The organism is Desulfobacter vibrioformis DSM 8776, assembly GCF_000745975.1.
In the GTDB taxonomy this organism is placed as follows: Bacteria; Desulfobacterota; Desulfobacteria; order Desulfobacterales; family Desulfobacteraceae; genus Desulfobacter; species Desulfobacter vibrioformis.
This window is the reverse complement of sequence record NZ_JQKJ01000011.1, coordinates 57,672-115,342: the sequence shown is the minus strand read 5'-3', so window position 1 is coordinate 115,342 and position 57,671 is coordinate 57,672. Positions and strand designations below refer to the sequence as shown.

The window sequence follows — 57,671 nt, the reverse complement described above, 5'->3', positions numbered from 1 at the left end:
TTTGTTTAATGTTGCGGACGGTTTGTACGATCTCAAAGGATTCGTTGTGCGCGGGAATTAATATACCGATGTTTAAACAGGTTAATTGATCAGGCGCCATATTGGCGTCAAACTGCCGGGGAGGACCTGATTTTTTTTTAAATATAAATGCCGCAATGGTTAAAATAAAAAGATAGCATGTTGTTATGCCGATATATAGAGATATAAAAACGCAACTCACATTGAATAGTGCGGCAATCATATTTTGATTTCTCCCAAGGCTGATTCAGGGCCATAAAACCATATAATTTAACAGACAGCCTTAATCAGCGTGCCGTCTTGAATCTGCCGACTGACCAGGGCAGATATCGTTGAAGTAAAGATGAAACCGGCAGCAGCATGATGATGCTGACCACCGTATAAATAAAAGAGAATACAATTGAATCGTGCTTTACCGATGCCGGGATTTTGAAAATATAGACCTGGACAGCTGTCAGCAGCGGAAACACAAGCAAATGAAAAACAAAAATCGTAAGGGTATTCTCTCCTGTTTTTAACATCAGCGTTTCAATGAAGCGGCATGGGCGGGCCAGTTTTTTTGCAAAGGCTTTCCCCAAGCGCACTCGGAACGTTTGGCCGGTGTTGATGTCCAATTTCATATTAAACAGGGTGCTGAGGTATTCAGCAACCGCTTTCCAGAATAAAATTCCTGAAAATGCGGCACTGTAAAAATAAAAGAAATTGCCGTAAACGCCTGCCACCAATGCAACTTTGCTGTTGATGAGCGAAAAAAAGAGATAACAGATACCAAAACCCAAATTAACAATAAAATTCAACCTGTTTTTGAGCAGGTACGGCGATAAAAGATACCCCGCACCGTAAAACACGACTGCTGTCAGGGCAATATCAATGTTCCACGGCAATCTGAATCGGTCCGGCAAGGGCGGATTTAACCAGACATCTATGTATCCGATTGCAGACAGCAGGATCAGGGCTGCTAAAATACGTGTTTTTGATTCAAGTCTGATGATAAAAAAGAAAAATATTTCCGTGGCAAACAGGCATAAAAAGAACCACAACACCGTGTTGTGGGCCAAAAGATGATGAATGCCGTTGCCGTAAATAATGCCGATCAAGGGCGTTATCGGGGACAGATTCAGTTTGGCCTGGGACCCGAAATGGCGAAACAGGACAAACCATGACACATAGCTGATGATTGAAAAAAAAAGGTACGGTACCAAAAGCTTATACGCTTTATTTTTTATGAACGCCCGGAAAGATATCTGCTTGATTTTATCCTTGCACATAAGTCCTGATAACCAGAAAAACAGGGGCATATGAAAGGAAAATATTATTTTTTCAAACGGTTCGGGCAGACCCGGTGTATGGCCAAGAACCACGAAAAATATGCCGATTGCCCTTAAATTGTCAAGCCATTGAATACGCATGTAAACCCTATAAAAAGTTTTTGAAAAAACCGGCCATCATCCGGCAGTTGGCGGAGAGGTTGTAATACTCAATAACCTTGGTACGGCCTTGTTTGCCAAGCTCTATCCTCAATTCTTTGTCCGCGATAAGGATTTCAAGTGCATGGGCAAGCCCTTTAACATCCGAGGGTTGTAACAACATCCCGGTTTTTGAATTTTCAATGAGTTCAGGTATGCCTGTAATATTTGTTGAGACACAGGGAACCTGCTTGGCCATGGACTCCATAAGCACCACAGGCACCCCTTCTGCAAAACTGACCAGGGCGAAGATATCAGCCCTGTTATAATATTGAACCACCTGGTCTTGCCCTATGGCGCCTGTGAACGTAACCTGATTGTTAATACCCAGCTGTTGAGCCAGATGTTCCAGCGATGGGCGATCTTCTCCATCGCCCACAAAAACAAGGGAAAATTGAATGCCGCGTTTTTTTAACAGACCGCAGGCCGATAAAAGAATGTGCTGGCCTTTGGCCGGCACAAGGCGCCCGACACATAAAATTTCAGGAATTTCGTTGTCAGGTTCGGGCCTGGGTGAAAATGTGTCCGGATCAATGCCGCACCTTACAATATCAAGCTTTTCCCACATGCTGTAGGGTATGATTCGCATCAACTGGCTTCTGCAGTAAAGACTTATGCATCTGATCCGTTTAGCGCGTTTTACCTTTTGGACAAGCAGTGCCGTATCGACATTGTAGAATATATCCGGTCCATGCACACTCACACTAAAGGATATCGTGCCGAAACAGGAGGCAACCATTGCCACCGTTGCCGCCGGATTGGCAAAATGGACATGTACATGATTTAAACCGGTTTTATGCATCCAGGACAACAAAATTCCCGCTTCAATAAAATATCCGATCCCTTTGAGAACGGAGTGGGGCGCTTTAACGGTAAATGAAGCCGACTTGGCCAGCATGGCCAGATAGCTTTTGAAACTCTTTTTTATCAAAGACCTGTGGCTGGCTATTATGTGTGGAATGGACGAACTTTTTATGTAAATCGTGTTTTGGGAATCTTTTTTCTCTTCGGATGTCATTTTATCTATGTGGGCAGGTTTCCGGATAGACGCGGTAAACACAGAAATTCCCTGTTCTCTCAGCGTCTTTATCTCCCTGAATATGAATGTGTGGGAAATACCGGGGTATTCGCTGGAAAGATAGCCAAGTTTTAATCCGTTTGCCTGTGATGTATGCGCTAACGTTTTTGAATCTGCCATGATGGTTTTCCCTGTGGATGTAATATCGCCGTAATCATATTTTTTTAGATACGCCCGTTCCCAACCTGGCCCGTTTATTTTTTAACGGTTTGTTAAATATAAGGCCTGCAAAAAAACGCAGCATTCCGAAATATTCAGGAATGACAACAAGAGAGCAATGGGTTGCATAAATTTCAGCCTTGGCGCGATCTAATTTTTTATCTGCCATGAACCATGAGATTCTGAAAAAAAGCGGATAAAACAAAAGTAAGAGCGCCAAGGTCTCCATGAGGATCATTAACCCGGCCATACCTTTTGACTGAACAGCCCATGGCAGAAGCAGGATAGAGAGCAGGGTAAAAAAAACAAATCCTCCCCCGCGAATTTTAATGCGTATGCACTCATAGAGCCAGAAATTGTTAAAGGATATTTCAGCCGTGCCATCCGTGTCGTTTAATCCGGTCTGCATCAGCGGCCTGCCTGAAATTTTTTGTGCCCGCTGTATTAACTTTTTTCCAATGCCTTTTGCCGCAAACCGTTTCAGCCTCATCACAAGCAGTCTTAATACGACTGCTGCATACCCATAACCTGTTCGATATGCGCGTTTCCAATATTGTCTTACCTTCATCATGGCAAGGTCGTGGCTGCACATGGGCTCATCAAGGTGGAGGATATCCCAGCCCAGGAATTTAACTCTCTGGCTCAACTCGGGATCTTCTCCTGCAACAAGCACTTCGTCATACCCACCGGTCTTTTCTAAAATAGCGCGGCGGAGCATGACGATGCCGCCAAAGCTGTCACATTTGCCCGGCGGTGCATTCCATTCCAATTCGCCGATCCAGTTGAAAATGGAGGCTTGGGGGTATCGCTCGTTAAGATTGCCTCTTACCGCACCGATGTTGCCTTTCATTGCGTTGGCAGCTTTTTCTATCCAGCCGGGATCAACGACAATGTCGGAGTCAAAAAAATGGACAAGGGGGGATACGCCTTTTTTCCAGCCTGCATTTCTTCCTAACCCCGGGGTTGGATATTCAGGATTTAACTGAATCACAATCACTTGACCAAAGGCGGATGCAACGGCAACGCTGTTGTCCGTGGAGCCGCCGTCCACATAGTAAATATGCAGCCGGCCCTGGGTATATTCACTGTTAATGATGCTTTGAATACAATCGCCGAGGGTTTTTTCGGAATTTACACCAATGATGACGCAATCAATGTCCATTGTGTTCCCCTTACTATTAAGAAATTTTAGACTGGCAGCCTGGACATGTATGGATGGCGAAAGGCTCCTGATGATTGTCGCTGAGTTGGTTCATGGCATAACCCTCGGTAAAAATTTTGCTTTGATCTTCCCCAATGGCGAGATGATTTTTTGCCACTCATCATCGGTGAAGATCCATAATTTTAAAAAGACAGCCGTCATCAAAAGGTAAAAAAGCCCTGCAATCATCACTTCAAGGAGGGTGAACCACCTGGAAAGGGGCGGCATCAACCCAAGCAGTGCGGCAATCAATACGGCCGCTGAAACAGGCGCCAGGCAGGGACGTATGTTTTTTTTGACATACAAGGAAAAGGAGACTTGAAAAAAAACGTTTCCCCGCCAAACGAAAAAAACAGAAGGGATGATCAGGCTTAAAGCAGTACCCCATACGGCTCCCATGAGCCCGCCGTAAGCGGCAAATCCCGGAATCCACACCAGGGCCAGAGCCAGTTGGATCAAGGTGTATTCCAGCTCCCTGCCGGTACGGTCAACCCCTTTTAAGATGGCTGTGCCAATGCCGGTCGTTAAATGAATCACGGTTGCCGCTGCAATAATAATGGTAATGGTGTAAGCTTTTGTCCCCTCCGGACCCACCCAGGCAAAAAGCAGTTGGGGGGCTGCTGCAATCAAGTAGCCGTAAATAATCCCGTTGATGAGGTTGATCTGACCAGACCCGGAAAGATAGAGATCACGAATGGTATCTGAACACAGCGTCTCCCCATGCCGGACAAAGCGGTAAGCCCACTTGACAAGGGAAATCCCCGGATAGACGGAAAACAGCACAGCACCGGCCAGCAACCATCCCCAGGGGGTTGAAAAAAACTTTCCTTGTTGAAACGCGTCCTGTAAAACGCTGCCCCCCCAGGGCACCATCCCCCATGCCGCGATGATCAGGCCGATGGTAAACAGGGCACTGTATTTTCGCATCTTTTCCATCGTGGTGGGCCACTTTCCCTTTTCAAAATAATGGTCCTGGGAAGAGGCTGCCGGCAGATATGGGGCAAAGGCCGCACCGCTGATGCGCCGGGCCGTGAAGGGCAGTTTTCGGCCGATCTCAATCAATGCTGTCGCTTCCAGCCCGATCATAGCGGTAATCACCAGGCGGTCAAAGGTGCCGAGGAACAGTCCTAAAATGCCAAGGCCCTGGACCTTCCCACCGTACACAAAGAGGGCATTAAAGGCTTGTCTGTTCAGCATCGGTCTAAGAGACAAAGAAGGAATATGGCGAAACGCAAAGATGAGATGAAGGCCCATCTCAAAGATGGTTTTGATGATATAGGCGAAGACCACGCCATGTATCCCGTATCCCATCATGAAAAAAATAAAAATAAGAACGATCTCTGATAACGTGGCAAAAAGCCAGTTCAGGCGGGTTAAGGTGATCTTCTGCAGGCCTTCCAAAGAGGCCTTAAAGGCGCCCAGCCAAATTTCCAATAGAAAGGCGGCGGCAGTGCCCCGGATCATGAAACCTGCCAGGGCATGCATCTGTTTTTCCACATGAAAGAGTCCCAAGATAAGCGGAACGCCTAAGCTGATGGTAAAATAAATCAACAAAGAGGCAATCCCCATGACGGTAAGGCCGGTGGAAATGAGGATGTTAATGGCGTTTCGGTCCCCAAGGGACCAATATTTTGCCACATATTTGATATACGCATTTTGAATCCCAAAAGCACTCATACCGGCATAGGAAAGAATGACAAAACAGATGGTCCAAAGGCCGTAATGGGCCATGGGGACAAAATGAAGGATCAAAGGCACAAGCAGCAGCCTGCTGACCAGGTGTACGAATGTAGTCAGCATCCCCACCGCCATCCCCGTTGTGATGCTGTCGCCTGACGGGGATACGGGACGTTGATCAGACACCTTTATCCTTTGATTTTCCATGGTTCAGGCTCGTTTTTTAGGCATCAGGCATTTCAACAGAATTCCGACATCGCCCCACATCGTGCGACTTCCGGCATAATAGGCTTCGGAAACCAGTTGTTCGTCCCAGGACGGGTTTGGCTGGCCTTCAGCTTCCCATAAATGAAACAACCCTACCGGCGCTTTTGCCCGCAGGGTTTGCCACTCCTCGTCCAAAAGGTCTAATTGCTCACTGCTCAACGGCGCATTTCCCACCATGCTCATCTCCCCTTTGATCACATTGAACAAGCCGGGCAGTTTACGGATCCACCAGTGACGGCTTTGAAACGTATAATGAACAAACGGCCTGGGTTGCACCGCGCCTTGAAGATTGCTGACTTCATATTTGCCGTAGCGAATTTCAGTCTGAAAAAACGCTTTGCCCGGAAAGACCAGATGGTAGAGAAAGCATACGCCCCATAACGGGAATGCACAAAGCGTGAAAAATAACCCCGTGGCCAGGTTAAAGGCCCGATCCAATTGATTGGCCAGAAACGGTTTGTCCATGTCGCCCAGGATGATGTCATCTTCCACATACACTTCGACACCCCGTTTTACGTTGAACATTGATTTTTTCCAGATGACCGAGTTTTGGACCTCGGTATGAGAGCCGACATAGGTATTGGGAAAAATTACACTGTTCTCTACCACAGCGCCCCGGTCGACCACCACCTTTTCACCGATGACCGCGTCCGGGCCGATGACCGCATCCCGGCTGAGGCCGCAACTGTTCCCAAGGCTTGCCGGGCCAACGAGTTTGCACTGCGGATGAATCCGTGCCCCTATCCCGGCCCGTATCCCGGTTCTCACCTCTTCGCCGGGTAAAATCAATCCGTTAAACGCTCCCCTGAGGGCTAATTGGTTTGCCGCCAGGTAATCGCCTGGGGATTCAATTGTTTTCATGGTGAAGTCGGTATGATAGACTACGCTGCTTCGTCCATGTTCACGGAATTGACGGGCAAGACCGGTCATATCCATGATAGATGGTTCGGCCATGGCCAGCATTGCCCCATCAACAGAAAGCACCGCCGTTCCCAAGAGTGCACCGCTGCCGGGCATTTCATCGGTAAGGGCAACCACCTTATCTTTTTGTGCTTTGGATCGAACCATGGACAAGGTTAAATCGGTCTGGCTTTGCGCATGGATCTGAGCCAGCGCTGAAAGCGAAAGATCGGTTATGGTATTGGCGGGCAGAATCATTACATCATCTTGAATCTGCGACCATGCGCGCTTTAATACCTTGGACAGATTCCCCGCCTGCTTTAGCAGGCAATACGAAATATCCAGGCCCCACCGTTCTCCCCGGCCAAAATAGGATTCGGTTTCATAGGGCATATGATGCACCGCCATGACAGCCTGACGCACATCACTGCGCGCCAACAGTTCCAGTAGGTGCGCCACCATTGGTTTGTTGGCAATGGGCAGCAGGGCTTCGGGCATCCACTGGGTCATGGGGGCCAGGCGATCAGGCGATCCGGCCGGAAAAATCAATGCTTTCATAGGGACTGCTCCAATCGTTTTTCAGCAGACGGCAGATCGGGTGTGAGCGCAAACAGCTTTGTCAGCCGGGTGATGCGAAGCATCTGTTTGACAGGGTCCTTGGGGTTGCAAAGGATCAATTGCTTTTCCGCCTGGGCCAGGGGCTTTTGAAGCTTGATGAACAAAGCCAGCCCGGAACTGTCCACAAAGTCCAGTTCTTCCAGATCAAGGATAGCATGGCTTTGGCTTATGTCGTTCAGCATTGCCTCCAGATCCAGGGCGGACATCTGGGCCGCATCCAATCGGCCGTATAATTTTAATATGTTAAAGCCGGGTTCGATCTGAACGGCATAGGAAAAGGGTAAACGTGTGCCGGCATCTTTCATGGATGCGGTGATCTCTTCAAAATCAGAAAAAATATGATCTTTAAAAAGGTCCCACATTCGGTTCAATTTGAAAAATCTTTCAAGGACAGGGCCGATGTTGAGAAAAAAAATTGTCCGGGTGTTTTGGGATGTCTGGCGCCACAGTCGCACAAGAAGTCCCAGCCCAGAAGAATCAATGAACGTCGTATCATTGAAATCAAGCACCAGTTGTGCATTGGCGGATTGTGCCTCCAGCGTTCCTCCACCATTGCCGTGCAAAAAAGAGACATCAAAACGCCTGGGCATCCGGATGATCCTGAAGCAACAACAACTGGTTTCCTGAACAGGTTCGGCCTGAACAGGTTCGGTATGACCGGAAAGGGAATCCGGATCGCCGGCTTCACCGGACCCCGCCACCATACGCCGGTAGCGGTGATACATAATGGCAGGCAGCACCATGAGCCCAAATTTAAAAAATCCGACAAAATACCTTTTCCAAAGCCGTTTTGGATCCTGGGTGATACGGAACAGCCATTCAAAACCGGTTTTTTGGATCCATGGCGGAGCCCGCCGCACCGTCCCCACGATAAATTCGAACGTACCGCCGACACCGATGGATACCGGTACTTGCAACCGATTGCGATTGCGGTGGAACCAGACTTCCTGCTTGGGATTGCCGAAGGCAATCAACAGGATGTCCGGCTTTGCCTGATTAATGCGGGCAATGACAGGCAGGTCGTCTTCGGCAGCCCATTCCAGGGATTCGTTTTCCACATGGACAAATGGCGAATCAATGCCGGCGATTTGCAATTGGGGATATCGCTTTGTAAGTGCCTCCGCCGCTGATTGGCCTACCCCTTCTCTGCCTCCGAGAAAGTAGATTGATTTGCCCTGGCTGGCGGCGTGTTCGGCCAGGCGTGGCACCAAATCCGCCCCGGTGACTCGTTCGCCCAGGGGATTTCCCAATAGCCTGCTGATCCAGACAATGGGCATGCCGTCGGCCGTTACCAGATCGGCACGCCGCAAAATGTCGATCAATTCCGGGTGCCGGATCCGGTCCAGGCGCCAGGTCAGGGTGTTGACCACAAAATCGACGTTAACCGTTGCCACCTGGCGGGCCACGCTGTCTGATTTAAAAGATTCGATCATGGAGAAAATACGATCCACTGTGGCGTCCATGTCCAGGTTGTCTATCGGAATGCCAAGGATAATGATGGTTTCGCGGTTCATCAATAAGCTCCTTTTCCGAACAGCACCGCCGGAATCGTTTTAAACAGCAATTTTATATCGCCCCAGAAGGATTGGTTCTCAATGTACCGGACATCCAGCTTCACCTGTCCTTCGAAATTGATATCGCTTCGCCCGCTCACCTGCCAAATGCAGGTAATACCGGGAATGGCATCAAGCCTTCTGCGGTCCGAGTATTCGTACTCGGCCACTTCCCGGGGAACCGGCGGCCGGGGACCCACCAGGGACATATCCCCTTTGAAGACGTTCCATAGCTGCGGCAGTTCATCAATGGATAGCTTGCGGATAATGCGGCCCACCCGGGTGACCCTGGGATCGTGTTTCATTTTAAAAATAACGCCGCCGGATTCGTCCTGATCCAGCAGCTCGTCTTTCATCTTATCCGCTCCGACGACCATGGACCTGAATTTGGCCATGGTGAAGGTTCTGCCCCATTTGCCGACCCGAACCTGGTTGTAAAAAATCGGCCCGGGATTCTCGACGAAGATGGCCAGTGCTGTAACCAAAAACAGGGGCGCCAGGGCAATCATCAGGATGGCCGATACCAGGATATCGAAAAGCCGCTTGATAAAATAGGTCGATTCAACCACCACGATCCAGCTGTACTTCTTGAAGAAAAAATAGGACCGGGCGCGCAGACCGGCCATTCGGATACCGCCCCGGGCATATTTACGATAGAGTTCTTGTGAGAAATCGGTGTGGGGCGCCCTATTCTCTTGATTGGGTTCCATCTTTTTGTCTCCTTGATTCAACCCGGTGAGACGTCATCAAACACCCGTCAGAAACTTTCCACGGCTTCCGCTGCATTGCCGAAGATTTCAAAAACCCGGTGCAGCCGGGTCAGTTCGATAATAACGCGCACCGGTTCCTGGAGGGATGCAAGTTTAATATCCCCGTTAAGTTTGTTCACGGATCGCAGTGCGGCCACCAGGCTGCCCAACCCGGAACTGTCCAGAAAGTCGACCGCTTCCAGGTCCACGACCATGTTAATCCGGCCGGCACCGATCAAATCCTGAACTTGGGATTTTAATTGCTTTGCCAACGAGGCATCCAGCCGGCCTTCCAATGCCAGCACATCCACGTCCTGAATCGTTTCTTTGCGTATTTCCATGGTAAATTCTCCTTTTCCACTGAACAAGCTGTTGGTCTATGGGCTTTCAATCCTTTTTTCCATGATCATGCAGTTTTTTCCCTGATCAGATGTGTATGCCACACGATCCATGACTTCGTTGATGATGGCAAGCCCCCGGCCTCCTTCGGGGATGCCCTCGATGTCGTCGGGATTCACTTCCAGGGACGACATCTTTTTTTGTTCCAGTATCTGAGGATCAAGGGGGATCCCCCTGTCGCAGATTTTGATGGTAATTCCGCCAGCATCCAAAGAAAAAACAATCTGTACATCATGCCCCGGCTCATTTGCGTATGCATGCTGGATACTGTTAGTGACGGCCTCTACCGCCGAGACTTCCACCATATAGGCGTCCATTTCGGAAAGCTTGGCAGCCGAGCACAACGTTTTGATCACCATACCCGCCAGGGAAATATTTTCGATCCGGCTTTCAATGGTAATTGCAATGGTTTGATATTCCATGGGTTAAATCCGTTCAGGCGAAAAATCAGCCGCCCCCCTCCCCTATACTGTTTGACAACATTCAATGGCCACCAGGGTAATGTCGTCTTGTGCCTTACGTTCGCCTCCGAAATGATTCAACGATTCCACCATCTGCCGGCAAGTTTGCTCAAGCGCCTCCCCATTGTATTTCATCAGATTGCTGTAAAAACGATCTTCTCCATATGCTTCGCCGGCCTCGTTAAAAAATTCTACAATCCCGTCGGTATACAGGTAAAGCCGGTCGCCTTTGTGCATCGTGATTTCGCCTTCTTCAAAGGGAATAATCCCCCCAAGGCCGACAATGGATCCTCCCATGTCGAGCAGTTCGATTTCCCCCGAGGCACGCACCAGCACGGGCATCGGATGGGCGGCACTGGTATACCGGATGGCCCCGGTCTGCGTATTTAGAATCAGGTAGGCCATGGTGAAATGCTTATCAAAACGCTCCATGGGATATTCATGGTCCAGTTGATCAAGCACTTTTGATGGCGGTACGATGGTGTAATAGGGCGGGGTGTCGGTGATCTGTTTGGTGAGCCCGCCGATTCCCGGCTGCAGCCGCTGGTGGACTGATACGGTAACCATGGCCGACGGTACCCCGTGGCCGCTGACATCAAGGATATAAACCGACAAATGGTTTTCATCCAGATGGTGGAAGTTGAAAATATCGCCGCCGATATGCTCGCAGGGAACAAAACACCAGGCAAAATTAAAATTCCGGGTTTTGGGGGCATCCGATGGAATCAGGCTTTTCTGGATATGGCCCGCCGCTTTAAGGTCTTCTTCGATTTTTTTCTGGTTCTCAGTCAGTTGCCGGTTCGCCGCCACAAGAGACCGGGTCAGTTTGTAAATCTGGAGCTGGGTCTTGACCCGGGCGATCACTTCGCCTTTGTCAAACGGCTTGGTGATATAGTCCACAGCCCCCAGTTCCAGTCCCCGGATCTTGTCTGCCGCTTCGTTCCTGGCAGACAAAAAGATAACCGGAATATCCCGGGTTGTCTCATTATCTTTAAGTTCGTCACAGACCTCATATCCGTTTTTCTTGGGCATCACGATATCCAGAAGAACCAGGTCCGGCAGTGTTTGCATGCAGGTGGCGATGGCTGCTTCCCCGTCTGCCGATTCCACAATCTCGTACCCTTGCTTTTTCAGGATAACCCGCAACAGATTGCGGTTATCCACCATATCATCCACAACGAGTATCGTTTCCGACATCTTGTTTCCATTCATGCTGATCCAATCTTTTTTGACCCTGTTGCTGCGCCTTTTGGGTTATTTGCTACTGCGATAATGAGTGAGAACAGAACCGATTTATTTGACTTTTTTATGTATCACAAAGCAGCTTTTCCTTCAAGACAACGCCAAATCCAATGCATGTTTTTACCAATTTCGGACCAAAGACGCCCGGCAGTGTCCGGCTATTTGTAGACAACTTGAACATTTTTTAAATACGTTTCAAGTCTGATGAATTCTTGTTGAATGCCCTGTGTATCCGCTTTCTCAGCCGCTTTTTCCATGGCTGCTCCGATGTCTGAAATCTCATCAAACCCATATCCGGCCCCATATCCTTTCATGCTGTGGCCAATGATACGAATGGTCTCATACTCTTTTCTAATAAGTGCCTCACTGATGGTCTGGATCTCTTTTTGCCTGTTCTCGAGAAAGCCGGGGATCAGGTCGCTGATATCGGGATCTGCGTATACAATATTTTTTTTTGATTCCAATTTACCTTCCTTGTTTTTCAAATGAAGAATCCGGCAACGCGCCGGTTTTTTCAGTTTTTTTAGAAACTACTTCAGCCGGTCTTGTATTTGATTTTGAATAGTTTCCAAGAGTATTTGTTTTTTGACGGGTTTGCTCAAATAGGCGCTGCACCCCGCGTCAAGGCTTTTCTTTTTATGCTCTGCCATGGCATGGGCTGTCAAAGCTATAATCGGGGTCCTTTTTTTCCCATGTTCCTTTTCCCAGGCCCTTATGTTTGCAGTGGCAGTATACCCATCCATCACAGGCATTTCCATATCCATCAACAAGAGGTCATAATTTTGGGATATATATTTTTCTACGGCAATCCAGCCGTTTTCGGCAATGTCTATATCGTAAGGCATCTGTTTAAGAAACGCCTGGATCAGCATGCGGTTCTCCGGTGAATCTTCGACCAGCAAAATCCTGACGGCCGGCATATCCTTAATATCCAGCACATCATTTGCCGCTTCATCGGCTTTTTTGGGGGGCTGGTCTGCTGTGACCAAAGGTATTGTAAAGTAAAAGGTCGTCTTTTCACCAAGTGTGCTTTCAACCCATATGCGGCCACCCATTAAGGTGACAAGCATTTTTGAGATGGTCAATCCAAGGCCGGTCCCCCCGTATTTACGTGTGACCGTTGCATCTGTCTGAACAAATCGGTCAAAAATCATCTCCAGTTTATCAGGAGGGATTCCGATCCCCGTGTCAGCCACTGAAAAAAGAAGGCTTGATTTCTCTGTATCTTCGCTGCCCGGCGTTAGTACAGTTACATCTAAGCGGATGCTACCCGTGTTCGTGAATTTGACCGCATTACCGACCAAGTTGAACAAAATCTGCTCAATGCGGGAAGGATCGCCCATAAGTCTTTTTGGAATTTCAAAATTTTTATGAATCTCAAATCCCAGGGATTTTTCTTTAATCCTGTGGGCAAAAACATCCTGAATATGCGTAAGGATCACGTCAAGATCAAAGTCGATATGTTCAATCTCCAGATAACCGGCTTCAACCTTGGACATATCCAGAATATCGTTGATAAGCCTTAAAAGCGTTTCTCCGGCCGATTTAAAGACCTTCACATACTTGGTTTGTTTAGCATCCAGAACCGTTTCACCTAAAAGGTCAGCCATCCCGATAATCGCATTCATGGGTGTTCGGATCTCGTGGCTTATGCTGGCTACAAATTGGCTTTTAGCCTTATTGGCAGACTCGGCGTTGGCCTTGGATATAAGTAACGACCGCTGGGCCATTCGCCGCGCGACTACAATGTCTGCCACCATCCAACTAACACAAAGCAGAATAAAAGACAGTATCAAAAACAGGAACAGGATGTTTTTTTTTAGCCGATCCATTGATTTTTGAAACACCGGTATGGAAATAACGTCCACCAACTTCCACGAGGGGACGTTTTTATGGCTTACCTGAGTAGGTAACTGGAAATAAAACGTATCAAAAGCAAATAAGCCTTGGGCGGTTTGAAAGAAGCCCTTTTCATTATTCCGAATTTGCTGCCACGCTTCGGCATAACGTTGATTAAAGCTATTGGTTTTATTTTGAGGAAGCATAAATCCCCACAATCCACCTGGATCGGGCCCCATTAGGCTATCACCTTGCTTGTTAAGCATATATAAACTTCCTAAATTGCCTTGGGATGCTTGTTTTAAATGAGTAAAGAGCTCATTGGCCAGATAGTTAAGTATTAAAACCCCTTTTTTTGTTTTATGGGCGTCAAGCAACGGCGTTCCTATGCGCAACACGGGTTTAAAAGGGAACTCAATCTCTTCGTGTTCAATATTCAAATCCAAGGGAGATACATAAATCTGGCCGGGTGCCAGACACAATGAATCGGTTATATAATACCGGTTGGATTTTTGCTGTAACTGGGATCGTGTGACTTCCTGGGGCCGACCGTTATTGTAGTCCACCCTGATCAACTCCTGCCCCTCAGTCGATAGGATGCGAATCTGATCATAGCGGCCTTTGACATCTGCCATATCTAAAAAATACCGGATCAAAGCCGAACGCTGGGGGCCTAAAGGATTAAGAAGAAAATCAGGTATCCGGCTATCTCTATAAAGCAAAATCAGATCTGTAGCTACATCTTTCAAGGTGCTGTCGGCAATCTTCCGATGAAGATTAACAGTCGTCTTAAGATCCTGTGACATTATCCCGAACTGTATATGAGATTCATAACGATAAAATCCGTACAGGGAAGTACCCAATCCCCCTATAAAGACCAGGGAAATGAGGATAAAAACAATTGCCACCTCTTGACATCTATTTTTTAATTTATCTGCTCGTTTTGCCATCTCGATCCAATCGGGCAAGTGAGAATTCCACCCGAAGAGCGGGGGGCCCCAGGTCCCATCTGAAAGAGGCGTTTACGTCAGGCACGCCTCGTCGGGGCTAATCAAATTATTCTAACGGCCTTTGTTCGTTTTTTTTGATGCCAGATATAAGCTCGCACAGCCGATTTATCTCATCGTACGTGGAATGCTCTTGATTCGGAAAATTTGATTCTCTATGATTTTCATGGCCTGTTTGTCAGACTTACGCCTTTTTTACTCGACTATCAAGTTTTTTTTTGTAACAACTTGATGTTATATTTTATGCGAACCATAGTTTATATAATGAATAAAAATCTGAAAAAAAATTTAATGGTCCGGATAAGAAAAGCCATTGCCGGACTGGTGGTTGCCGTGGTGGCAGCCACCTTTCTCCAGGTCCTCGCTTTCAGGTTTTTCAATCCGCCTTTCACGGTCAATATGGTATATGAAAAGGCCATTGCTGCCCGCAAAAAGATGCCGTTCAAACCCAGGTCCTATGAATGGAAAGACCTTGGGCAGATCTCGCCGTATCTCCGGCAGGCAGTGCTGGCCTCCGAAGACCAGCGTTTCATGTGCCACCATGGATTTGATTTCAGGGAAATAAAAAATGCCCTTGGGGACATCATAACCTGCAAAGGATTTCGGGGGGCTTCCACCATCACCATGCAGACGGCCCGCTCCCTGTTTCTTCCCTCGAGCCGAACATTGGTCAGAAAACTTGCCGAAGCCTGGTACACGGTCATGATTGAACTGCTCTGGAATAAAAAAAGAATTCTGGAGATGTATCTTAACACCGTGGACTGGGGAAGGGCCAATGTGGGGGCCCAGGCTGCGGCCAGGGCCTATTTTTCCTGCGATACCAAAGAGTTAACGGCTGAACAGGCCGCTCTCCTGGCCGCCATTTTGCCAAGCCCCCATAAATGGTCTGCGGTCACCCCCGGCCCCCATGTCCGGCAGCGCCAACGCCGCATCTTAAAACAAATGAAAAACATGCCGGTGCTGAAAGAATAACTGGGTGCCCCGATTATTTACTGTTGGACGCCTACCAGTTCTACGTCAAATATCAGGGTGGACTTAGGGGGGATCACACCAGGATACCCCTTCTCCCCATATGCCAGGGAATAAGGAATCAGAAGTTGCCGGGCTTCGCCTTTTTTCATGCCTTCAATCCCGATATCCCAGCCTTTGATCACTTGCCCCTTGCCAAGGACGAATTCAATGGGTTTGCCCCGGTCCCTGGAGGAATCAAATTTTTTGCCGTTGGTGAACCGCCCTGTATAATGCACCTGCACCGTGGCACCGGAGGTAACGGCAGGGCCGGTTCCTTCTTTTACCGTTACATACATCAGACCGGATTCGGTTTCCACGGCATCGGGATATTTTTCATGCATCTGTTCTTTAAACGCTTCCATATCTTTTGCATGCCTGTTTGTAATCATGGCATCAAATCCAGCCTGGTCTGTTCTGAAAGCCTTGGCCTCATCCCCTATTGCCAGGATCTCAACAGTCTTAATTTTATCCCCTTTTTGAATGGCATTGACCACCGCCATGCCCCTGACGACCTTACCGAACACGGTGTGTTTGCCGTCCAGCCAGGGGGTGGCTTTGTGGGTAATGAAAAACTGGCTGCCATTGGTGCCTGGGCCGGCATTGGCCATGGACAAAATACCGGGGCTATCATGTTTTAATTCAGGGCTGAATTCGTCCTGGAACTGGTATCCCGGCCCGCCCCGGCCCGTGCCTTCGGGATCCCCGCCCTGGATCATGAAATCCGGGATCACCCGGTGAAATGTCAGTCCATTGTAAAATTTTTCGCCCTTTTTAACATCCGTATCCATTTTGCCTAAAGCAAGCCCGGCAAAATTGGTAACAGTCAACGGGGCCTGTTTGTAATAAAGCCGGAGAAGAATAGTCCCTTTATCCGTATTCATTTTTGCATACAGACCGTCTGCAAGATCAGCCTCGCCTTGGGCCATGGCACCGGGAGGGATCATGGTCAAAGAAAAAAGAATCCCCCAGACCAGGACAAATCTGAATATTTTAGCACAGATTTGAGTGCACAGGCAGAAAAAGGAGCCATGGTTTAGCCGGGCCGTGTCAGTATTATATTTCATTTGGTGTATCCTGAATTTTACTTTTTATGTTGCCGGTTAACTGGACCCGTTGAGATTTACGGTCCGGATTCCCGGTACCCTTTGAATTCAATTTGGGATCGGATATTAACATGTTTCTTCCAAAACACAAATGCCTTTAAAATGGACGCGGTCTGACCAGCCAAAATTCACGCCGAAATGTTGCAAAATTCAATCCGGCATTCAAATATGAAACACAGGGCAATCTATCTGAATTTATAGCAAATTATAATTTAACCATGGGGTTTGTTGCAGAATGCAACTTTTCATAAAAACAATACCAAACGACTGGAAACGAAATTATTTCATTTAAATTAAAGCACTTATGTTGATCTATATTTTCGGTACAATAGTTGCTTTAGTTTTTATTAATCTTTATTAGTCTTTATTTAACAAGGAGGCAGGCATGAGTGTCATCACATTTTTTGGAAGAGCGTACACAGGCAAAGCGCAACTGGCGCAAAAGGCGGCAGACATACTGGGATGTAAAGTATTATACGACCAGGACATCATTGATACGGCAGCCCAAATGTACAATTTGAAAAAAAGCAGCATTGAAAACAGTATTTTTAAAGATCCGCCTTTTGCAGACCGGTATACCCCGGCTAAAGCCAGGTGTATTGCAGCGGTAAAATCTGTTCTGGCTGATAAAATCAAACAGGGTCCTGTTGTTGTCAGTGGATTTCTGGGCAAATTGATACCTTCTGAACTGGGGCTTCACATTCTGGTCACAGCGCCAAAAAGTTTCAGAAACCGGAAGATACAGCGCGAAACTGACAATGACGCAGGTATTAACACAAAAACGAAGCTGGATAGCAGCGACGAAGCGTTTTTACGCTGGTCCCTTTACCTGCGTTCGGCTGAAAGCCGCAGACCAATGGATTGCGACGGCGTTGTTAATGTGACCACCACCGGACAAAGCGATCTGATTGAACTGATCTCCAATGCAGCATTAAATAAAAAAGAGGAGATGACGCCCCAGGAGTTTGCCCTGGCCGCTGATGTCTCACGCCTTATGGCGGAAAAGGGCCACCCCGTTTCCGTGGCCGCACGGCATGACCAGGTGAATCTTGTTGTCCACAAACCCGTACTGATGTTTTCCAGGTACGGGAAAAAACTGGCAAGCCTTGTCCAGTCCGTTAACGGGGTAAACAAGGTCAATACCCGGACCGGCAGGCTGTTTTACAAAACAGATATTCTTCCGGGGAGCAATTATTTCAAAACCCCGACCCTGGCACCTATTATAAAGCAGTATGAACAGCTTTACGCAAGGGTGACGGAACGCCGCCCGGCCTTTATGAATCGTGCAGCGGCAGATGCCCGCCTTGTTTCCGCCAGCCATGCCTGATAAACCTGATAAAAAAAGGCGGCATGTGAAACGCCGCCTTTTTTCCTATACCACCGCCGCATTTAGCCTACCTTGCCGGCCGTGGTTTTTTCTTTCACCCGGATCAGATTTAAAAAAATGCTGTTCACAGGTGTGGCAATTGCGTCCTCTTTGCCCATAACCTCAACAGCACCCGCAAAAATTTCCACTTCTGTTTTTCTTTTGGCCTCCATATCCTGGAGCATGGATGTTTTTCCGTCCGGGGATAAGGTATTGAGTATGTCCACCCACTGGTCAATGTCGGACGACTGAAGATTGACGCCCCTGTGCCGGGCCAGGGTCACCACCTCCTGCATCAGTGCAACCATCAGTGCCCGGGCTTCAGGCACTTTCTGGAAAATGCCGTAGGGCGCACCAAGCACGGCAGAAGCCTGGTTTACGCCAACGTTGACCATAAATTTCCACCACATGTTTCTGAGAATATCCGGTGAAATTTCGTTAGGAATGCCACCCAGATCCAAGGCGGTTTTTACCAGTTTCAACCGATCTGTGTGATCTGCATGGGGAAGAACCGGATCATTTCCGAATATAATTTTCCCTGGATTGGCAAAGGTAAAACGGTTATTTCCATGATGCACCGCATCAATGCCGACGGCAATGGCAGGAACGATTTTTTCCTGGCCGCAGGCATGACCGAGCAGTTTTTCACTTTCAAGCCCGTTCATCACGGAAAGGATCAGGGTGTCCGGCCCTGTGAGTGCATTGATATCGTTGAGCACCGGTTCTGTCAGATGGTGGTGTTTCAAGGCGACCAACACCAGATCAAAGGGGCAATTCACCCGGCCGGGATGTACCACGGGAATCGTGTAGTCCCTGCCGTTAACGTTGATGGTGGCACCTTCAAGGCGGGCAAAACGATCCCCCCGGGCTGCAAAGCAAACACGGATATCTGAGTTGTCTGTAAATAAACCGGCATATGCTGCGCCCATGGCTCCAGCCCCGAAAATGGCGATTCTTTCTATGAATTTCAACATGTTTCATGACCTTTTTTAGGTTTATCAACTTAACAGCCAGCATTTATACCAGTTTACACCGGTTATCAAAAGCTGATTTTGCAGGGGCGCCAGGACATGAAAGGGTTCATTGGTACCATAAAAAACCGCAAGAATGATGAAGACAGCCCATTCAATATAAAGTATAAACCAGACGTTTTTTATTGTTTATCCCTTACAGGTCAATACCATGACGCCCATAGAAATAATCATTGCCGCGATCAACCATATCGAAGCCCATCTCGGAACGCCTTTGGCGCTTGAAAAGGTGGCCAGACGCCTGGGCTATTCCCGTTATTACCTTCATCATCTGTTTACCCAAACAGTGGGATTGCCGATGCATGTCTACATCCAGCGGCGGCGGCTGACAGAAGCGGCAAGACAGCTTGTGTATTCGGAACTGCCCATCCTGGAAATCGCCTTGCAATCCGGTTATGGGAGCCAGCAGGCATTTGCCATGATCTTTAAAGCCATGTACAAATTTCCTCCTGGCAGGTTCCGGAAAAACAGGACATTCTATCCGCTGCAGATGCGATTTGAAATCAAGGTGCCGGTCCATGACATGCATTCGCCCCCCAAACGCTCTGGGCATAGCCTTATTCGACCAGCCAGAAAGGAGGATACAACCGCCTGGATGCACCTGGTGCGGCTGGTGGTGGATGGCTTTCCCTGTTTAAACGAAGCCGAACACGCGGCCACACTGCAAAATTATATAGCCAGGCAGCACGCCTTTATCATGAAAGAAAAAGATCGCGCCATAGGGATCATGATGCTCTCTCCCGCGTCGGGAAACATTGATTTTCTGGGTATACATCCGTTTTATCGCCAGGGAGCAATCATGCAGGCACACCTTGCCAAAGCCATGAGTGTAATGACCACACATCCGGCAATCAGCACCACAACCTACCGCTGTGGAGACCGGGCAGATACGGGCCACCGCAGGACATTGACGGCTTTTGGTTTCACCGGAGGGGAGTACCTTGTGGAGTTCGGCTACCCGACTCAAAAAATGTTTTTGCCCACCAGTCATGTCTTCTGAAGCCATAGACACACAAACAGCGGGGAATGTTCTGGCAGAAGATTTCAATGCATACACGCTGCTGGGTTTTGCCGCTCCAACGATCTTTATGATGCTCTTTTTCGGCCTGTACACAATTGTGGACATCATTTTTGTTGCAAGGGGGGTGAACACGGATGCCCTGTCCGCCATCAATATTGTAACACCTGTAATAAACCTCATCGTTGGACTTTCCACCATGCTTGCCACAGGCGCAAGTGCGCTTATCGCACGCAAGATGGGAAACAACAAGCTCGCTGAAGCCCGCGGCAATTTCTCTCTGATTGTTGCCACCGCTGCAATGACAGGGATCGTTATAGCGATCAGCGGACTGCTTTTCCTCGATCCATTACTGGAAAAACTAGGCGCAAGCACCCAAATTCTGCCTTTTTGCCGGGATTATCTCGGCACACTCCTGTTTTTCACTCCGATGAACATGCTGCAGGTGATTTTTGCCTGCCTTTTTGTTACAGCAGGAAGACCTGGATTTGGCATGATGATTGGTGTGGCAGGGGGATTGGCAAACGCGCTTTTTGATTACCTGCTCATTATCGTTTTTCCCATGGGCATCACCGGTGCAGCACTGGCTACCGGTATTGGATACGCGATTCCAGCCATTGCCGGGCTTGTCTTTTTCTGCTGCAACCGCCGGGGCACCTTATTTTTCAGCAAACCCGGGCTTAATTTCAGCGTATTGGCAGAAAGTATCTGCAACGGCTCTTCCGAGATGGTCGGTCAGCTTGCAACTGCAGTGACCACTTTTTTATTCAATATTGCCATGATGCGGTTACTGGGAGAGGATGGTGTGGCAGCCATCACCATTATGATATATACGCAATTTCTGCTTTCCACATTTTTCATTGGCTTTTCCATGGGTGTCGCACCGGTAATCAGCTATAATTATGGCCGCAGAGACAAAGATAAACTCAAACAAATCATTGCGATCTGCCTGGGTGTGACAGGCGCTGCGTCGCTCGCCACAACCACCGTCACTCTGGTGTCCGGCGGCATGCTGGCAGGCATTTTTTCACCGCCAGGATCCACGGTATATACCATCGCCAGAGCCGGATTTCTGATTTTTCCGCTCGCCTTTCTGTTTATCGGCTTTAACATCTTTGGTTCAGCCATGTTTACCGCACTTTCAAATGGCAGAATTTCGGCAGCACTTTCTTTTTTCAGAAGCCTGCTGATTGCACTGTGTATTATCGCGCTGCCGCACTATCTGGGGGTAAATGGCATCTGGATGGCCGTGCCGCTTGCCGAGCTTGTCAGTTTTATTATGGCGCTGGGGTTGTTTACAAAAGCCGCTGGCTCATATCCCTAATATATAAGGCGATCCTGCGCAACGGAGATTTAAGGCGAAACTTACGGAGACCTGTCTTCCCATAGGAATTTATGCCCTAACTCGCTGATCCCTATCTTGACTGAAGCAGCAGAGCAGGATAAAATTTCACAATGACCGGCAAAGATATAAAAGATACCATAGGGGTAGTCAATCCCCATGATAAACTGATCCGGGAAATTTACAGTGACCGGGACAATGCCCACAGCTTTTTAGCCAACCATCTGCCGGGTAAGGTTCTGGATCTGGTGGAGATGTCCTCCCTGGAGATCAGTAAGGACAGTTTTATTGATCAAGATCTGGCTGACTGTTATTCCGACATACTTTACCGGGTCAAGCTCAGGGATGGAAGTGCCGGATTCATATACCTGCTGTTTGAACATAAAAGCTACAATGACAAGTATGTCCACCTTCAGCTGTTGGAATATGAGGATGAACTGTCTTTGGAGGAAATAAAAGAGATGGCTGAGCAGGCTATCTCCAAAGCAACGGGGGAATATATCATGACTCTGGCAGAAAAACTTCGGAAAGAAGGCGAAGAGAGGGGTAAATTGGAAGGCAAGTTGGAAGGCCTCAAAGAAACCATTGAGCTGGGAATAACCCTCAAGTTTCCGGAGGACATTGATACTGTGATGATCTCAGTGAACAAAATTGATGATTTGGAAATACTTGTCAAAATCAAAGAAACCATAAAAACAGCAAAAGACAATTCGGAGATTCTGGCCCTGCTGAAATAAAGTTCAAGGATACCCGGCAGGCTCATGCGGTTTTTAATTTCCGGCCCAGGTAGGAGATAAACGCCTCATAGGGCATGGGTCTTGCGACAAGGTAGCCCTGGATCATATCGCACTCTTCTGCAACAAGATAATCCATCTGGCTTCGGGTTTCCACCCCTTCAGCTATGGTTTTCAAAGACATGGCCCGGGCCATGGCAAGGGCGGCGCGGACAATGGCTTTGCTGGACTCATCCGTCTCAATGCCGCGGATAAGGGAGGCATCTATCTTCAGTGCGGTCAGGGGCAGATTTTTAATGGAGTTCAGCGAGGAATACCCGGTACCGAAATCATCCAGCTCAACCTGCAGTCCCATGGTGCGAAGTTCTTTCATAATGTTTCTGGCACGTTCCATATCCTGGACAAGACTGGTCTCGGTAAGTTCGAATTTCAATCGTAACGGTGTGGCACCGGTTTCATCAAACACCCGTTTAACGATTTTAATGAAGTTATCTTCGGCAAACTGCAAGGCACTGATATTCACGGCCAGGGCAAAATTTTCGGGAAGCTGGTATTTTTCCATATCCATGACCATGGTGCAGGCCTGTTTAAGAACCCATTCCCCCAAAGGCAGAATCAGGCCGGTACTTTCGGCCAGAGGGATGAACGCTTCCGGGCTGACAGGCGATTTATTCCAGGGCAGCCATCTGAGCAGGGCCTCTGCCCCGCACAGCATCCCGTTTTTCGAGACCTGGGGCTGAAGATACAGGCTGAATTCACCGTTATCCAGGCCGGTTTTCATATCCAGGGCCATGGCGCTTCTGGTGTCCACAATGGCCTGACGGGCCTTGGAATAAAAACAGATGCGGTTACGGCCCAGGTCCTTGGCCTCGTACATGGCCACATCAGCGTGTTTGAGCACCTCGCTTTCATCCCGGTTCCTGCCGTGGAAAAGGGCCACCCCCACAGAGGCACTGGTGTGGTGGACATGCTGGTCATCTCCCAGAATATAGGGCCGGTTCAGTTCCGCCCTGATTTTTTCTGCCACAGCCATGGCTCTTTCATGGCCTATTATTTCATCACGGCCCAGACACTCCAGAAGCACAACAAATTCATCCCCGCCAAGGCGGGCCACGGTATCTGTTTCCCGGACACAGGCACCAAGGCGTCTGCCCACCTCCACAAGCAGGGCATCCCCGGTATCGTGTCCCTTGGTATCATTCAGGCTTTTAAAATTATCCAGATCCAGCATGAGCACGGCACCATAATCTTTTTTCCTGACGGACAAGGCAACGGAATGGGCCAGCCTGTCCATGAGCATGCGACGGTTGGCAAGACCGGTCAGTGCGTCATAAAGGGCCAGTCGTCTAATCCGGTTTTCAGCCAGCCTTCGTTCGGTGATATCCCAGATATAGCCATACCATAAGGTACCACCGTCCATCATTTGCTCCGGCGTGGCATGGCCCTCCAGCCAGACTTCTCCTTTTTCCGGATGCCTGATCCTGAACTGGGACTTCCAGGTTCTTAAAGATATGGCCGAGGCATCAATGCTGTCCCTGACCTTTTGCAGATCTTCTTCATATACAAGATCTGAAAGTGCCCGGGCATCGTCCTGGAGCACGTCGGCACTGACCCCACAGGTCTGCTGCACCCCGCGGCTGACATAGGGCATGCACCCGGCTTTGTTCTTGTCACGCTTATACTGGAAAATAAATCCGGGGATATGCCGGGACAGCTTGTCCAGTCTGTTTGACAACTCCTTGCGCTCGGTGATGTCATGGATGGTCCCTGAAATTTTTACCACAACCCCATCCTTGCCCTTTGCAGAGGCAGCCTGCTGGTATACCAGGCGTTCAGATCCGTCCGGCCGGATTATCCGAAACTCCATATTCAATGCATCCGGATTCTGGGCAAGGGCATTAACCTGATTTTTGACGATGTTTTTATCATCGGGGTGGATAAATTTAAGTACATTTTTGGGATTCATTTCAACGGTGCCCATGGGCCTTCCCACAATTTCATAGACCTGGTCCGAGCAACTCAGCGCCCCGGTGGCCGCATCCATCTCCCAGTCCCCGACCAAGGCAAGTTTCTGGGCTTCCACCAGACGCTGTTGGGTGTCTGTCAGCTGGATCACAGAGGCCTGCAGGGAGTTAAGGGCCTGGCGCACCTGTTTTTCCAAAGGCCTGAAAATAAAAAAAGCCTCCAGAAGCAAAGCCGCCAGGGCGGTCAGCCAGACAATCCCTTCAAACCGTTCTATCTTGACAATGGCGGCTCTGCCTATGCGTTCATATTCGTCAACCGCTGCATCCAAAAGAGGGTCAAGCACATGGGGGCCGTAATTGACCAGGTATATATAGTCAATGGATCCAATGGACAAACTGTCCATATCTGTTTCATACACCTTTTGAGCCCGTTCCAGGAACCGTTGCAGGGCAGAGTCCAGCCCCATCCTAGGGTCTTTGTAAATGGTTTCCAGGGCTTCATTGGTCACTTTGGGAATCCGGGTTTCACTATCGCCTTCCTTTAAGGCCTTGTGGGCAGTCTGCATTTTATGAATGGTCAGACCCACCTGGCTCCGGGCCTGGTTGAACTCGGTTTCATCATCAGTGGCAACCATCAGGCTTGCAAAATACGCAATGCGGTTGGTCAGGCCGGCCTGGTGCCCGGCAAGATTGATCAGCTGGGAAAAATCACGCTGTTTTGAAATGAGATGCTGCATGGTAAAAAACGAGGTTGTCACAAGAAGGGCAATGGCACTTAAACCAAACACATAACGCAGCCGAAGATTTCCAACAATACTCAAAAGTAAGCCCTCCCACCATTTATTTTAACGATATTGAAGCATTCTAATGTATAAACACCCACATGGTTTCAATATCCGAAATAATAATTGGCATGGCATCAGGTTGTTATAAATTCTCATAAGCCAACAATTTTTATCATCCATTTGTTAGTATAGAATTAAAAAGCGGGACAAAATAAAACAAGGCGGCAGAATCCGGCCTTTGTAAACCGGTTTGCAGTTCACCCAAACTGCTTTGGGCCTGTCTTTTTTCGTTGAATCTTGAACTGTTTCAAATTAGATTAGGACCGCAGATGAAATAACTTTGTATTAGGGGCAGGCATCCTTCCCCCCCTGTGGAGCAACAAAAAATATGAATAGAAAAGAACCCGACCATCTCAACCTGCTGTTCGACATGGGGGAACTTGCCTCCATCATCACCAGCGGATCAGACATTGAAGCATTCCTGACCGGTGCCAGTGAACTTGTGGCAAAGCACCTCCAAGCCCATGTCTGCTCCATCTACCTTTTTGACTCCCGTTCCAAAGAACTGGTCCTGAAAGCCACCCGGGGTCTGAAGCCCGAAGCCGTTGACAGAATCCGGATGCTGCCCGGAGAAGGCCTGGTGGGCCAGTGCTTCTCCCGGGACAAAATCCTGCGGGTGGGAAACGCAAGAACAAGCCCGGGCTTCAAATATTTTGACAATGCCGGAGAAGAACCATTTAATTCTTTTCTTTGTGTTCCCATCCGGCGGGGAGTGGTAAAAATCGGCGTTCTGGTGGTCCAGCAACGACAAATGGACCATTTTACCCTGCTTGATGAGCGTGCACTGAAAACGGCTGCCACCCAGCTGGCCGGTGCCATTGAAAATGCAAGATTGCTTATGGCCCTGGCGTCTGAACCGGCGGATATAAGCGATGATGCAGACACCATTTCAAAAACATTACCTGCTTTTATTAAAGGCAAATCCGACGGATACGGCTTAGCATTTGGCATGATCCGGCCTTCGAGAAGAAAACGCAAAGCCATCCTCTTTGAGGCGGACACATCCAATATCACCTATTCCCTGGCTGATTTTCAAATTGCCGTGGAAAAAACCATTGATGAATTAAAGGATCTGCAGGATAAATTTACCGCAAGCCTTCCGGAAAGCGAATCTTTGATCTTCACTGCCCATTTCATGATGCTCAAGGACAAAAATTTCACAGGAAAAATGAAAGCACTGGTAGAACAGGGTCTCTCTCCTGTGGCAGCCATCCAGCAGGTCACCCTGAAATACATAAAAGTTTTCTCAGATAATCCCCATGCCTATATGCAGGAAAAAGCCGTGGATGTTGAGGACCTGGGCATACGTCTTCTGTCCCATCTCAAGGCCGTGCATACGCCCAAAGCCGCTGACAGGGGGACTATTTTCGTTACCCAGGACATTTATCCCTCGGACATAATGAAACTGACCGCCGACGGCATCCGGGGCATTGTGTTGGTGGGCGGCGGCGTCACCTCCCATGTCACCATCCTTGCCCGGTCCCTGTCCATACCGCTGATCATTGCCGATGATCCTGTCTTTATAGATCTGCCCGACACCACCCGGCTGTTGCTGGATGCAGGCCAGGGCAATATTTATATCAATCCGGACGACAACACCCTTTCCATATTCAAGGCCAAACAGGAGGCTGAAAACCGGGCAAAAACCCGGGAGATGCAGCCTGCCACCTACACCCTTGACAACAGACGCATCCGGTTGCTTGCCAATATCAACCTGCTCAGTGAAATTCTCCTGGCCCGGGAACTGAAAGCCGAAGGCATTGGCCTTTACCGTACGGAATTCCCGTTTCTGATCCGGTCCGGTTTTCCTTCGGAAGATGAACAATACCTCATTTATAAAGGGCTGTTTGACAAGACTGAACCCGGAACCGTCACAACGGTGCGCACCCTGGATGCCGGCGGAGACAAAGTCATCAAACACACTGATTTTATCCAGGAGGCCAACCCGGCCTTAGGTTTGCGCTCCATTCGCTTTTCCCTGAAGCACCGCCAGATTTTCCGGGCCCAGATCAAAGCCATTTTAAGGGCTGCCCATGGCAGGGAAAAGGTCCGCCTGATGTTTCCATTAATATCCTCCATTGACGAATTTATGGCGGCAAAACAGGTCATGGCGCAATGTATCCGCCAGATGGTGCAGGAGGGTGTGCCCCACAAAAACGACCCGGACGTGGGCATGATGATTGAACTGCCTTCGGTGCTTGCCACCATAGATGAATTTGCAGAACTGGTCGATTTCTTCGCCATCGGCACCAATGATTTTATCCAGTATATGCTGGGTGCGGACCGGGGCAACAAACTGGTGGCCGACTACTATATCCCTTACCATCCCGCCGTGAACCGTGGCATTGCAAAAATTGTAAAGGCGGCTGTCAGCCACGGCATTGACGTGTCCGTGTGCGGAGAGATGGCCCATGATCCGGACCACATCCCCTTTCTGATCGGCGTGGGTATCACCACCCTCAGTGTGGACCCCAAATTCCTGCCCAGGGTCCAGGCCACTGTCATGGAGACAAGTTTTTCCCGGGCAAGCGCGTATGCCCGCCGTCTACTGGACCAGACCCGGGTCAAGGACGCCGCTGAGGTGTTGAAAACCAGGCCCGGCAAATGAGGTTTTATTTCTTTCAAGTCCCTTACTGACCGTTAACCGCTTGAATCTCCAAACCCGGATCCTGCTTGAGGTGGACGGAAATGGTCGTCCCCTGCCCTTCTATACTCTTGACCTTGATTTGCCCGCCGTGGGCCTGGATAATGTCCCAGACAACATGAAGGCCCAGGCCCGTTCCCTTGCCGACTTCTTTGGTGGTGAAAAAAGGGTCGAAAATCCGGCTGATGTTCTCCTCGGATATTCCCTGCCCCGTATCTGAGATGCGGATTTCCACATCTTTTTCGTCGGCCCTGGTGGTGATGCGGATCACCCCTTTATCTTCAATGGCCTGGGCTGCATTCATCAAAATATTGACAAAAACCTGGCACATCTGCTGGGCATTGCAGGTCACCATGGGGAGTTTGCCGTAGTCCTCAATGATCTCAGCCTTGTACTTTAATTCATTCCAGATCATCTTCAGGCAGGACTTGAGGCATTGGTTGATATCCGCAGGCATGGCTTTCCGGCTTCCAGGGTGGGAAAAATCCTTCAGGGCCGACACGATGCCCTGGATTTGTTCGACGCCATCTAAGCTCTCCTGGATCAGATCCGGGATATCCGCCATGAGGTAGTCAAGATCCGCATCCGCCGCCATCCGGGTAATGCGGTCAGCCGCCCCGGACAATCCGGCCAGGGCCGGGGATTTGCCCATAGCCTCCCGGAGTGATGCCAGGATATCGCCGTAGGCCCCAAGCAGGTCTACCAGATCCTTGTGATAATCCAAAAGGGTGGATAAATTGCTTTTGACGAACCCGGTGGGATTGTTGATCTCATGGGCAACCCCTGCGGCAAGCTGTCCCACGGAAGCCATTTTTTCGGCTTGAATCATCTTTGCCTGGGCCAGTTGGAGTTCTGACAGGGCGATTTCAAGCTTTGTCTTGTTTTGCAGAAGATCCCTTTCTGTCCGGATTCTTTCCCGGATTTCACCCTGCAGGGATTCATTGGCCCGGTTCAACCCTGCAGTTCTTTGGGCCACCAGCTCCTCAAGCCTGTGGCGGTGGCTCTCAAGTTCGGCCTCCATGGCCCTGCGGTATTTAATATGCCATTGGATTGCATCGGCCATGCTGTTGAACACGTGAACCAGATTGACGACCTCATTTCCCGGCACCTCGGATAATTCCTGTCCGGCATACTCCCTGGCCATATCCCGGGCCCGTTGCTTTAATTTCTGGAGGGGACGGATCAGCCCCAGGGCAAAGGCCAGGCCCAGACTGGAAAAAATGGCAATAATGAGGATTGACAGCCATAAGGCGGCTTTGCGGGTCTGACGAACCAGGATGTCTGATTGGCTGGTATCCTGGACCACGATCAGACAAAACGCCTCATCCACGATGAGCAGCCGGGCATAGAACTCTGTTTTGGAAAGCGCGTCATGGGTCTTTTGTTCCACCCGCGTCTGCCGCAGCACCCTTAAAATCATTTCCCGATCCGGTGCAATCCGGCTATTCTCGGGCAGGGAAGTTGCAACGATACCGTCCGGTTTGCCCAACGAAACCTCGCAGTCAAAGCGATGGGATAATTTTTTGGCAAAGGCGTTGTTGATCTTTTTGATAATAACCATGAGCCCGATGGGAGTCTCATCCCTGAAGATCGGAGAGATGGCCCGGATTTCCCATCCTGTTTCTGAACGGGTCGTTAAAAGAAGTTCCTGGTTGCGGGTGGCTTCGTCAACTCCCCATCCGGTCAGCACCTTGCCCACCTGCCCGTATCTGGTACGGGTCATCACCCGGCCTTCCAGGTCCGTGACCAGGATATCGTCCATATGGTCCCAGATCCCCAGGCGGGCAAGGATCCGTTGCAGCGGCAGGGGGTCGGCGTGGCTTTCAAATCCGCCGCTGTCAAGAAAGCGCCCGGTTTCCCTGATGACCTGGCCATACTCCCTGTAAACCCGGGCCAGCCGCACCATGGTGCGGGTTTCGTTCCGGATATAATCGGAGATAACGTCATGGTGGTCCTGGGCACGATGCCGGTTCGTGGATCTGAAATTTTCCATCATGACCCGGTTTCCCCAGAAATACAAGGTCATGGCAGTACACAATACGGAAAGCACCACAAATCCGATGATGGGGTACGCAAGACTTGAGGCAGGCCGGCGCATCTATTCTTTTCTTTCAACCGGAAACAGGCCCAGGGTTTTAATGATGCTCCGGCCTTCATCCGAGAACACAAAATCCAGAAACTTGCGGGGCAAGCCCTTTAATTCCCCTTTTTTACAGACAAATCCCAGGGAGATCTTCATGGGATACCTGCCGGACTCCAGGCTGTCTGCCGTGGGCATGATGCCGCCGAGATCCAGGACCCGGATTCTGGTTTCCGGGCTTGTCAGGCTTCCAGTGGTCAGGAATCCGATGCTGCTGGAATATTTGTTGAGCAAGTCAACCATTTCATAATCGTGATAGGCAATTTTTGCATCCGCAGTCAGCGCCAGCTCCCGGAAGGCGGGCAGGGTTTTCCTGATCATTTCCATGGAGGTTTCATCGGCCTGGCGGCCCAAAACCCGGATGGGAAGATCAGGACCGCCCACCTCCTGCCAGTTTTTGATTTTACCCCTGAAGATATCTGCCAGGCGGTCAGGGCTGAGGGAATCTATCCCAACAGCCTCTCCCACGGCAAAGACCACGGCATCATAGGCAAAGGGCAGGATCGTCAAATCCTTTTCCTGTTCAGATGCTTTCAGGGGCCGGGCCACCCTGCCCATGGGATGGAATCCTTCGGCCACGGACCGGATTCCCCCGCTGCTTCCCGTGCTTTTGGGAATTGTAACCGTGTAGCCGGGATAGGCCTGATTAAATGCCTGGGCCAGCCGGGTCAGCACGGTTTCACAGGCACCGGAACCCGGAATTACAAGGGCGTTTGGTTCCGGGTCAGCCGGGGTTTCCCCACATGCCGGTATCATACAGCCTACTGCCAGAATAAGGAAAAACACATGTTTAAGACTCATCCTCTCACCTCGTTTAAGGATTTAGACAGGGCCCCCCTTTCCAAAGGTATGACTGGAAGGGATTGCGCCTCCCCAAGAATGTTGTCCGCATTTTCCAATGGATTGGAAGAATGGAATATGCGGCCCAGGTATATGAACTGTTACGAAATACGCCACATGGAGTTTATAGGTAAGAATATTAAGATAGACAGGCACGTTTTGTCAAGAAAAGCATGAAACCCGAAATCAAGGAACCCCAAAAAAACCGGAACAGGCGTACTCTATGCCAGGGAATACGGATTCAATCACGAATTCGACGCCTATGTGGCCAGGGGAATGGCCGGATTTATTGAACATTTGTCAGAAAAGGACCGTCTCTGGATTGCCGAAACCCAGGGGGAGTTTGCCGGATCCGTGGCTGTGGTCAGACAAGATGATACCACAGCCCAGCTCAGATGGCTCATCGTCGAGCCCAAAGCACGGGGCAGGGGCATCGGCAGGCAACTCATCGCAGAGGCGGTCCGGTTCGCCCGGGACAAGGTAATGGCCAGCCACCCATCACGGCCCCAGGCAGCCGTTCCGGTCATCCATCTCAGGCAACGGATGCGGAGAAGCCAAACCGGCCGTCAAGCTCCAGCGCCAGCCTGTCACCTGATTTCAACCCGGCCACACCGGCCGGGGTTCCGGTAAGCACGACATCTCCCGGTAACAGGGTAAAAAAACCGGACATGTAGGCGATCAAGTCAAAGATCCCGTTAATCATCAGTTTTGTACTCTCATCCTGCCGCACCTGGCCGTTCACTTTCAATGTCAACCGCGTATCCTGGGGGTTGGGAAGGTCGTCAGGTCCAATAAAGGGAGATATCGGGCAGGAACCGTCGAACGCTTTTGCCTTTTCCCAGGGCAGCCCTTTCTCCTTGAGCTGTTTCTGGATATCCCGCAGGGTCAGATCCAATGCAATCCCATAACCGGCAACGGCAGCTTCAATCTCTTCCCGCCCTGCCCTGCTGATCTCCTTGCCGATCAACACGGCCAGTTCCGTTTCATTGTGGCAGTCCTTGGTGAAATCAGGGATCACAATGGGCTGGCTGATCGGCTGCAGCGATGTTGCCGGTTTGATAAACAAAATAGGTTCCGTGGGCATGGGATTGTCCAGTTCCTTGATATGATCCACATAGTTGCGACCGACACAAACCACCTTTCCCACTGGCAGGCCGCACACTGACCCGTCGTTAAATACATGCTGATATTTCATAATTTCCTTCCTTACATTAAAAGTACCGGAGAGTGGTCCACCAAATATTCCGACAGCTCACTCACCTCTGAATACACACGGGAATCCAATCGTTTCAACCAGCGTTTCGGTATTCCCTCGACCCCATAGACAGCACCGGCAAGCATCCCGGCCAATGCGCCGGTGGTATCCGCATCCCCCCCCTGGTTTACCGTACCAATGAGGCACGCTTCAAAAGTGGCTGTTGAAAACAGAAAATGGAAAACGGTCTGCACCGTGTCCACAACGTAGGCGGAACTTTTACCCGGATACGGTTGATACGCAAAATCCGGATGTTTAGCCACAAACTCGTCGGTATGGATCCGAAGTTGCCCCAATGAGGCGCCCATCATGGCTTCATGAAGCAGACGGCCAAAAAAGATACATGCCGTATCAGACAGCGGATTATTGTGCGTCAGGTGGGCCTGTTCCACCACATATCGGGCAAGGGAGGCGTCATTTCCCAAAGTGTAAAGTGCAACGGGAAGCATGCGCATCAAGGCCCCGTTTCCGGCACTCCAACGACTGGGTGCCGCCTCAAGGGTCTGGTGGAGGATGTAGTTTCTGATGCCCCTGGCACATGTGGAGCCGACATCAACCGGTCTGCCCCTCATCCAATCGGCAAATTCCTCTGCAACGGCGCAAAGGTTCCATCCTTGGGACTTTTGAATGGCCCGTCCGATACAAACCGACATTTCAGTGTCATCGGTCACCTGACCGGCTTTAAGATACAGCCATCCTTTCCCAATGATCTGTTTATGTACACCATATTGTAATTTGATCTCCCCGGGCGTCATGAACTCGGTAGTCGCCCCCAGGGCATCTCCAACAGCAAGACCGACAAAGGCTCCCTTTGCCTTTTCCACAATTTGATTTCTGTCAGGAACCCGAACCGATTGCATCAATGATGATTTCCTTATTATATGATTCGTCTGGAAATATCGTACACACCGCCAATGACCAGCACTTCCTCCTCTCCCTTGAGTATTCCGGCATGGAGAAAATCGCCATCAAAAAAAATTTTAGAAACAGGCACCCTGGCTTCAATAATAAATGTGCCAAATTCCCAGGCCCGCTCAAAATCATGGGTAAAGGAATTCAGATTATTGAGCCGGACGACCCCTTTGCCTTTATTGCCATCCCATTCAAGTATGTCATGATCGTAAAACCCATGAACACCTCTGAAAAGGGTGATGTGAGTGGTGTCGGGATCGCGGCGTGTCATCTCGTACTGAACAAATTCATAGAGAAGATCCAGCTGGGAAAAAATACCGTTGGTCCGGGCTGAACCTTTCATGCGATCCTTCAGGTAGGATAAATAGGCATCGCTCTCTTTTCCTTTGATATGGCCGCCGTGATAGGTTGGGGGCAACCCCATCCTGTTTTGCACCCATCCCTTCAAGACAGCCCCTTCAATGGAATCGGCATTAAAAAGCCAGCCCCGAAGAAAGCCCAGGTAGCTGTGCTTCAGACAGAGCTGCCCGCCGGCATCACCATTTTTCCGCCATTGATGAAGATGAAACGCAACGTCCATATAATCTTGAAATGTTCTTGCCCTTTCTTCCCAGCTGGAGAGATTGTCCAGCTTTTTGAAAAAATGGGCATGGGTCGCTCGTACACCATGGACACTTAACGGCGTAGGATTGGCGTTGAATTCGCGGGAACCGATGACCCACGCCGGCACACTGCACAAGCTGTATTGATAATGATAATCGGACATAAATTATTCTATAATACCCTCCAAACTTTTTTGGCCGTACTCAAGACAATATCCATGGATGAAATATCATTTTGATTTGTGTGTCGGCCTCTTTTTGTTTGATGTTTACCAGCCCCGCACCCCCAAGGCAAGTGCATACTGCAAATGTATTGAGAATCACTTTAAATATTTATGTCACTTTGTTATAGTGATTAACATTATGAAATCCAATCCAAAATACATCTTGTTAATCAATATCCACGGATTAATTCGAGGCAAAGGGCTTGAACTGGGGCGGGATGCGGACACCGGCGGCCAGACCAAATATGTTCTGGAATTTGCCAAGGCAATTTCCAAACGTCCTGATGTGGAACAAGTTGACCTGATGACCCGCCGTATTGCTGATCCGCAAGTCAGTGATGATTACAATAAAGTGATTGAACCATTGAATTCAACAGCCCGGATTGTCAGGATTGACTGCGGACCTGAAGGATATATCCCCAAAGAGCATCTTTGGGACTACCTGGATAATTTTGTAGACAATGCATTGATTTTCTTAAAGAAACAAAAGAATCTGCCAGGTATCATCCATGCCCATTATGCCGATGCGGGATACGTGGGAACACGTTTATCCCATCAATTGGAATTGCCTTTGGTTTTCACGGCCCACTCTCTGGGACGAAGCAAACGCAAAAGGCTGATCGCCAGCGGACTGAAAAGTTCAGTTATAGAAGAACGCTATAATATGACCCGCAGAATAAACGCCGAAGAAGACACCCTGGGTTCTGCGGAACTGGTGATCACCAGTACCAGCCATGAAATCAACGAACAGTATGCTTCCTACGATTTTTATCAACCCGACAGTATGCAGATGATTCCACCGGGAACCGACTTGGAAAAATTCCATCCGCCTGCCGGAGATGAGTTTGACAGTCCGATTTTTAAAGAGATCAGCAAATTCCTGATAAATCCGGACAAACCCATGATCCTGGCCATTTCACGTCCTGATCAAAGAAAAAATCTTCATACCTTGATCCAAGCATACGGGACGTCATTGGAATTACAAAAATTGGCCAATCTGGTGATTGTTGCCGGAACCCGGAAAGATATCCGGGATTTGGACACCGGTGCCCAGGAAGTCCTGACCGATATATTGCTGACCATCGATCAATATGACCTCTATGGGAAAGTGGCTTATCCGAAAACCCATAAACCGGATGAAGTTCCTGTTTTGTATCGTCTGGCGTCTGTTTCAGGGGGAATTTTCATCAATCCCGCACTGACGGAACCGTTTGGATTAACCTTAATCGAAGCCGCGGCCAGCTTTGTTCCCATTGTAGCCACCGAAGACGGAGGCCCCATTGATATTGTTCGAAACTGTCTGAACGGTTACCTGATCAACCCGCTGGATAAAAATGACATTGTTGATAAAATTTTACACATTTTAACTGACAAGAAACATAGACATAATTTATCGGAAAATGGTCTCAAAGGTGTGAACAAAAACTACACCTGGGAATCTCACATTGACAAATACTTAAATGCTGTCCAGCCAATTATAGAAAAACGAAAACCGTTAAAACGCTTACCTGCCACCCGCCGGCAAATGATTTATCACAATGGCGCAATTGTATCGGATATTGATCAGAACCTGTTGGGGGATATGAATTCCCTGACCCGGTTAAATCAGGTTTTATCTGATCACCGTAAAGACATCAGTTTCTGTATTGCCACAGGACGCCGGCTGGATTCTGCGCTGACGATTTTAAAAAAATATCAGATTGTCCAGCCCGATGTACTTATTACCAGTATGGGAACGGAAATTTACTATGGCGGAAACCTGGAACGGGACCTGGTCTGGACCAACCATATTGATCATTTATGGAACCCAAAGGCGGTTCATCGTATTCTGTCTGATTTAACCGGATTAAAATTGCAGCCCAAGGCAGAACAGAGTCAACATAAAATCAGTTATTATTACGATCCGAAACTGGCACCGTCACTGGATGACATCAAAACGTTGTTATATCAAAATGAGCAGACCTTCAATCTCATATATTCATTTGGGCAATTTCTGGACATCACACCGATCAGGGCTTCCAAAGGGTATGCGATCCGATGGTTTTCCGAACAATGGGACATTCCCCTGGATCACATGTTAACGGCCGGCGGATCCGGAGCCGATGAAGATATGATGCGGGGTAATACCCTTTCTGTTGTCGTTAAAAATCGGCATAATGAAGAACTTTCCGATTTAACGGATATTGAACCGATTTATTTTTCCGAAGAAAAATTTGCGGCTGGAATCCTGGACGGCATTGACTATTATGATTTTTTCAGCCGCTGTGAAAAATAATCCCATGCCGAATAAGCTGTTAAATTGATGGATTAAAACATATGACCGACAGACAGATTATCGTATTTGGTGAAGTTTTATTTGACTGTTTCCCGGACGGACACAGGGCTTTAGGCGGTGCGCCCTTTAATGTGGCCTGGCATTTACAGGCCTTTGGTGCGGCGCCATTGTTTATTTCTTCAGTGGGAAAAGACCTGCTGGGGGAACAGATCAAAAATGCCATGGCGGGTTGGGGAATGGACCTTAACGGACTGCAGACCCATGCGGATCAGCCAACCGGCCAGGTTACTGTGAATATTACTGACAATGAACCCGCTTACGACATCGTCAGCCCCTGCGCCTATGATTATATTCAATCCGGGCTGCTCCCTGATTTGCCCGATCACCCGCTTTTATACCATGGGACCCTGGCCATACGGAACCCGGTTTCTGCGGGCACGCTTCAGGCAATCAAACATCAGGCAAGGCCATATGTGTTCATGGATGTCAATCTGCGTGCGCCGTGGTGGCGCATCAATGATATTATTCCTCTTTTGGCCGGCACATCCTGGTTGAAGCTGAATCATCATGAGCTGGCAGAACTGATCCCTGACTCCGGGCAAGAAGTTCTTCGGATCAACACATTGTTTTCATCCACACCGTTGAAACACATCACCCTGACACGAGGTGAAAAAGGCGCTGTCATCTACAGCGCAAAGGGCTCCCCTCCCCTTTCCATTTCACCCGGAAAGACAATATCGGTCATCGATACCGTGGGCGCGGGAGATGCGTTCAGCAGTGTTCTGCTGCTCGGAAAAATAAAAAATTGGAATTTGGAAACAACACTGAAACGTGCCCAGGAATTTGCCGGGGCTGTTGTCGAAATACGCGGCGCGACCACCACCGATCAAACGTTTTACAGGCCATTTTTAAAAACCTGGAATTAGATTATGTACGAACAATTTTCACACTCTTTATTAAACGAAATTCTGGATAAGCTCAAACCGGAAATCAGAAAACAGGATCTCCACCACTTCTACACCCGCCTGGGTGCCAATTTTTACAGTCTTTTCCTTATTTTTAAACGATTGTATGGCGAACGGGATGATTTTAATGCGCAACTGCTTCATCTGGTGGAAACCATGGCCCGGCAATATATAAAACGGCCCAGGAATCTGCGGAAAAGTGATCTGGAACGGGAAAAAGATTTTAACTGGTTTCTCCATCAAAAATGGGTGGGAATGACGCTCTATGCAGACGGTTTTGCCGACAACCTGAAAGGGGTTCAGGCAAAACTTCCCTACTTGCAGGAACTGGGTATCAACCTGGTTCATATCATGCCGATTCTGGAATGCCCCAAAGGGGCCAGCGACGGCGGATATGCCGTGAGTGATTTTCGAAAAATCAACCACAAGGTCGGGACGCTGGAGGATGTGAACAATCTGGCTAAAGCCATGAAAAAAAAGGGGATGCTGCTGACTTTGGATGTGGTGGTAAACCATGTGTCAGATGAGCATGAGTGGGCCCAAAAAGCCCGGTCAGAAGATACACGATACCAAGACTACTTTTATTGTTTTGAGAACCGGGAAATTCCCGATATGTTTGAACAGACCCTGCCGGAAATATTCCCGGACCAGTCCCCGGGCAATTTTACCTGGGACGAAACCATGCACAAGTGGGTCATGACGGTCTTTAACACCTATCAATGGGATCTGAATTACAGCAATCCGGCGGTTTTTATCGAAATGCTGGATGTGTTGCTGTTCTGGGCAAACCAGGGCGTGGATATTCTGCGATTGGATGCGGTTGCTTTCCTGTGGAAAAAAATCGGCAGTACCAGTCAAAATGAATATGAAGCCCATAAATTGCTGCAATTGTTTAAAGACTGCTGCCAAATCACTGCCCCCGGGGTTGTTTTTATTGCCGAGGCCATCGTGGCCCCGGTGGAGATCGTCAAGTACTTTGGTGAAGATGCCATTAATGCTAAAGAGTGTGAAATCGCATATAACGCCACCCTGATGGCGTTATTGTGGGATGCCGTTGCCACTAAAAACGCCAGATTGCTGACCCAGGGGCTCAAGAACCTGCCGGATAAATTGGAACGGGCCACCTGGCTCAATTACATACGGTGCCACGATGATATCGGACTCGGGTTTACAGATAAAGATATTGCCCAGGCTGGATATGAGCCCAGATCCCACCGGGACTTTATTGTCAATTACTTTGCCGGCGAATTTGAAAACTCCTCTGCCCGCGGACTGTTGTTTGCCCACAATAAAAAAAACAATGACGCCCGTATTTCCGGAACGTTAACCTCATTAATCGGGCTGGAGAAAGCGTTGGAGGAGAATGATCAGGAGAAGATCGATATTATTATTCAGCACATTCTCCTGTTGCATAGTATTATTTTCTCTTTTGGCGGAATCCCCCTTGTTTATTACGGAGACGAGCTTGGAACAATTAACGACTATTCCTATATTGAAGACATCAGTAAAGCCAATGACAGCCGGTGGGCCCACCGGCCTAGAATCGACTGGAAACAGGCCCTGCTTCGCAAACAGCCTGGAACGGTTGAATATAAGATATTTAACGCATTAAAACAGATGATCGCCGTTCGTAAGCAGATCCCTGAATTTTCAGATTTTAACAACCGGAAACTTCTGGAAATCAGTAATCCCCAACTTCTGGCCTATATTCGTTTCAACCTCACGACCCGCAAGCGTGTTCTGGTTGTGGGAAATTTTGATGCACATCCTCAGTATCTGAACCTGTTTGAGCTTGAAAACCAGGGGTTTCAGATGGGTGAACACATAAGAGACCTATACTCCGGAAATTCCCCGGCCCTGTTCAAGGAGCAGCTGGTACTGCCCCCATACCGGTTTTACTGGCTGAGCGGCAATTGATGTAATTTCGTGTTGTGTCGTTATTCAATTAAACCGATCCGGTATAAAATAGAAGCATTAAACCAATCAGCAATGGCTCCGGAACTTGGTCTTGGCATCTTAGCGCCTGGCCTGTGCCTCTCCTTGGGCGAAACCGTAAACAGGATAGAAATTCTGGCGATCATGCGAAGGCAGGTTGTTTTGCTGATAGACGGAAAACAAGCATTGTTATCAATGGGAAATCCAGATACAATAGACGATCAGTCCATGGCATCACGGAACCCGGCCCTGCAACTTTTCCAGGAAGATCGCGCTGACAAAAAAAGATGTGAACGGCATGATAGGGGTACTTAAGCACCGCATCAAATAAAAACCCGGCAAAGGGATCAAAATGCCAGTTGCCGGTCGTAAAATCATACCCACCCTCAATGATGTAGGACGGTTTGTATGAAATGTATGAATCTTGTTTATAAAAATGCTGACGATTTAATGAAAATTCGGGACGATTTGAAAGGTTATTTTCCTGGAAATATCCTTATCCAGGTTTTTTGCGGTATTTCAGACATGGATACGATGAATCACCTTCGATCGCTGCTTTGTACACTGTTTCCCGGGAGTGCTGTGATCGGCGCAAGCTCGGCAGGGGAAATTTTGAATGCAAATGTTATAGAAAAATCCATTGTGATCAGCTTTACCGCTTTTGAAAAAACCAGGGTTGTATCTGCTTTAGTAACCCATAATGATAATTTAAAGGCCGGGGGGAAAGATATGGGGACTGCGCTCAATGACAATAAACCTAAAGCGGTAATTGTCTTTGGCTGCGGCCTTAAAGATGGTAATTATGTCAACGCCCTTCCTTTTCTCAAGGCCTTGAACGGCAAACTTGACAATGTCGTCATTGCCGGCGGCCAGGCCGGTGGATATCATGAGCAAACAAGCCGGGTCGTTGTGTTTACGGAACAGGACCTGACTGAACACGGGTTTGCTGCTGCGGCACTTTCAGGGCCCAATTTATGCGTTAACACCGCCCATAATTTAAGCTGGATGCCCATTGGAAAAAAAATGGCCGTCACCCATGTCAAGGGCCGCAGGCTCTACAGTATTGATCACAAATCCGTCAAGGATATATACCTGCAGTATCTGGGCATTGAAGCCCAACCCTCATCTTTATATCTCATGAATCATTTCCCTCTCATGATAGAAAGACGCCGCATGCATGTAACCAATCCGGTTTTGTCTGTAAATCCTGACGGCTCCTTTAATGTTTTGGAAAGATTTTATGCCGGGGAACAGGTACGCTTCAGTTATTGTGATGCAGGTCTCCAGGAGGAAGGAGCCAAGCGAATGGGAAGAAAACTGGCCGGGTACGAACCTGAGGCCTTTTTCGTGTATTCCTGCGAATCAAGAAAGACGCTTTTTGAAGACGATATTGTGGTTGATATGACAGCGTTAGAGAACGGCCCGAGTTCAGCCGGTTTTTTTACCTTTGGTGAATACTATACCGACAAAAATAAGGCCCCTCGTTTTCTACAGCAGACCATGACTGTACTGGCCCTGTCTGAATCTGAAACCTGCAAGATCTTTGACGAGGAAGAAGATTTTACTGAAAAGATTGAACTCCCAGAAACAAATTTAAGACGGTTCAGGCTTTTAAAAGCCATGAGTCATCTTGTAAGCAGCACCACCCGGGAACTGGAACTGAAAAACCTGCAGCTTGAAAAACTTGCCAATAAAGATGGACTCACAGGGCTTTTCAACCGCCGTTTTTTTGATGATACCCTGGCGCACCGGATGAAAGAGCACAGCCGTTCAGGCGCGCCTTTGTCCTTAATCCTCATAGACGTTGATTTTTTCAAACAGTTCAATGACCATTACGGCCATGTGGCCGGAGACGACTGTCTGCGCAGGATCTCCAATCTGCTTCAAGAACAGATGAAACGGTCTTCCGATATGGCCTTTCGTTACGGTGGAGAGGAATTTAGTTGTATTCTGCCTGCCACGGCACATTCTGGTGCGCTGCAAAAGGCCGAAACCATCAGAGCCGGTGTTGAAGACTTGGCCATTCCCCACAAAACATCACAGGTCGCCGGGTTTGTCACTGTCAGTCTGGGCGTCATCACCCTGACCGACAATCGGAACATCTCCCTCCAAGAGTTGGCAGATGCCTGTGACCAGCTGCTTTATGAGGCCAAACACGGGGGGAGAAACCGTTTGATAGGAAAAAACCTGAGCAGTCATGAAGCGTGCTGAAAAACCTTTCCCGGGAATAATCAAAGCCTCAGGTTGTTATGGTTATAAATCATCACCTTCATCGGCAGTTGCCGTGTAGCTTTTGATGCAGTGATCCTCATCGGGCAATGCGGTGAGCGTTTCGCCTTTCCCAGTGAGTTGTTTTACATAGTTGACAAAGGAGAGCGCATAATCAAGATAGGTATTGGTTCCTTCCCCGCGTTTCTCCTGGACTGTTGCAAAGGTCGCATACCCATCTTTACCGCCGGCTGTATAATTGTTAGTGGCCACCACATACATCCGGGTTTCGTCCAGATCGCTCCATTCACCGGTCTGTCGGTTTTTGAACTCTATATCGATAATCCTGCTGCCGTACGCCCGGGTGGCATCCACGTCATATTTGAGTGCATAGCAGTATGGAAAAGACCCTGTTCCGCCGCCCCGGGCAATGTTTTCAACAGCGTCTTCCAAAACGGATTTGATCTCTGAACCGTACATGCTGATTTCAAACAAGGTATTTGAAAAAGGCAGCAGGGTATAAGCAGTCTCGTAGATAATATTCCCTTGGTAAACACTGGTCCTTACACCGCCGCCGTTCTGGATACAAACATCTGCATTTGAATCCATTTCATAAAACGCTTTGGCCACAACCGGCGCAATCGCACTGCCAAGATCAAGGGCGACGCCGTTATACGCATGCCCCGGTACCCGGTTGTGCAAAAGATCCTCTCCCGCTGTACCGATAACTGTTTCCCCAAGGCCATCCACCTCTTCGGCATAGCCGGCAATAATGGCGGCCACCTCGTTATCGTCGGACACGATATCCAACCGGGCATCGGCATTAACCAGGGTCTGCACCGCAGTCAGTTCATCCTCTTTAAGGGTATATTTTTCGCCATGATCACCTTTCCGGGTGAATGTATCCCCCAGGATCAGATGCGGTGTCCCTGTACAGCTTTCCAGGACATCACCGTCAAAGGTGACATCCAGCTCTCCAAGAACCTTGCTGTATGCCCAGGCCTGAACCACGGCTACCTTTTCCCCGTCCGCATTCGTGGTCATTGTGGGGTAACCTCCGGAAGCATCCAGATCGTAGGCAGAAAAATCGCCCAGCAGGGTATGGGAATCGCCGTCAACAATCACGTCAATATCAGATACCTGGCCGGCCAGGGCCAAAACATTTTTATAGCCGTAATGGCTCAACAGGATGATTTTTTTTACACCCTGGGCTGTGAGTTCATCAACCGCGTCCCGGGTGGCTTCAACCTCGTCTTCAAAAACGATTTCATCACTTGGGTGGGAAGAATTCCGGGTTTTCCCGGCAATGGTCAGCCCAATAATGCCAACCTGATTTCCATCGACTTTTTTGACAATATATGGTTCGTACAGGCCATACAGGACATTGGCGGAAGGGACTTCAATATTTGCGCTTAACACCGGACAAGTCAGGCTCCGGATAAATCCGGCCAGCCACGCATCTCCATCGTCAAATTCATGGTTGCCAATGGCCATGGCATCAACCCCAATGGCGTTCATCACGTCAGCATCCGCTTTGCCTCGGAACAGCGTATAAAAAAGTGTTCCCTGAACCGCATCCCCGGCATGAAGAATCAGACAATTATCCGTTTCTTTTTTAAGTTCGCTGATTTTTGATGCGATCTTTGCCATGCCGCCTAGCTGGCAGGCGGTTTCAACGCCCTCAAAACTTAAATCAACATCAGACGCTTCTAAATTTGAGTGGACATCGTTGATATGAAGTATTTTCATTGTCAATTGATCGCCACTGGCAGCCCCATTACATCCTGCCACGAATAAAAGCATTAACGAAAAAAACACAATAAGGGTTTTAAATAATTTCCGTTCAGCGGGATTGAACTGCATGCTTCCTCCTTGCCCCTTTAAAAAATTATTCCGTCATATTTGACGTCATAACATATAAATTGAATTAACTTACAGTTTATCTTATCATTTCCACCGTAAGCTCAGGCTTGAAAACCACGCCCAAAAAGCTTAGTTTACCCCTCATGATGAGTGCCTGAACGCAAACAAGAATTAAAGGAAACAATGCCATGCTGACCCAGACCATCACATTCCCTGCAGCTTTTGCGGCAGGCCTTCTGTCGTTTCTGTCCCCTTGTGTGCTGCCGTTGATCCCGGCCTATTTCAGCTTTATCACAGGGCTCTCCTTAGATGAACTCACAGCTGACAACAAAGAAGTGCGCAAAAAAGTAATCCTGTCCACCCTGGCCTATGTGGCTGGATTTTCATTTATTTTTATCCTGTTCGGGGCATCCGCCTCTTTTCTCGGCGGGCTTGCCTCCCGGTATTCCTGGGCAGTTCGTTATATGGGCGGCGGCATTATCCTGGTCTTCGGCCTGCATCTGCTCGGTATCATCAACATCAAAAGTTTTCAGTTTGAACGTAAGTTTCATGTCAAGGAGACACCCTTTCATCTGTTTGGCACATTTTTGATCGGTATGGCCTTTGGGGCGGGATGGAGCCCGTGCATCGGCCCCATGCTCGGCAGCATTCTCATTGTGGCAGGCAGCCAGGACACCATCCTTAAAGGCGTGCTTCTGCTGGCCACCTATTCCGCGGGCATGGCCCTGCCTTTTATTGTGATATCCATATTCATCAACTCCATGCTCAGTTTCATGAAAAAGGCCACCCGGGTCATGGGCATTATCAATAAATGTGCAGGCGGGCTGCTCATTGTTATTGGTCTGCTTTTGATCTTTGACAAATTCCGGCTGCTGGCAATCTTTTAAATTTCCGCCACCACAGGGGAAATAAAAGCCTTGACAAACTTTTTTTGCCATCACATATTGACATGGTTCTGATCGTTTTTATTCTAAGTTAATAAACTCACTTCAACCCATTGGAAAGGATAATGATATGGAAAAGCATTTAAGTGTCGAAGGAATGTCCTGCACGCACTGCGTCAACCGGGTTAAAAAATATCTGGAAACTGTCGGAACGGATGTGTCCGTGGACCTTGAAGGAAAAAAGGCCGACTTTAATGCCGGCAGCGATGTGGATATGGACACAGTGATCAAGACGATCTGCGAATTTGGGTTCACGGTTAAAGAGATCTGAGGTGCCATGACCACCGCCCATGAAATAAAAGTATACGGCATGATGTGCATGCACTGTGAAAATGCCGTAAAAAAAGCCCTGGAAAAATTTGACGGGGTCAGTGATGTGTCGGCGTCATTTGAACAGGAAAAAGTCACCCTGGCACTGGAACACGGTACAGCCTCCTTAGATGAACTCAAGGCTGCCATTGTGGCGGAGGGTTACGCCCTGACCCCGGAAAATGCTGCCGGAGACAACGAGGAACCGGCAACGCAGCCCGAGACAAAGCCCCAAGGACCGGATGAGGCAAAACCCCTTTGCAACATCAGCTTTTCCATCCAGGGCATGCATTGTGCCAACTGTGCCCTGGCCATTGAAAAGGCCTTTGCAAGGACAGACGGCATCGCAGACACGGCCATCAACCTGCCCCTTGAAAAGGGCTTTGTCTCCTATGATCCGGATCTGATGGATGATCAAAAGGTCCTGGATGTGGTCAAAAATGCAGGCTACAGCGCTTCCCTTGAAACCAGTCAGGGCCCGCAGGCCGGCACCCGGGAAAAATTCAGATTCCTGTTTGCCTTGGTCGTCACCGTGCCCATGATGGTCATCATGCATGTGATGCCGTTTCGGCCTGTGGTCACCAATGTCATCCTTTGCATCATGGCCACGGCTGTCATGGCGGTTTCCGGCCGGACCTTCTTTGAAGGGGCCTATTATTCCCTGAAAAACCGGCTGGCCAACATGGATGTGCTGATCAGCCTGGGGGTGTCAGCCGCTTATTTCTACAGTCTTTTTTCACTGATCTTTATAGATGCTTCCCAGATGCTGTTTTTTGACAGTTCTGCCATGCTCATCACCTTTATCATGATCGGCAAGATGCTTGAGGCAAGGGCCACGGGCAAAACCAGCCAGGCACTTAAAACCCTTCTGGCTTTGAATGCAGACACGGCCAGGGTGATAAAGAACGGCAAGGAAAGTATTGTGGATGTTTCCATGGTAGTCCCCGGCGATACGGTCCGGGTACTGGCCGGTGAAAAAATTCCCGTGGACGGAAAAATTCTTGGGGGCGAAACCGCGGTGGATGAATCCATGCTCACCGGGGAGTCCTTTCCGGTTGAAAAATCGGCGGGAGATGCCGTCACAGGTGCCACCATCAACCTGTCCGCACCCATCACAATGACCACCACCCGCACGGGCAGCGACACGGTGCTGTCCGGCATTATTAAAATGGTGGAGGATGCCCAGGCAGACAAGGCACCGATCCAGCGGGTGGCCGACACCGCCTCCAACATATTTGTACCTGTGGTGACGGTTGTGTCCCTGATCACTTTTGCCATCTGGTACCTTGCAGTCCCTGGATTTATCCCGTCCGGTTCCACCCCGTTTTTATTTGCCTTTGAACGTATGATTGCCGTTCTTGTCATTGCCTGCCCCTGCGCCCTGGGACTTGCCACACCCACGGCCGTCATGGTGGGTTCGGGCCTGGGGCTTAACCGGGGCATCCTGTTTAAAAAAGGATCTGCCCTGGAAAATATCTCACACCTGGATATGGTTCTGTTTGATAAAACCGGCACCCTGACCACGGGAAAACCATCTGTCACAGGTGTCTTTCCACGCAACGGTGTTACAGAAAAACAGTTGCTGTCCTGGGCGACCAGTGCGGAAACCCATTCCACCCACCCCCTGGCCCCGGCGGTTACAGGTTTTGCCCGGGAAAAGGGCATCGGGCCTGACCCCACATCGGCGTCAAAAGAGATCCCGGGCCAGGGCATCGAATGCCGCCTTGGTGATCAATTGCTCAAGGCCGGGAACCTGGCGTTGGTGGCAGATGACAACATGTCAGATGATATCCGCGCCAAGGGACAGGCGTTGTCAAACCAGGGCAAGAGCCTTGTCTTTATCAGCCTGGATCACCAGGTTAAGGGGGTGATTGCCCTGGAAGATCAGATCAAACCCGAAGCAACGGACGCCATTGAACGTCTGCACGCCGCAGGCATCCGGACCGCCCTGGTGTCAGGAGACAATAAGGCCGCAGCCCTTTGGGCAGCCCAACAGGCCGGTATTGAGGAAGTGGCTGCCGAGGTCATGCCCCAGGACAAAATCAACCAGGTAAAAAAATGGCAGGCCAAGGGATTAAAAGTGGCCATGGTGGGCGACGGCATCAATGACGCTCCTGCCCTTGCCCAGGCAGATATCGGCATTGCCATTGGTTCGGGCACGGATGTGGCCAAGGAGACCTGTGAGGTGGTGCTGGTAAAAAATGATTTAAAAGATGTGGACCGGGCCGTGCGGTTAGGGAGAAAAACCCTGTCCACCATAAAACGCAATTTTTTCTGGGCCTTTTTCTACAACATTCTGATGATTCCCGTGGCCGCAGGTATCCTGTACCCGGCATTCAGGATATCATTAACCCCGGAAGCAGCCAGTATCGCCATGTGGTTTTCCTCCCTGTCCGTTGTGGGCAACTCCCTTTTACTCAAGCGGTTTGGCAGGCACCTGGATGCTTAAAACGTTCTTTTGATAATGATTACACACGAATCTGCGAGGAGCCTATTTTTCTTGTTCCCCGGGAACAGCGTACCATTTTTTCAAAATACTTCAAATAATCGCGTTGTGTTTTATCCTTCCATGTTACTTGGGAACATGCCGTATTCACGGGACTGTCCTCTTTGCCGAGCCCTTTTCGGGCCAGCAGTGCCGTACCATAACTGCTTATTTGCCCATAATCGGGGACAATGACGTTTTTCCGGGTTATGTCAGCAAGAAATTGCAGGAAATAGGGATTTTCCGTAATCCCTCCGTCAACTTTCATCTCTTCTTTTAAAGGAACAATTTGATCTGTCACATTTAAAATTGTGGCAGCGCGCAAGGCAATTCCTTCCACCACCGCCTGCATCATGTCTTTGCGGGTTGTGCCCAAATGCATGCCTGCCCACAAGCCTGCAGCACTCCTGTCCCAATAGGGACAGGCCAAACCGGAAAGTGCGGGCACAAATGCCAAATTACGCTCAATTGCTGACGGATAGGAAAAATCGTTCAACTCTTCATATTCATCAAAAAGCGTTAAGGACCTGGCCCAGTTTATGGCGGAAGCGGCATTGTAAATTCCCCCGTCAACACCGAACATGGGGGCTTCATTGCCGAATTTCCAGCACAGGCAGGGCAGTAGACCATACTTTTTGTCTTCCACGATGGACTCACCTGACAGGGCCTGCATGAAACCGCCGGTTCCAAAGGTGAACTTAAAGTCCCCTGCTTTGCGGCACCCATGGCCGTAAATACCGGCAAACTGATCAATAATACTTGCTGTGACCGGGGTTGAACCAAAGCATCCAAAATCTCCCAGGTTGGAGACCACCGGGGGCAGTACTTCCATGGGAACGCCGAAAATGTCGCAAAGTTCCCGGTCCCACGCCAGGGTGCGGACATTAAACAGACAGGTGCGGGAGGCTGAGTTATAATCCGTACTGAAAACATTTGTCAGCCGATGGATAAAAAAGCTGTCCATGGTCCCCATACACAAGCGACCCTTTTTTAGAGCCGTCTTTGCTTCAGGAATATTGTCCAGAATCCAGCGCATTTTGCTTGCAGGAAAATAGGGGTCAAGGGGCAGGCCGGTTTTTTCCTGCACCACAGGTTCAAGCCCGTCCTTTTTCAAATTTTCAATCCATGCACTTGTGCGTGAATCCTGCCAGACAATAACATTATAAAAACACGTTTTGCTTTTCTTGTCCCAGGCAACAATACTTTCCCCCTGGTGATCTATCCCCAGGGCAGAACCGGGACCGGTCTTGTCCAGAGCTTGGGCTATATTATTATAGATTTCGTCACCATCATGCTCAACCCAGCCCGGTTCCGGGGTGATTTGCCTGTGATTTTTCTGATACACAAGTTGGGCCCGGCCATCTTCGTATACGCACGAAACCTTTGTAGCTGTTGTTCCTTGGTCAACACCGATAAACTGTTCCATTTGATATAACCTTTATAAGAAACTAGAGACAAGATACAGGAAACAAGAGGGTGAAGCGCCTGGAGGCGCCCATTTTAGCCCGCATTGTTGGTGTCTTTAGTTTCATTGTTCGTTGTGGGCTTGCGGCCCATGGGGGTTATAGGAAGTTAAAGGAAAAACCCGGCAACAAACAGCATATTTGAAATAACAAATACCGAGATAGCACCTATTTTCCAGCGCTTATACTGTTTGTCCAATGCGTCTTGTTCCGTGGTTGACGGTTTGGCTGTCTGCATGGTAAGCAATTCAATATCAACAGATTCCTGGGGAATGGGTCTTTTTCGTACATACATAAAATAGTATAATACGCAAATTATATCAAAACCGATGTTAAACGGTAGCGCATAGCGATCAAGGGCAAGAATCATCAGTCCCAGGTAAACGACAATACTGATAATCGCACCTATTTTGCCGGCAGGGACTTTGTATGGGCGCTCCAGATTGGGTTCTTTTTTCTGCAGCATCAGATATGAAATATAACCGATTATATAACAGGTCATCTGGCAAAATGCGCACATTGCCGCAATAACGGCAATGGACCCTGTTGCGATGAGGGCGATGGCAATCAGGCCGACAACAATAACAGAGACATACGGACTTTTATATTTAGGATGAAGCTGGCCGAATATGCGGGGCATGGACCCGTCGTTGGCCATAACATACATGTAACGGGCAGGGCCGGTTACACAGGGGTTCATGGTGGAAAAGTCGCCCCCGAAAGTAATGCCCAGACAAAGGATGACAAGGGGAATCCCAACGATACCGGCCGCTTCCATGGCAACGGCAAAAGGCGCATCTGTGGTTGCCAAAATTCCCAGGCTTGCCGCCGGAGTTAACCCGATAAGAAACCACTGGAACAGTGCGTTTACCCCGAATACAATAAAGGGAGAGAGACACAGGGCCCGGGGAATGGTTATCTGGGGATATTTAACTTCCGCACCCATGCCCACAACCGTTTCAAATCCGGCAAAACACCACCATATCATCAAAATACTTTTTGCCAGTGCCGTAATATTTGCCGGGATCCCGGAGAGCACGGGAGAGAAACTGGTAAAATCCATATTTCTGATCACCATGGCAAACCAGACAAGAGATGCACCCCAGAAGAAAAACATAAAAGCATTTTGCCACTTGCCGGCAATTTCAATGCCCCGGTAATTAATATAGACAAAAAAGGCCATGAGTATGGTCGCGATAATCCTGGGATCAATGGAGCAGTCGATGTGAAGCGCCTTGAGCAACCACATGAAATAGTTGGCAAATGCCAGGGCCTCGGAGCCGCCGATACCAATCTGGGCAATGGTATAATTCCAGCTGCAGAATATGGCAGTAGGATAGTTTATGGCTCGTTTTGCATAGGCATAGGTTCCACCGGCAAGTGGCAATGCCGCTCCAAGCTCGCCATAAATGGCAGCAGGCCATAGCACAAGAAGAAAGGCAATAATGGTGGCAATGATCACCGAACTGCCCATTACACCGACCTGGGCGGAACCCACGGTGAATAAACCCACTCCGACCACCGCACCGGTGGTAATTGTAATACATTCAGGCAACCCCAATGCCCGGGTAAGCACCTTTTCATTCCTTTTCGAATCAGCCATAGCCTCAACCTCCTGTGTTAAAAGACAATTTAATGACATCTGCATATTTTAAATAAATACGAATAAATAAATACTCGCAGGTTCACTTGTTTTTAATGCCTGTATTTAATTTAATTGCCCTACATCATCCAATATAAAAAAGCAACATAAAACAAATAAAAACAACAATAAAACAAACTATATTTCTTTATTTCTTGCTTTATTACCAACAATGATACATATATATCCGATCAAGCAACAAAATATATGAGGTTTTTTATGACACCTTCAGGGCCCAAAAATATTTTTGACGTTATAATTATCGGCGGCGGGGTTGTCGGCTGCGGCATTATGCGCAAGCTTACGCTGCAAGGCTACAAGGCATTATTGCTGGAACGCGGGGGCGATATTTTATCCGGCGCAAGCAAGGCAAACAGCGCCATTCTTCATACCGGTTTTGATGCACCTGAAGCCAGTCTGGAACACGCTTGCATGCAGGACGGCTATAAGGAGTTCTTATCCATCAGGGAAAAACTGGGTCTCCCTTTAATAAAAACCGCTGCCCATGTGGTGGCCTGGACCCGGGAGGAGCTGGACAAACTGCCCGGTATTGTGGCCAAAGCCCACAAGAATAAGGTATTGGATGTAAGGCAGATATCCCGGGAAGAACTGCTTTTGCATGAGCCCAATTTAAGTGATAAGGCACTGGGTGCCGTGCATGTACCTGGTGAATTTGTCATTGATCCATGGAGCAGCCCCCTGGCATACCTTAGCCAGGCGGTTGCCCATGGAGCGGAATACCGCTTTCACAGCCAGGTGACAGGCGGTTTCTTTTCCAACGGCCTGTGGACCCTGCAGACCCCATCGGGCATTTATAAAGCAAAACTGGTCATTAACAGTGCAGGGCTTTATGGCGACATTGTCGAACGTATTTGCGCCAAACCGCCGTTTACCATACACCCCCGCAAAGGACAATTTGTGGTGCTTGATAAAAAAGCCAATCAACTTGTAAATTCAATCATATTGCCTGTTCCCAGCAGCATTACCAAAGGGGTGCTGGTGTGCAGGACCATCTTTGGAAACCTTATTGTCGGGCCTACGGCTGAGGAGCAAGACGACCGAGACAGGGCCATGGTGGACAATGAAGTACTCAATGACCTGCTTGCAAAGGGCAAAAAACTGGTCCCTGCCCTGGACCGGTATGAAATAACAGCCACCTATGCAGGCCTGCGCACGGCAACGGAACACAAAGGCTACCAGATATTTCCAACCCCTGGGAAAAACTGGATCGGCGTAAACGGTATTCGGTCCACCGGGCTTACCGCTTCCCTGGGGATCGCCAATTACGTGCATACCCTCATTGAGGATCATTTTAAAACCAATCTGTTTGCACATGTTACTCCGGTGGCCAAAGAGGATATTATTTGGCCTGTCATGCCCAATTTATACGAGGATGCACCCCGGGATTACCAACAGCCGGGAAGCGGTGAAATATTTTGCCATTGTGAAATGGTTACCAAACGTGAAGTAGAAGCGGTTTTTTCGTCACTGGTTGTTCCCCAGGACATTGGCGGCATCCGCCGGAGAACACGTGCCATGATGGGGCGCTGTAACGGTTTTAACTGCATGCAGCGCATGCAGCAAATTACCAGAGGCCGCATTGCAAACGGTTTTCATAACGACAAGGAAAAAAAATAGCCATGAAACAATACGATGTCATCATCATCGGTTCCGGCCCTGCCGGGCTTGGTATTGCCCACTCCCTGGAAGCTGCAGGCGTGTCATACCGTATACTGGAACGTGAAAATTACTGGGGTGGTATTCCGCTCACCTGCGGCCATCGCAGCTTTGGAATCAATGTATATAAATACCCGATGACGGCAAAAGCCTTTATCAAAAAAATTTCAAAAAAGGTCTCTGCCTCCAATATTCAGACCAATACCACCGCATTAAAGGTAACTCCCAAAGGAGAGGTCAGCGTACGCACTCCGGAAGGCCTGTCCACCATGAATGCACGAAAAGTGGTGCTGGCCACAGGGTGCAGGGAGTCAACCCGCCATGGTCTGCTCACCTCAGGCCTTCGTCCGCTGGAAGTGATGACCACCGGTGCCCTGCAACGTATTTGCAACCAAAACAAAACCCTTCCTTTTGGCCGCACTATTATTGTGGGCACGGAAATAGTAAGTTTCTCCGCCCTTGCCACCCTGCTGGGAAAGGGCGGCAAAGTGGTTGCCATGCTTGAACAAGAACAGGAGATTGCCACCTACCGTCCCCTTTCCCTGTATACCCTGGCACGCCGAATTCCAGTACACTGCAGCACCCGCATCACCGCCATTCAAGGGATAGATCATGTTGAAGGCATCACCGTCCGGCAAACCACACGACATGGAGAAGCAAAACGGTTTATCCCCTGTGACAGCGTGGTCTTCTCCGGCAGGTTCACAGCAGAAAACACCCTTGCCTATGCCAGCAATTTAGAACCCTTCATGCAGAACAACCGGCTTGTTGTGGACCAGTACGGACAATCTGATTTGCCTGCTATCATGGCCTGCGGCAATGTCCTGCACCCGGGGGATCCCGGTGACTACTCTTTTGTGGAGGGGTGCAAGCTTGGCAAAAAGCTTGCCGTGGAACTGCGCACACCGGTTGCGGCTTCACAGTTGATACCTGTAATCTGCCCCAAAGAATTTACCAGTGATATTCAGTGCGTAAGAATACCTGCCAATGCCGGTTCAATAAAGGCAGATATTAACCTGCATGCACAAAAACGCTTGTGCGGAACCATTTCATTGGCGGTAAACAACAAGATAGTACAGGAGAAGAAAGGCTCTTTTCTGCCCCGGTACAGAATTGCCTTTAAAGGGGTAAACCTGGCACCGGGCAAAACAGACACCTGTATGGAAATATTTTACGCACCAAGGCACGTCACCACGCCATAATTCCGGATTACCTTTCAATATTCAGTTTATTTTTGCAGATAAATGCGTTACATTTTTTTGTTCAGAAAAGCAAATATTTTATCCTATGGATCCCATGCATGAAAAAAACTGATCGTCTTACCCACATTAAACAGGAAATTCAAAAAAAAGGGCGGGTCTCGGTGCCTGATCTTTCATCCGCCCTTGAAGTTACCCAAGAGACCATCCGGCGGGATCTTGTGGAATTGGAACAGGACAATGTACTGCGCAGGGTGCATGGCGGTGCTGTAAGCCTGCGGCATAAAACAGAGCCAAGCTTCCCGGAGCGGTTTGAATCCCAGGTACAGGAAAAAGAATATATTGCCCAGCAGGCAATTAAATTTATCACCCCTGGAATGCGCTTATTCATTGATTGCGGTTCCACCACCCTGGCCCTGGCAGGCAAGCTTCCCACCGTGGATGACATTACCATCTACACCAACTCCCCGCTTTTGGCGGATATTGCCTCGGCCGACAACCCCACCCATAAAACATATATTCTTGGGGGCCGCTACATGCCGTTGCAGCGGGAATGCTTAGGAGAGATCACCATTGAACTCATTTCCCGAACTTTTGTGGATATGACCATTGTGGGGGTGGCTGCCATTGACATGAAACATGCATTTATGGACACCAACCTTGAAGAAGCAGAGGTGGCCCGCGCCATGCTTAAAAATGGCAGATGCCGTATGATTTTAAGTGATGAAACCAAATTCCACCATTGCGGAGCGGTACAGATAGCATCGTTTCATGAAATAGACTATCTGATCTCTTCCGGGAAAAAGGACGAACAGCTTAAAACAATATGCCGACAGTCGGGCACGATATATTTATAAGATATAAATAAGGTAATGTATGAACAGATTAACACTACTCGCTCTACTCATGCTTGTCAGCAGCGCAGTCCTCTTTTCAGGGTGTGTGGTTCCGGCTGACAGCTACTATTCTGATCCCTATTACCAATCCAATGTGACGGTCGTGCCAGCCTTGCCTTACACGGTAATCCTGTACGAACAGCCGTACTACAACTACCACGGCTATTACTATTTCTATAACAGTCAACGGTGGTACTATAGCAGAACCAAAGGCGGAAACTGGATCGCGTTGCCTCGTACGCACTGGCCATCGGACACCAGATGGAAGGGGCGCCATTTCCATAATGATCACCGCGATCATAAATACGATGGGCACGATCAGCCTCCGTCAAAGGATCCAAAATATCGCCCCCCCAAGGCGGCCCCCCGCGGGAATGACAAACACCGGCAAAAAAAAGATCCTCACCCCAGGGACCCACGGTATAATAACAAGTACCAACAAAAAAAGGATTCACGCTACAAAGCCCCGCGTAGAGAGGGGTCTCGGCAATTACAAAAGGACCCAGTTCAAAAAGACAAACGGCGTGATGAAATGGACCAACGCAGACAGTCTCCAGGAAAACGGGCCATGGATCCACGTCACCCTGGTCACAACAAAATGAAGCAGGAACAGGATAATCGCAATCAGCGCAAGACGCATCCTCCCCAGAACAAAAAACACCAGGACGGTAAAACACGCACTGAAGAGGAAACAAGATCCAGTGAACCTGAATTTAAGCGTCGTTGATAAGCGCTTCATGGTTTTAATTGGAATTATCTTATTTATTGCATTGGGCCTTACCCGGACCGCTTGGCAGTCATCCTTAGTATCCTGACCTCAATCACGGCGGTTTCAGCCAGATCCTCCGCCCCAAATTCAAAGGTGCGGGAGCTGTACTGGGCCATAATACAGTTCAGGCCGTTAATCTTCTCTTCCTGATCAACAAGAATACGTGCCGTTCCTTCACCAATGATGCTGGTATAACAAGCCCCCCAGTTGCAGGCAGATGCGTGTTTATTGATCTTTTCAAGTCTATCAAACTCAAAGCAGACCCGGGCGTTGGCAGCCAGGATATCAAGTTTTCGTCCCTTATCTGCCCCATGAAAATATAAAAAAGGCGGAGCATATCCGAAATGCAAAGGCACCACATAGGGTTGCCCGTTGTCTGACAGGCCTAAACGGCAGACTTTGGCCTGTTTTATGATGCCCTCAACCTGATCCTGATCGGTTATCTGCTTTTCTTTTCTACGCACAGCACCTCCTGCTTTAACCGCATAAATTCCTGTTCATCCGCCCCTGCTGCCCCCAAAGGACGGCTGGCGCTGTCATGGCAGTCAGAACCGCCGGTGACAAGCAGATTATATTTCTGCGCCCAGGCCAGAAGCAGTGCCCTATGTTCCGGTGCATGGCCCGGATAATGGACTTCAAGGCCTTTGACACCGGCGTCCAGAACCTCGGGCAGCAGACGCACCACGGTTTCCAGGGGCGGCAGCACCTCCTTGTAATGCCCTTCCCCGGGAAACGAACCGGCAGCCGGGTGGGCCAGTACTGCGACCACAGGTTCAGTGTTTAAAAACCCCCTCACCTGCTCAAGGTCCACTCCCGAAGGCAGATAGGCAGGACTGTCATTGCCGATGATCCGGGTAATGGTATCTTTGTCCGAAATACCCAGTTTCTCGGCCAGGGCCAGGGCAAAATGACGGCGGGAGGCATTGGCCGAATATGCGGCAATGTCTTCAAAGGCAAGATCCCTTGATAATAAAGGGAATTTTCCGGAAGAACCGAAGACTTCGTTGATCTTCTCAATTCTTGCCCGGACCAGACTCTGGCCCCGTCCTGCAGCCAGCAGGGTTTTAAATCGCGTGATAAACCCTGAATCTTTTAACAGCGCGCTTGAAAAATAGGTCAGCAGGTGCAGGGTGCCCGTGAAAAATGCCCGGTTAAAGCGCACGGAGATCTCAACTCCCGGAAAGACCTCTATACCCTGTCTTTTCCCTGCATCCAGTGCAGATTCAAGTCCGTCCAGGGTATCATGATCGGTCACCCCCAGAACCTTGATCCCCATGCCCGCAGCCCGGGCCACCAGGTCACCGGGGGAAAAATCCCCGTCAGATGCAGTGGTGTGGTTATGAAGATCTGCAAATATATGTGTCATAAACTGCCTCCCGACATTATTGTTTCTTTACTCAATGCCATGGTTTTATCATAATTTATTCCTCCCGTGCATATTTTCTTTTTTTCACCAAATTGTAATATTTTATTTAATTTTCCCGGATTAAATGGTAGACACAAGCCTTTGAACCTTGACAATCCATAAACATTATTTGGACTTAAATTATTACCTATGGACCCTTTAAATACCCTTGGAAAAATCAGTACTCCCACCCAGGCCCAAAATCTATTTGAATTAAAACTTGACAGCACACAATCAGCCAAGATGGCCAGGATCAAGCACCCGGAGGTACGGATCCGTATCGCCAACGCCATTGCGCTTTGCAGGCCGTCAAAAGTATTTATTAATACCGGATCAGATGAAGACAAGGATGCCATCCGGAAAATTGCCCTTGAAAGGGGCGAGGAACGCCCCCTTGCCATGGCAGGGCACACCATCCATTTTGACCTGGCCGGTGAACAGGGAAGGATTGTGGACCGCACCTACTACATCGCCGAACCCCAGGACCTGGTATCCAGCCTTGCCAACCGCATGCCCCCCGAAAAAGCCGCGCAGGAAATTGAAAACAACATGTCAGGCATCATGGAAAACCTGACCATGATCGTTGGATTTTACATGAGAGGGCCTGTGGGGTCCCCTGTAGCCAACCCTGCCTTGGAGATTACATCCTCTGCCTATATATCCCACAGCGCAGAGCTGCTTTACCGAAACGCCTTTGATGATTTCGACCGCGAAGTTACGCAAAAAGGATATTTTTTCACCAATGTACACTCCGAAGGCCTGAACCGCACCGAGGACCTTCCCCAGGCCCGGGTGTTCATGGACCGGAAATATCAGACCACCTATGCCTGGAAATGCACCTATGCCGGAAATACCCTGCTGCTTAAAAAGGGCAATCACAGGTTTGCCGTGGACAAGGCCGTATACCAGGAGCGGGGCAGGGAGTTGTCCGAACATATGTTTATTACGGGCATCGGCGGACCCGGTGGCCGGACTACCTGGTGTGCAGGCGCGGCCCCTTCCGGATGCGGAAAAACCACCACGGCCATGGCCGGAAATGTATTTATAGGCGATGACCTGGCCCAGATGTGGATTTCCCAAGACGGCAGCATCCGCACCATTAATCCGGAAAACGGGATATTCGGGATTGTGGAGGGTCTGAACATTGAAGGGGATCCGTTGTTGATGAAAGTACTGCGGCAACCCGGCCACGAAGTGATCTGGTCAAATGTCCTTATTGACGAAAATCTCAAACCCCACTGGGTTGGCAATATGGAACCTGCCCCGGAAAAGGGAATCAACTTCCAGGGTGAATGGCACCAGGGCAAAACCAATGACAAGGCCGAGTCCATCCCCATATCCCATCCCAATTCCAGGTGCACCATGGCCTCGGAAAACCTGGACAACTACTCGCCTGAAGCAGCCAATCCCGAAGGGGTGGTGACACGGATATTCACCTATTCAGGCAGGGACGCGGACACCATGCCGCCGGTGTGGGTCGCAAAGACCCCGGATGCCGGCGTTGTCATCGGTGCCTGTATTGTATCTGCGACCACATCCACAGAAGTCGGGGTCACAGGCATTAAACGTGCCCCCTGGGCCAACGCCCCCTTTATCCCCGGCGCCCTGGGCGATTACATGGATGCCCAGTTCAAATTCTTCAACAACCCGGCCATCAGGGAGCCTTTTAGGCCGGTGATGGCAGGCCTGAACTATTTTCTGACCCACCGGGCCAGGGGCGGCCATTCAGACAAGCTTCTCGGAGAAAAACGGGATGTCAAAGTATGGCTGGCCTGGCTGGAAAGATATGCCCATAACGAAGTCGGACATCTGTCCACCCCCATCGGCAACCTGCCCTGCTACAATGATCTGGCCGGACTGTTCGGGCAAATCATTGACAAGGACTATCCCAGATCCCTTTATGATATGCAGTTTGCCCTGTACACGGAAAAAATCATCCAGCGCATTGAACTTCAGGAAAAAGCATATGCA

45 protein-coding genes (2 of these 45 cut by a window edge) are annotated in these 57,671 nt (G+C 49.1%); 19 read left to right on the top strand and 26 right to left on the bottom strand.

Annotated elements, in window-relative coordinates; translation table 11 throughout:
* From Q366_RS08625 to Q366_RS20225, 13 genes are all read right to left on the bottom strand, one after another.
* Positions 1–241, bottom strand: the 5' portion of a protein-coding gene (locus Q366_RS08625) for a glycosyltransferase family 2 protein (RefSeq protein WP_035238083.1). Its footprint begins 1,031 nt before the window's first position; 241 of the gene's 1,272 nt are visible here — the first part of the coding sequence; its start codon is at positions 239–241; the stop codon falls past the left edge of the window.
* 64 nt (positions 242–305) lie between these two features.
* Positions 306–1,427, bottom strand: a complete 1,122-nt coding sequence (locus Q366_RS20230; protein WP_051957927.1) for an acyltransferase family protein — start codon at positions 1,425–1,427, stop codon at positions 306–308.
* A 7-nt stretch (positions 1,428–1,434) separates the two neighbouring features.
* A complete protein-coding gene (locus tag Q366_RS08615) occupies positions 1,435–2,682 on the bottom strand; it encodes a glycosyltransferase family 4 protein (protein WP_035238082.1) in 1,248 nt (415 codons plus the stop codon).
* 34 nt (positions 2,683–2,716) lie between these two features.
* The gene (locus tag Q366_RS08610; RefSeq protein WP_035238081.1) at positions 2,717–3,883 is read right to left on the bottom strand and encodes a glycosyltransferase family 2 protein; all 1,167 of its coding nucleotides are present in this window, start codon (positions 3,881–3,883) and stop codon (positions 2,717–2,719) included.
* A 90-nt stretch (positions 3,884–3,973) separates the two neighbouring features.
* Positions 3,974–5,785: an oligosaccharide flippase family protein gene (locus tag Q366_RS08605; protein WP_169742946.1), complete on the bottom strand. Its 1,812-nt coding sequence runs from the start codon at positions 5,783–5,785 to the stop codon at positions 3,974–3,976.
* Between the two features lie 24 nt (positions 5,786–5,809).
* Positions 5,810–7,324 carry a nucleotidyltransferase family protein gene (locus Q366_RS08600; protein WP_035238077.1) on the bottom strand — a complete coding sequence of 505 codons (1,515 nt, stop codon included), beginning with the start codon at positions 7,322–7,324 and terminating at the stop codon, positions 5,810–5,812.
* Entirely contained in the window at positions 7,321–8,898 is a 1,578-nt protein-coding gene (locus Q366_RS08595) for a WecB/TagA/CpsF family glycosyltransferase (protein ID WP_051957926.1), read from the bottom strand. The genes Q366_RS08600 and Q366_RS08595 overlap by 4 nt, the downstream gene beginning before the upstream one ends.
* Positions 8,898–9,647: a sugar transferase gene (locus tag Q366_RS08590; RefSeq protein WP_035238075.1), complete on the bottom strand. Its 750-nt coding sequence runs from the start codon at positions 9,645–9,647 to the stop codon at positions 8,898–8,900. The genes Q366_RS08595 and Q366_RS08590 overlap by 1 nt, the downstream gene beginning before the upstream one ends.
* 47 nt (positions 9,648–9,694) lie before the next feature.
* The gene (locus Q366_RS08585) at positions 9,695–10,027 is read right to left on the bottom strand and encodes an STAS domain-containing protein (RefSeq protein ID WP_035238073.1); all 333 of its coding nucleotides are present in this window, start codon (positions 10,025–10,027) and stop codon (positions 9,695–9,697) included.
* A gap of 36 nt (positions 10,028–10,063) precedes the next feature.
* Positions 10,064–10,507, bottom strand: a complete 444-nt coding sequence (locus Q366_RS08580) for an ATP-binding protein (RefSeq protein WP_035238070.1) — start codon at positions 10,505–10,507, stop codon at positions 10,064–10,066.
* 42 nt (positions 10,508–10,549) lie between these two features.
* Entirely contained in the window at positions 10,550–11,743 is a 1,194-nt protein-coding gene (locus Q366_RS08575) for a PP2C family protein-serine/threonine phosphatase (RefSeq protein WP_051957925.1), read from the bottom strand.
* Positions 11,744–11,946: 203 nt separating this feature from the next.
* Positions 11,947–12,252 carry an Hpt domain-containing protein gene (locus Q366_RS08570; RefSeq protein ID WP_035238197.1) on the bottom strand — a complete coding sequence of 102 codons (306 nt, stop codon included), beginning with the start codon at positions 12,250–12,252 and terminating at the stop codon, positions 11,947–11,949.
* 66 nt (positions 12,253–12,318) lie between these two features.
* Positions 12,319–14,433 (bottom strand): hybrid sensor histidine kinase/response regulator, encoded by a 2,115-nt coding sequence (locus Q366_RS20225; RefSeq protein WP_169742945.1) that lies wholly within the window; start codon positions 14,431–14,433, stop codon positions 12,319–12,321.
* A gap of 465 nt (positions 14,434–14,898) precedes the next feature.
* On the opposite strand from Q366_RS20225, the gene mtgA reads away from it, so the two are divergent.
* Positions 14,899–15,606, top strand: a complete 708-nt coding sequence (gene mtgA / locus Q366_RS08560; RefSeq protein WP_245619912.1) for a monofunctional biosynthetic peptidoglycan transglycosylase — start codon at positions 14,899–14,901, stop codon at positions 15,604–15,606.
* 17 nt (positions 15,607–15,623) lie between these two features.
* On the opposite strand, the gene Q366_RS22340 is transcribed toward mtgA, so the two are convergent.
* The gene (locus Q366_RS22340; RefSeq protein ID WP_035238068.1) at positions 15,624–16,709 is read right to left on the bottom strand and encodes a peptidylprolyl isomerase; all 1,086 of its coding nucleotides are present in this window, start codon (positions 16,707–16,709) and stop codon (positions 15,624–15,626) included.
* A 424-nt stretch (positions 16,710–17,133) separates the two neighbouring features.
* Between Q366_RS22340 and Q366_RS08550 the strand changes: the two genes are divergently transcribed.
* Positions 17,134–18,075, top strand: a complete 942-nt coding sequence (locus Q366_RS08550; protein WP_035238066.1) for a cytidylate kinase family protein — start codon at positions 17,134–17,136, stop codon at positions 18,073–18,075.
* 62 nt (positions 18,076–18,137) lie between these two features.
* Here Q366_RS08550 and Q366_RS08545 read toward each other — a convergent pair whose 3' ends face one another.
* Entirely contained in the window at positions 18,138–19,088 is a 951-nt protein-coding gene (locus Q366_RS08545) for a ketopantoate reductase family protein (protein ID WP_211251877.1), read from the bottom strand.
* 208 nt (positions 19,089–19,296) lie between these two features.
* Between Q366_RS08545 and Q366_RS08540 the strand changes: the two genes are divergently transcribed.
* The 3 genes from Q366_RS08540 to Q366_RS08530 all read left to right on the top strand — a co-directional run bounded on the left by Q366_RS08540 (position 19,297) and on the right by Q366_RS08530 (position 22,242).
* Positions 19,297–20,145: a helix-turn-helix domain-containing protein gene (locus Q366_RS08540; protein WP_035238064.1), complete on the top strand. Its 849-nt coding sequence runs from the start codon at positions 19,297–19,299 to the stop codon at positions 20,143–20,145.
* Positions 20,135–21,487 carry an MATE family efflux transporter gene (locus Q366_RS08535; RefSeq protein WP_051957922.1) on the top strand — a complete coding sequence of 451 codons (1,353 nt, stop codon included), beginning with the start codon at positions 20,135–20,137 and terminating at the stop codon, positions 21,485–21,487. The genes Q366_RS08540 and Q366_RS08535 overlap by 11 nt, the downstream gene beginning before the upstream one ends.
* A 131-nt stretch (positions 21,488–21,618) precedes the next feature.
* Complete coding sequence (locus tag Q366_RS08530; RefSeq protein ID WP_035238062.1) at positions 21,619–22,242, top strand: Rpn family recombination-promoting nuclease/putative transposase; 624 nt, start codon at positions 21,619–21,621, stop codon at positions 22,240–22,242.
* Positions 22,243–22,264: 22 nt separating this feature from the next.
* Here Q366_RS08530 and Q366_RS20805 read toward each other — a convergent pair whose 3' ends face one another.
* Positions 22,265–25,024 (bottom strand): EAL domain-containing protein, encoded by a 2,760-nt coding sequence (locus Q366_RS20805; protein WP_035238060.1) that lies wholly within the window; start codon positions 25,022–25,024, stop codon positions 22,265–22,267.
* A 352-nt stretch (positions 25,025–25,376) separates the two neighbouring features.
* Between Q366_RS20805 and ptsP the strand changes: the two genes are divergently transcribed.
* Entirely contained in the window at positions 25,377–27,656 is a 2,280-nt protein-coding gene (gene ptsP / locus Q366_RS08520; protein WP_035238058.1) for a phosphoenolpyruvate--protein phosphotransferase, read from the top strand.
* 22 nt (positions 27,657–27,678) lie between these two features.
* Here the strand turns inward: ptsP and Q366_RS20215 are convergent, their stop codons facing one another.
* The gene (locus Q366_RS20215; protein ID WP_051957921.1) at positions 27,679–29,790 is read right to left on the bottom strand and encodes an ATP-binding protein; all 2,112 of its coding nucleotides are present in this window, start codon (positions 29,788–29,790) and stop codon (positions 27,679–27,681) included.
* A complete protein-coding gene (locus tag Q366_RS08510; RefSeq protein WP_035238056.1) occupies positions 29,791–30,633 on the bottom strand; it encodes a substrate-binding domain-containing protein in 843 nt (280 codons plus the stop codon). It lies immediately after the preceding gene.
* A 315-nt stretch (positions 30,634–30,948) separates the two neighbouring features.
* Here Q366_RS08510 and Q366_RS22335 point away from each other — a divergent pair, with 315 nt between their 5' ends.
* A complete protein-coding gene (locus Q366_RS22335) occupies positions 30,949–31,302 on the top strand; it encodes a GNAT family N-acetyltransferase (RefSeq protein WP_084691759.1) in 354 nt (117 codons plus the stop codon).
* Here the strand turns inward: Q366_RS22335 and Q366_RS08495 are convergent.
* From Q366_RS08495 to Q366_RS08485, 3 genes are read right to left on the bottom strand one after another with little or no spacing between them, the layout of a single operon-like run.
* Positions 31,205–31,867 carry a fumarylacetoacetate hydrolase family protein gene (locus Q366_RS08495; protein WP_035238050.1) on the bottom strand — a complete coding sequence of 221 codons (663 nt, stop codon included), beginning with the start codon at positions 31,865–31,867 and terminating at the stop codon, positions 31,205–31,207. The genes Q366_RS22335 and Q366_RS08495 overlap by 98 nt on opposite strands.
* An 11-nt stretch (positions 31,868–31,878) precedes the next feature.
* The gene (gene draG / locus Q366_RS08490; protein ID WP_035238048.1) at positions 31,879–32,787 is read right to left on the bottom strand and encodes an ADP-ribosyl-[dinitrogen reductase] hydrolase; all 909 of its coding nucleotides are present in this window, start codon (positions 32,785–32,787) and stop codon (positions 31,879–31,881) included.
* 17 nt (positions 32,788–32,804) lie between these two features.
* A complete protein-coding gene (locus tag Q366_RS08485) occupies positions 32,805–33,605 on the bottom strand; it encodes an NAD(+)--dinitrogen-reductase ADP-D-ribosyltransferase (RefSeq protein WP_035238046.1) in 801 nt (266 codons plus the stop codon).
* Between the two features lie 199 nt (positions 33,606–33,804).
* Here Q366_RS08485 and Q366_RS08480 point away from each other — a divergent pair, with 199 nt between their 5' ends.
* The 4 genes from Q366_RS08480 (at position 33,805) to Q366_RS20210 (ending at position 41,051) form a co-directional block, all read left to right on the top strand.
* Complete coding sequence (locus Q366_RS08480) at positions 33,805–35,940, top strand: HAD-IIB family hydrolase (RefSeq protein ID WP_035238191.1); 2,136 nt, start codon at positions 33,805–33,807, stop codon at positions 35,938–35,940.
* A gap of 41 nt (positions 35,941–35,981) precedes the next feature.
* A complete protein-coding gene (locus tag Q366_RS08475) occupies positions 35,982–36,866 on the top strand; it encodes a carbohydrate kinase family protein (protein WP_035238038.1) in 885 nt (294 codons plus the stop codon).
* A gap of 3 nt (positions 36,867–36,869) precedes the next feature.
* Positions 36,870–38,822: an alpha-amylase family glycosyl hydrolase gene (locus Q366_RS08470; protein WP_035238036.1), complete on the top strand. Its 1,953-nt coding sequence runs from the start codon at positions 36,870–36,872 to the stop codon at positions 38,820–38,822.
* Positions 38,823–39,248: 426 nt separating this feature from the next.
* Positions 39,249–41,051, top strand: a complete 1,803-nt coding sequence (locus Q366_RS20210; protein ID WP_051957920.1) for a sensor domain-containing diguanylate cyclase — start codon at positions 39,249–39,251, stop codon at positions 41,049–41,051.
* Between the two features lie 42 nt (positions 41,052–41,093).
* Here the strand turns inward: Q366_RS20210 and nadN are convergent, their stop codons facing one another.
* Positions 41,094–42,911: an NAD nucleotidase gene (gene nadN, locus Q366_RS08455; RefSeq protein ID WP_035238032.1), complete on the bottom strand. Its 1,818-nt coding sequence runs from the start codon at positions 42,909–42,911 to the stop codon at positions 41,094–41,096.
* 188 nt (positions 42,912–43,099) lie between these two features.
* Here nadN and Q366_RS08450 point away from each other — a divergent pair, with 188 nt between their 5' ends.
* The 3 genes from Q366_RS08450 (at position 43,100) to Q366_RS08440 (ending at position 46,613) form a co-directional block, all read left to right on the top strand.
* Complete coding sequence (locus Q366_RS08450; RefSeq protein WP_035238030.1) at positions 43,100–43,798, top strand: cytochrome c biogenesis CcdA family protein; 699 nt, start codon at positions 43,100–43,102, stop codon at positions 43,796–43,798.
* A 127-nt stretch (positions 43,799–43,925) separates the two neighbouring features.
* A complete protein-coding gene (locus tag Q366_RS21690; RefSeq protein ID WP_035238028.1) occupies positions 43,926–44,126 on the top strand; it encodes a heavy-metal-associated domain-containing protein in 201 nt (66 codons plus the stop codon).
* 6 nt (positions 44,127–44,132) lie between these two features.
* A complete protein-coding gene (locus Q366_RS08440) occupies positions 44,133–46,613 on the top strand; it encodes a heavy metal translocating P-type ATPase (protein ID WP_035238026.1) in 2,481 nt (826 codons plus the stop codon).
* A gap of 19 nt (positions 46,614–46,632) precedes the next feature.
* Here the strand turns inward: Q366_RS08440 and Q366_RS08435 are convergent, their stop codons facing one another.
* Positions 46,633–48,075, bottom strand: a complete 1,443-nt coding sequence (locus tag Q366_RS08435; protein ID WP_035238025.1) for an FGGY family carbohydrate kinase — start codon at positions 48,073–48,075, stop codon at positions 46,633–46,635.
* A gap of 146 nt (positions 48,076–48,221) precedes the next feature.
* Positions 48,222–49,715 (bottom strand): APC family permease, encoded by a 1,494-nt coding sequence (locus Q366_RS08430; RefSeq protein ID WP_035238024.1) that lies wholly within the window; start codon positions 49,713–49,715, stop codon positions 48,222–48,224.
* Between the two features lie 258 nt (positions 49,716–49,973).
* On the opposite strand from Q366_RS08430, the gene Q366_RS08425 reads away from it, so the two are divergent.
* The 4 genes from Q366_RS08425 (at position 49,974) to Q366_RS21265 (ending at position 54,253) form a co-directional block, all read left to right on the top strand.
* The gene (locus Q366_RS08425; protein ID WP_035238189.1) at positions 49,974–51,392 is read left to right on the top strand and encodes an NAD(P)/FAD-dependent oxidoreductase; all 1,419 of its coding nucleotides are present in this window, start codon (positions 49,974–49,976) and stop codon (positions 51,390–51,392) included.
* 2 nt (positions 51,393–51,394) lie between these two features.
* Positions 51,395–52,633 (top strand): NAD(P)/FAD-dependent oxidoreductase, encoded by a 1,239-nt coding sequence (locus tag Q366_RS08420; protein ID WP_035238022.1) that lies wholly within the window; start codon positions 51,395–51,397, stop codon positions 52,631–52,633.
* 98 nt (positions 52,634–52,731) lie between these two features.
* Positions 52,732–53,487 carry a DeoR/GlpR family DNA-binding transcription regulator gene (locus Q366_RS08415; RefSeq protein ID WP_051957919.1) on the top strand — a complete coding sequence of 252 codons (756 nt, stop codon included), beginning with the start codon at positions 52,732–52,734 and terminating at the stop codon, positions 53,485–53,487.
* Between the two features lie 19 nt (positions 53,488–53,506).
* Positions 53,507–54,253 (top strand): hypothetical protein, encoded by a 747-nt coding sequence (locus Q366_RS21265; RefSeq protein ID WP_156968143.1) that lies wholly within the window; start codon positions 53,507–53,509, stop codon positions 54,251–54,253.
* 50 nt (positions 54,254–54,303) lie between these two features.
* Here the strand turns inward: Q366_RS21265 and Q366_RS08405 are convergent, their stop codons facing one another.
* Together Q366_RS08405 and Q366_RS08400 are read right to left on the bottom strand one after the other, a co-directional pair.
* Positions 54,304–54,759 carry a pyridoxamine 5'-phosphate oxidase family protein gene (locus tag Q366_RS08405; RefSeq protein ID WP_035238018.1) on the bottom strand — a complete coding sequence of 152 codons (456 nt, stop codon included), beginning with the start codon at positions 54,757–54,759 and terminating at the stop codon, positions 54,304–54,306.
* The gene (locus Q366_RS08400) at positions 54,735–55,661 is read right to left on the bottom strand and encodes a PHP domain-containing protein (protein WP_035238016.1); all 927 of its coding nucleotides are present in this window, start codon (positions 55,659–55,661) and stop codon (positions 54,735–54,737) included. The genes Q366_RS08405 and Q366_RS08400 overlap by 25 nt, the downstream gene beginning before the upstream one ends.
* A 189-nt stretch (positions 55,662–55,850) precedes the next feature.
* Between Q366_RS08400 and Q366_RS08395 the strand changes: the two genes are divergently transcribed.
* Positions 55,851–57,671, top strand: partial view of a phosphoenolpyruvate carboxykinase (GTP) gene (locus Q366_RS08395; RefSeq protein ID WP_035238014.1) — the 5' portion only. Its footprint extends 123 nt past the window's final position; 1,821 of the gene's 1,944 nt are visible here — the first part of the coding sequence; the start codon lies at positions 55,851–55,853; its stop codon lies beyond the right edge, outside the window.

Bases quoted from the DNA above. Each gene is read 5' to 3' on its own strand.
- Q366_RS20230 (WP_051957927.1), bottom strand. From the start codon at position 1,427: ATGCGTATTCAATGGCTTGACAATTTAAGGGCAATCGGCATATTTTTC.
- Q366_RS08615 (WP_035238082.1), bottom strand. From the start codon at position 2,682: ATGGCAGATTCAAAAACGTTAGCGCATACATCACAGGCAAACGGATTA.
- Q366_RS08610 (WP_035238081.1), bottom strand. From the start codon at position 3,883: ATGGACATTGATTGCGTCATCATTGGTGTAAATTCCGAAAAAACCCTC.
- Q366_RS08600 (WP_035238077.1), bottom strand. From the start codon at position 7,324: ATGAAAGCATTGATTTTTCCGGCCGGATCGCCTGATCGCCTGGCCCCC.
- Q366_RS08595 (WP_051957926.1), bottom strand. From the start codon at position 8,898: ATGAACCGCGAAACCATCATTATCCTTGGCATTCCGATAGACAACCTG.
- Q366_RS08590 (WP_035238075.1), bottom strand. From the start codon at position 9,647: ATGGAACCCAATCAAGAGAATAGGGCGCCCCACACCGATTTCTCACAA.
- Q366_RS08585 (WP_035238073.1), bottom strand. From the start codon at position 10,027: ATGGAAATACGCAAAGAAACGATTCAGGACGTGGATGTGCTGGCATTG.
- Q366_RS08580 (WP_035238070.1), bottom strand. From the start codon at position 10,507: ATGGAATATCAAACCATTGCAATTACCATTGAAAGCCGGATCGAAAAT.
- Q366_RS08575 (WP_051957925.1), bottom strand. From the start codon at position 11,743: ATGTCGGAAACGATACTCGTTGTGGATGATATGGTGGATAACCGCAAT.
- Q366_RS20225 (WP_169742945.1), bottom strand. From the start codon at position 14,433: ATGTCACAGGATCTTAAGACGACTGTTAATCTTCATCGGAAGATTGCC.
- mtgA (WP_245619912.1), top strand. From the start codon at position 14,899: ATGAATAAAAATCTGAAAAAAAATTTAATGGTCCGGATAAGAAAAGCC.
- Q366_RS22340 (WP_035238068.1), bottom strand. From the start codon at position 16,709: ATGAAATATAATACTGACACGGCCCGGCTAAACCATGGCTCCTTTTTC.
- Q366_RS08550 (WP_035238066.1), top strand. From the start codon at position 17,134: ATGAGTGTCATCACATTTTTTGGAAGAGCGTACACAGGCAAAGCGCAA.
- Q366_RS08545 (WP_211251877.1), bottom strand. From the start codon at position 19,088: ATGTTGAAATTCATAGAAAGAATCGCCATTTTCGGGGCTGGAGCCATG.
- Q366_RS08540 (WP_035238064.1), top strand. From the start codon at position 19,297: ATGACGCCCATAGAAATAATCATTGCCGCGATCAACCATATCGAAGCC.
- Q366_RS08535 (WP_051957922.1), top strand. From the start codon at position 20,135: ATGTCTTCTGAAGCCATAGACACACAAACAGCGGGGAATGTTCTGGCA.
- Q366_RS08530 (WP_035238062.1), top strand. From the start codon at position 21,619: ATGACCGGCAAAGATATAAAAGATACCATAGGGGTAGTCAATCCCCAT.
- ptsP (WP_035238058.1), top strand. From the start codon at position 25,377: ATGAATAGAAAAGAACCCGACCATCTCAACCTGCTGTTCGACATGGGG.
- Q366_RS20215 (WP_051957921.1), bottom strand. From the start codon at position 29,790: ATGCGCCGGCCTGCCTCAAGTCTTGCGTACCCCATCATCGGATTTGTG.
- Q366_RS08510 (WP_035238056.1), bottom strand. From the start codon at position 30,633: ATGAGTCTTAAACATGTGTTTTTCCTTATTCTGGCAGTAGGCTGTATG.
- Q366_RS22335 (WP_084691759.1), top strand. From the start codon at position 30,949: ATGGCCGGATTTATTGAACATTTGTCAGAAAAGGACCGTCTCTGGATT.
- Q366_RS08495 (WP_035238050.1), bottom strand. From the start codon at position 31,867: ATGAAATATCAGCATGTATTTAACGACGGGTCAGTGTGCGGCCTGCCA.
- draG (WP_035238048.1), bottom strand. From the start codon at position 32,787: ATGCAATCGGTTCGGGTTCCTGACAGAAATCAAATTGTGGAAAAGGCA.
- Q366_RS08485 (WP_035238046.1), bottom strand. From the start codon at position 33,605: ATGTCCGATTATCATTATCAATACAGCTTGTGCAGTGTGCCGGCGTGG.
- Q366_RS08480 (WP_035238191.1), top strand. From the start codon at position 33,805: ATGAAATCCAATCCAAAATACATCTTGTTAATCAATATCCACGGATTA.
- Q366_RS08475 (WP_035238038.1), top strand. From the start codon at position 35,982: ATGACCGACAGACAGATTATCGTATTTGGTGAAGTTTTATTTGACTGT.
- Q366_RS08470 (WP_035238036.1), top strand. From the start codon at position 36,870: ATGTACGAACAATTTTCACACTCTTTATTAAACGAAATTCTGGATAAG.
- Q366_RS20210 (WP_051957920.1), top strand. From the start codon at position 39,249: ATGAAATGTATGAATCTTGTTTATAAAAATGCTGACGATTTAATGAAA.
- nadN (WP_035238032.1), bottom strand. From the start codon at position 42,911: ATGCAGTTCAATCCCGCTGAACGGAAATTATTTAAAACCCTTATTGTG.
- Q366_RS08450 (WP_035238030.1), top strand. From the start codon at position 43,100: ATGCTGACCCAGACCATCACATTCCCTGCAGCTTTTGCGGCAGGCCTT.
- Q366_RS21690 (WP_035238028.1), top strand. From the start codon at position 43,926: ATGGAAAAGCATTTAAGTGTCGAAGGAATGTCCTGCACGCACTGCGTC.
- Q366_RS08440 (WP_035238026.1), top strand. From the start codon at position 44,133: ATGACCACCGCCCATGAAATAAAAGTATACGGCATGATGTGCATGCAC.
- Q366_RS08435 (WP_035238025.1), bottom strand. From the start codon at position 48,075: ATGGAACAGTTTATCGGTGTTGACCAAGGAACAACAGCTACAAAGGTT.
- Q366_RS08430 (WP_035238024.1), bottom strand. From the start codon at position 49,715: ATGGCTGATTCGAAAAGGAATGAAAAGGTGCTTACCCGGGCATTGGGG.
- Q366_RS08425 (WP_035238189.1), top strand. From the start codon at position 49,974: ATGACACCTTCAGGGCCCAAAAATATTTTTGACGTTATAATTATCGGC.
- Q366_RS08420 (WP_035238022.1), top strand. From the start codon at position 51,395: ATGAAACAATACGATGTCATCATCATCGGTTCCGGCCCTGCCGGGCTT.
- Q366_RS08415 (WP_051957919.1), top strand. From the start codon at position 52,732: ATGAAAAAAACTGATCGTCTTACCCACATTAAACAGGAAATTCAAAAA.
- Q366_RS21265 (WP_156968143.1), top strand. From the start codon at position 53,507: ATGAACAGATTAACACTACTCGCTCTACTCATGCTTGTCAGCAGCGCA.
- Q366_RS08400 (WP_035238016.1), bottom strand. From the start codon at position 55,661: ATGACACATATATTTGCAGATCTTCATAACCACACCACTGCATCTGAC.